This window comes from Hydrogenophaga laconesensis, from assembly GCF_031457235.1.
In the GTDB taxonomy this organism is placed as follows: Bacteria; Pseudomonadota; Gammaproteobacteria; order Burkholderiales; family Burkholderiaceae_C; genus Hydrogenophaga; species Hydrogenophaga laconesensis.
The window spans coordinates 111,117-165,901 of the sequence record NZ_JAVDWE010000006.1; the positions used below are offsets into that span (position 1 = coordinate 111,117).

Genomic DNA, 54,785 nt, shown 5'->3' on the forward strand with positions numbered 1-54,785 from the left:
TGGAGCCGCGTGAACCGCGGCACCTTCGAGTGCCCGGGCCTGGTGTTTGCGCTCATGCCCGGCGGCAGCTGTGCCGGCCTGGCGCTGCGCGTACCGCACGAACAGGTGGAGGCGCTCATGCCCGTGCTGTGGGCCCGCGAGATGCCCAACCCGGTCTACGACCCGAAATGGCTGCATTGCGACACGCCCCAGGGCCCTGTGCGGGCGCTGGCGTTCACGCTCTCGCGCCACAGCCCGAGCTACACCGGCACCCTGAGCGACGAGCGCTACCGCGACATCTTCAAGCGGTCCTGCGGGCGCTACGGCACCACGCTCGACTACGCTCGCCAGACCTTCGAGGGACTGCTCCACCACGGCATCCACGACCGTGCACTGCAGAAACTGCTGCTGCTTGCCGACGAGCCGATGGTCAAGCCCGACCCACGACCCGCTCCTATACTGCCCGCATGAACATCGCCGACCTGCGCAAGAGCTACGAAAAGGCCGAACTGAGTGAGTCGGCCTCCCATGCCCACCCGCTCAAACAGTTCGACCAGTGGCTCAACGAAGCCATCAAGGGCGAGGTGCCGGAACCCAATGCCATGACACTGGCCACCGTCGGCCCGGACCTGCGGCCCAGCACCCGCGTGGTGCTCGTCAAGGGGTACGACGAGCGCGGCATCGTCTGGTACACGAACTACCAGAGCCGCAAAGGCCGCGAGCTCGCCGGCAACCCGTTCGCGGCGTTGCAGTTCCATTGGGTCGAACTGGAACGCGTGGTGCGCATCGAAGGCGTGGTGGAGAAGGTGAGCGAAGCAGAGAGCGATGCGTACTTCCAGAGCCGCCCGCTTGACAGCCGCATCGGTGCCTGGGCCAGCCCGCAGAGCGAGGTGATCGAGAGCCGCAGCGTGCTGGTGGCGAATGCCGCGAAATACGGCGCGCAATTCCTGCTGCAGCCGCCGCGCCCGCCGCACTGGGGCGGCTACCGACTCAAGCCGGACAACTGGCAGTTCTGGCAAGGCCGCAAGAGCCGCCTGCACGACCGGCTGCGCTACACCGCGCAGGCCGATGGCGGCTGGCTCCGCGAGCGGCTGGCCCCCTAGTGGGCCTTGTCGATGCGCTGCGCAGCCACCGCGCGAAGCTGCACGGGCGTCACCCGCTCCGGTGCGATCTCGGCCAGCGGCACCAGCACGAAGGCGCGCTCGTTCATGCGGGGATGTGGCACCGTCAGCCGGGCCGAGTCGATGCACGCCTCACCATACGTCAGCAGATCCAGGTCCAGGGTGCGCGGTGCGTTGCGATAGGGCCGTTCGCGGCCGGCATTGTTCTCGATCACCTGCAGCGCGTCCAGCAACTCAGGTGCACTGAGCGTGGTGCGCACCTCGGCCACTGCGTTGAAGTAGTCCGGCCCGCTGGAGTCGATCGGGGCGCTGCGGTACAGGCTGGACGCCTGCACCACGCGCACACCGGTGGTGGCGTTCAGCGCCGCGAGCGCATCGCGCAGGGTCCGTCCGGCATCGCCCAGGTTGGCGCCCAGGGCGATGAAGGCCGTGACCTCAGCCCGGATGGCGCGCATCCCTCACCGCAGATCAGTCGGCCGCCGGTCCGGCGTCGTTGCCACCCTCGGCACGCCCGGCATCGTTGGGTTTGCGGCGCCGGCGGCGGCGCTTCTTCGCCGGGGCGGCGCCCTCGCCGAGCGGTGCACCGTCTTCCGGATGCACATCACCCTGGTCTGCCTCGCCGTCGACGGGACGGAAGCGGGGATCGGCATCGACCGGCTGGGAAGCAGCCGGGTGGTCGGCATCGGTGCGCTTGACGCGGCGGGCCTTGCCGGCACCGGGCTTGGCCAGGTTCTCTCGGCGCTGCGCGTCCACCATGTCTTCGCGCATGGCATCGCTGGCGGTGCTGAAGGTTTCCCACCAGTGGGCCAGTTCTTCTTCGACCTCGCCAACCTGCGAACGCAGACGCAGGAAGTCGAAGCCGGCGCGGAAGCGCGGCTGCTCGACCAGGCTGAACGGAGAAGTGCCCACGCGCTTGTCGAAGCGCGGCTGCATCATCCAGATCTCGCGCATGTCCGAGCCCAGCTTGCCCCGGCCCGACACGTCGCCGATGCGGGCCTCGAAAGCGTCGTCCACCGCTTCCTGCAAAGCCGCGAAGGGGGCTGGCGGGCGCTGGTTCGGGCGCGGCGTCAGGCGCTGGTTCCATGCCTTGCGCACGTCGGCCCAGAGCACGCAGGCCAGCAGGAAGCTCGGTGCCACAGGCTTGCCTTCGCTCACGCGCCGGTCGGTATCCTGCAAGGCCAGCTTCACGAATTCGTCGCCGGCCCGCTGCACCACCACATCGAGCAGGGGATAGATGCCGGTGCCCAGGCCCACGGCCTTGAGCTGCTCGATGCTGGCCAGCGCGTGGCCGGTCTGCAGCAGCTTGAGCATTTCGTCGAACAGGCGGCTCTGCGGCACATCGGCCAGCAACTTGTGGGACGACGCCAGCGGCGCGAGCGTTTTGGCATCGAAGGTGAAGCCCAGACCGCTGAGCTTGGCGGCGAAACGCACGGCGCGGATGATGCGCACCGGGTCTTCGCGGTAACGCGTGGCGGCATCGCCGATCATGCGCAGCGTGCGCTTCTTGGCATCGCGGATGCCATGGTGGAAATCGACCACGGTCTGCGTTTCCGGGTCGTAATACATCGCGTTGATGCTGAAGTCGCGGCGGGCCGCGTCCTGCTCGATGGGGCCCCACACGTTGTCGCGCAGCACACGCCCGCTGGCGTCGACCGCGTGCTTCATGCCAGCCAGCTCACCCTTGCTGGTGCGTTCGTTGCCCGCGACCTGCTCGGCAGCGGCACTGTCCAGGTAGGCGCGGAAGGTCGAAACTTCGATGACCTCGTGCTCGCGTCCGCGCCCGTAGACCACGTGCACGATGCGGAAGCGCCGCCCGATGATGAAGGCCCGGCGGAACAGGCCCTTGACCTGCTCTGGCGTGGCACTGGTGGCCACGTCGAAGTCCTTGGGGCGCAGGCCCAGCAGCAGGTCGCGCACCGCGCCCCCGACGAGGTAGGCCTCGAAGCCGGCCTGCTTGAGGGTGTGCACCACATCCAGTGCGCGCTGGTCCACCAGGCTGCGGTCGATGCCGTGCACGCCGGCCGGCACGTCCTCGCGCTTGCCGAAGGGGTTGGCACGGCGGCCGGAAGGGGTGCCGGACTTGCCCAGCAGCCGGTCGATGAATTTCTTGATCATTCGAATAGGTTCAATGTGCGCCAGCCCCGTTCGAGGGCGATGGCGCGGAGCCGGGCATCCGGGTTGGTGGCCACGGGCTCGTGCACTTTTTCCAGCAGCGGCAGGTCGTTGATGGAGTCGCTGTAGAAGGTGCTGTGCTGCACGCGCGACCAGTCCAGCCCGCGCGCAGCCAGCCATTGTTCCACACGGGCGATCTTGCCCTCGCGGAACGACGGTGTGCCCTGGATGGCACCCGTGGGTTCGCCGCGCGCGTCGCGTTCGAGCTCGATAGCGATGAGTTCGTCCACACCGAAGGCCCGGGCAATGGGCCGGGTGACAAATTCGTTGGTGGCTGTGACGATGACCACGGTGTCGCCAGCCGCCTGGTGACGCCGGAGCAGCGCGCGAGCGGGCTCGCGCAGGGCGGGCCCGATGACGTCGTGCATGAAGCGATCGTGTGCCTTCTGCGCGGCGGCCAGGCCACGCTCGCGCACCGCCTCGATGGCAAAGCGCACATAGCGGTGGATGTCGAGCATGCCGGCCTTGTAGTCGGCATAGAAGCCGTCGTTGGCCTTGGCAAACCCCTGGGCATCGCGCCAGCCGAGCGCGACGGTGAATTCGCCCCAGGCGTGATCGGAGTCGAGTGGGATCAGCGTGTGGTCCAGGTCGAAAAGGGCCAGTCTCATACGGTCATTCGTTCTCGAGCATCGATTTGATCAGCGGGATGGTGATGGCACGCTGGGTGCGCAGCGCGTAGGTGTCGAGCTGATCGAGCAGCATCATCAGGCTGGAGAGGTCGCGCGAGAAGCGGCGCAGCATGAAATCCATCACCTCATCGCTGAGGAACACACCACGGTCGTCGGCGGCGCGGCGCAGCACGGAACGGCGCTCGGTCTCGCTGAGCGCCTGCAGCTGGAACACGTGGCCCCAACCCAGGCGGGTGCGCAGGTCCTCGCGCACCCGCAGGTCTGCGGGTGGGCAGGTGGCGGCCGCCAGCACCCAGCGCGACGGCCCATGGGCCGGGCTCTGGGCATTGACGAACCAGTTGAAGGCCGCGGCCTGCTGGGGCGCGGTGTAGAGGTGGCAGTCGTCGAGCAGCACGGCGTCCCACTGATCGTCGAATTCGGTCGGGTCCAGCGTGGCGGCATCGAGCCAGCCCACACGCCCGCCCTGCTCGCGCAGGGCTTCGCGCACGGCGCGCAACAGGTGCGTCTTGCCACTTCCGCTTTCGCCCCACAGAAACGTGGGCACAGGCGAGCGAAGGGGGTTGTTCGTCCACAGGCGCAGGTGCTCGACCGCAGCCTCGTTGCCCGCGCCGACGAAATTGACAAGTGTGGGCACCGGTGCGAAGCCGATGTCCAGCGCCATCTGCCGCATGGGGGTGGGTGGAACGCTCATTGTTCGGGGTTCCCGGGCACTGCGCGCGGGCCATCAAGGTAAAGGGCGCTGTTCACGTAACGCTCACGCAGACGGCGGATGGCCACCAGCAACACGGCACTGGCCGGCAAAGCGATCAGCACGCCCACGAAGCCCAGCAGGTGGCCGAAGGCCAGCAGCGCGAAGATGACCGCGATGGGATGCAGGCCGATGCGTTCGCCGAGCAGGCGCGGCGTGAGGTACAGGCTTTCGACCACCTGGCCCACACCATACACCGCCGCCACCAGCAGCACGCCGGTGATCGTCTGGAACTCCAGCAGCGCGGCCAGCAGGGCCAGCACCAGGCCCACGCCGAAGCCCAGGTAGGGCACGAACACGGCCAGGCCGGTGAACACGCCGATCGGCAACGCCAGGTTGAGCCCGACGAGCGCCAGCGCCACGGTGTAGAACACCGCCAGCACCCCCATCACCAGCAGCTGGCCACGCAGGTACTGGCCCAGCACGGCGTCGGTCTCGTCCAGGAAACTCTGCACGCTGGCCTGCCAGCGCGGGGGAATCAGCGATTTGGCGCGCTCGACCAGGTTGTCCCAGTCCAGCAGCAGGTAGTAGGCCACGATGGGCATGAGGAACAGGTTGCCCACCACCGCTGCCAGCGCACTGCCGCCGATGCGCAGGGAAGAGAGCAGCCTCTCGAGGATCTCGCTCTCGTGGCCGGACACCAGGCGCGTCAACCATTCGCGCACCAGGCCCACATCCACCGACAGGCTGACGCCGAAACGGCCCGCCAGCGGGGTGATCCAGGCATTGAGGCGGTTCAGCAGCTCGGGCACCTGCTCGCGCAGCAACGGCACCTGCTTGGTGATCACCGGCACGATGAGCAGCATCACCGCCATCAGCACCAGCATGAGCAGCGTGATCGCCAGCCCGGCCCCCAGCCAGCGCGGCACGCGCCGGGCGTGCAGGCGTTCCACCAGCGGGTGCAGGGCGTAGCCGAGCACCGCGGCCAGCAGAAAGGGGGTGAGCACCGGAGCCAATAGCGACAGGAGCAGCCAGATCACGACCGCGATCGAGGCCCACAGCAGGGCTCGGATCTGGTTGGAGGTCAGGGGCATGGGGCGGGGGCTCGGCGGGTGGGCAGGGGTCGCGGGGGGGCAAACCCTTAAAATCTGGCGCAAATTCTATCGGGCCACCCCCCAGAGTACCCGAAAGTCCCCTCCCACCCGCGTTCCGACCACCGACCCGCCCCGCCCTGCGCCGGGCCAGCCCGCACATGACATCCCCCTCCACTCCCCTTTCCTACAAAGACGCCGGCGTTGACATCGACGCGGGCGACGCGCTGGTCGAACGCATCAAGCCGCTGGCCAGGAAGACCATGCGCGAAGGCGTGCTGGCCGGCATCGGCGGCTTCGGCGCCCTTTTCGAGGTGCCCAAGCGCTACAAGGAACCCGTGCTGGTCTCCGGCACCGACGGTGTGGGCACCAAGCTCAAGCTGGCGTTCGAGTGGAACATGCACGACACCGTGGGGATCGACCTGGTTGGCATGAGCGTCAACGATGTGCTCGTGCAGGGCGCAGAGCCACTGTTCTTCCTGGACTACTTTGCCTGCGGCAAGCTGGACGTGGACACCGCTGCGGCCGTGGTGGGCGGCATCGCCAGAGGCTGCGAGCTCAGCGGCTGCGCACTGATCGGGGGCGAAACGGCCGAAATGCCGGGCATGTACCCTGCGGGTGAGTACGACCTGGCCGGTTTCTGCGTGGGCGCGGTCGAGAAGTCGAAGATCCTCTCCGGCCAGAACGTGCAGCCGGGTGACGTGGTGCTGGGCCTGGCCTCGCACGGTGTGCACTCCAATGGTTTCTCGCTGGTGCGCAAGTGCATCGAACGCGCTGGCGCCGACCTGCCCACCACGCTGGATGGTCAACCGTTCCGCGAAGCCATCATGAAACCGACGCGCCTCTACGTGAAGAACGTGCTGGCCGCGCTGGCCGCGCACCCGATCAAGGCTCTGGCCCACATCACCGGTGGCGGCCTGCTGGAGAACATCCCGCGCGTGCTGCCCGAAGGCACGGCCGCCCACCTCGTCAAGGGCAGCTGGCCACAGACCGAGCTGTTCGCCTGGTTGCAGAAAACGGCCGGTATCGGCGACATCGAGATGAACCGCACGTTCAACAACGGCATCGGCATGGTGGTGGTGATCGCCGCCGACCAGGCCGCAGCCTGCGCGGCCACGCTGCGTGGCCTGGGCGAGACGGTGCACGAGATCGGCAAGATCGCACCGCGCGGCGAAGGCGCGGCGGTGATCGTGGCCTGAAAGTCACCTTTCAGGCAGACCCCGGCAGCGTGCTCCGGGGGAAATAACCTACCAATCAGAGCAAGGCGTCCGACGGCAGCACATGCACGCCCGGCGTCGCCACCAGCGCGGCGTGCAACAGGTGGTAGGCGATGCGTTCGGCCGGAACGACGCGGTAGCGGCGAGGCAGCAAGGGCTGCACCAGTCTGGACAACTTCACCGCCAGTTGCTCCGCTGGCCGGCTTTCCTGCCGGTTACCTGCGATGAGCCCCGGGCGCACCAGCGTGAGCGAGGAGTAGCCCACCGCCTGCAGGTCGCGCTCGGTTTCGCCCTTCGTGCGTGTATAGAAGATGCGCGAATTCGCGTCAGCGCCCAGCGCCGAGTTCAGGGCGTAGGCCCGCGCACCGTGGCGACGCGCCAGGTACGCCACTTCCACCGGGTGGTCGTGGTCGACCTTGTAAAACGCGGCCTGCGAACCCGCCTTCCGGATGGTCGTGCCCAGGGTGCAGACCACGGCGTCCACTTGCCACCAGTCGGCGTCATGTGGCAGGCGCTCGAAATCCACCAGCGGGTTGACCAGACGAGGTTGAGGGGTGAGGGGTTTTCGGGTCGGGGCGACCACCTCGGTCACGCCCGGATGGGCCAGAGCCTGTTGCAGCACATGGCTGCCCACGAGTCCGGTGGCGCCCACCAGCATCAGTCGTTTCATGGATTCAGTTGGGTGCGCGGCGCAGTTCCTGCAAGCGGTGGGAAATGGTCTCGCGGTCCAGCGCGTCATCTGCGTGTTCCACGTACGTCTCGAGATCGGCCACGGCCAGCCGCACATCGCCCATCTCGGCCCAGGCCAGACCCCGGTCGCGGTACTCGATCCAGGCGTCCGGCAGCAGGATGAGCAGTCGGTCCAGCACGGCGATGAGGCGCAGCCAGTCTTCCTGGGTGCGGTGGATTTCCTTCAGGTTGCGCAGCAGGCGCGCCAGGATATCGCGCGGCGTGGCGGCTTGCAGGTACAGGCCCACCGGGACGTCGAAATCGTCCACCAGGCCATTGCGCCGCTTGTACGGTTCGAGCCGCTCCGACAGGTCTTCGCGGCTGAGCGACTGGCCCGTGAACGGGTCGATCACCACCTGCCCGTTCGGCAGGTTCACCTTGACCATGAAGTGTCCGGGAAAATTGACCCCTTTTGCCTTCAGTCCCAGCCCCTGCGCGAGTTCAAGCCAGAGCACCGCGAGCGTGATCGGGATGCCGCGGCGCGTGCGCAACACGGCGTTGAGAAAGCTGTTGTCGGGGTCGTAATAGTTGTTGACGTTGCCGCCAAAGCCCATGTCCCGGAAAAAGAACTGATTCAGTGTGCGCAGCCGCTGTAACGGGCCGGCATCGGCGGCGCACCGCCGGCGCACGCGGGCCAGCATCTGGTCCACATCGCCCAGCACCTGCTGCACGTCGAGATCGGGGTATTCGTCCTGCGCGATGGACGTGGCCGCCTCGAACAGTGGCAGTGCATCGTCATCCCCCACCAGAGCGGCGAAATAGCCCAGTGGGGTTGGCGCGGGGTATTCGTAAGCGGTCGGCATGGTGAGTGGGTATCTGCAAACCGCAGGTTACGTCATTTTCTGATGAACTGCCTCAAGTTCAAACCCGCAAGCAACAGCGTAAGGAAGTAGATCAGCATCGCACCCAGCACGCACAGGGTGAGCAAACCCACGCGCTGCAAGGCCTGGCCGTCAAAAGCCAGCCAGTCGAAATGGGAGGCCACCCACATGAGAAACACCGCCAGCAAGGCACTGGCGGCGAGCACCTGCATGCCGAATCGTGCCCAGCCCGGCGAGGGCCTGTAGGCTCCGCGGCGGATCAGGCCCATCAGCAGGAACAATGCGTTCACCATGGCACCGATGCCGATCGCCAGGGCCAGCCCGGCGTGCGCCAGCCGGGGCACCAGCAGCAGGTTGAGCAATTGCGTGAGCACCAGCACACCGATGGCGATCTTCACTGGCGTGCGGATGTCCTGCCGCGCATAGAAGCCGGGAGCCAGCACCTTGATGGCCACCAGTCCGATCAGACCCGCTCCGTAACCCATCAGGGCGGTGGCCGTGCGCTGCACGTCAGCGGCGGTGAAAGCGCCATAGTGATAGAGCACAGCTACCAGCGGCTGTGCGAATGTCAGCAGCGCCACCGCACAGGGCACGGCGAGCAGCACCACCAGGCGCAGGCCCCAGTCCAGCAGGTTGCTGTAACGGTCCGTGTCGTCTGCCGCCTTGGCCGCCGCCAGCTGCGGCAACAGCACCACGCCCAGCGCCACGCCCAGCATGGCCGTGGGGAACTCCATCAGGCGATCGGCATAGGTCAGCCAGCTCACGCTACCCGCACCGAGGTGGGACGCGATCTGCGTGTTGATCAGCAGGGAAATCTGCGCCACGCTCACGCCCAGCAGCGCCGGTAGCATCAGTGTGGTCACCCGGCGGGTCCCGGGGTGGATCCAGGCGGTCTTCAGGCTCGACCAGCGCAGGCCGATGCGCGGCAGCAGGCCCAGCCGGCGCAGCGCGGGAATCTGCACACCCAACTGCAGGCAACCACCCAGCAGCACACCGCCTGCCATGGCAAAGATCGGCTCGATGCCCAGCGTGGCGAACCAGGGTGCCCCCCAGCCAGCTGCGGCGATCATCGCCACATTGAGCAGCACCGGCGTGGCCGCCGGCACCGCGAAGCGCTTCCAGGTGTTCAGGATGCCCGCCGACAGCGCCACAAAGGACATGAAAGCAATGTAGGGAAACATCCAGCGCGTCATGAACACGGCGGCGTCGAATCCGGCGTCGCTCAGCCCGCTGGCCATGGCCCACACCAGCACGGGCGCGCCCAGCACGCCGAGCACGCAGGTGGCGGTGAGCGCCCAGGCCAGCACGGTGGCGATCTGGTTCACCAGCACGCGGGTGGCGTCATCGCCCTCCTTCTCACGCACGCCTGCCAGCACGGGCACGAAGGCCTGACTGAACGCACCCTCGGCAAACAGCCGGCGCAGCAGGTTGGGAATGCGGAAAGCGACGTTGAAGGCGTCGGTCAGCGCGCTGGCGCCGAAGGTCGCTGCCATCAGCAGTTCACGCACCAGGCCGGTGATGCGGGATGCCAGGGTAAGCAGCGAGACGAGGGAGGCGGACTTGAACAGGGTCACGCGGGGAGTGTAACGACCGGGGCCCCCCACCTTGTCACCCGGGGCGGCCGTGCTAAAATCGCGGGCTTTGCTGGCATCATCCCCAAACACCGAAGGAACTCACCATGGCAACCAAGCCGAAGAAAAAGAACCCCCGCCTGGCATCCGGCCGCAAACGCGCCCGCCAGGACGTCAAACTCAACGCAGCCAACAGCTCGCTGCGCTCCAAATACCGCACCGCCGTCAAGAACGTTGAAAAAGCCGTTCTGACCGGTGACAAAGCCAAGGCGACCGAACTGTTCGCCAAGATGCAACAAGTGGTCGACATCGTCGCCGACAAGGGCATCTTCCACAAGAACAAGGCCGCGCGCGACAAGAGCCGCCTGTCGGCCAAGGTCAAGGGCCTCGCAGCCGCCGCTGCCTGATCCCCCGGTCTGGCCCAGCCAGACCCTCAGCCCGGGCCCCAGCGGCCCGCCGTTTGAAACGGGTGCGCTGCCAGCAAAAGCAAAAAAGCCGTCGCAAGACGGCTTTTTTGTTGCCCGGTCGGTTCGGGCCTGCCCCCCGCAGATCTACCCGACTGCGGACCAGACCGCGAGCTCGTACCCGTCGGGATCGATGAAGTGGAAACGACGGCCCCCGGGAAAGGCGAAGATGCCACGGCTGATGGGCGCACCTGCGGCCTCGACCCGTTGCTGGGTTGCCTCCAGATCATCGGCATACAGGATGACCAGCGGGCCACCCGGTCGGACCGCCTCACCGGTGGTGAAACCGCCCGTGAGCCGACCGTCGCTGAATTCGGTGTACGCCGGCCCATAGTCGGTAAACGCCCAGCCAAACACCGCGCCATAGAAAGCCTTGCTTCGCGCGATGTCGCTGACGTTGAACTCGATGTTGTCGACCTGACGGTCGCGTCCTCGAAGGCCCATGCGGATTTCAGGTGGACTGGGGTGGGTCGGGCAACAGGCAGGCCTCGACCACCTGCAGGCCGTTGTCGCGCGCGAAATTCATGCAGAAGTCCCAGGCCATGGGCTCGGATTCCCGCAGGTCGGTGTGCACCACCACGCACTTGATGCCATTGATGTTGTTGGGCACGCACCAGGGAGAGTAGCTCAGGTGGCTGCCCGGGGTGGCCCCACCGGGACGGAAAGAGCTCATCACCCCGGCCAGGCGCTCGGCCCAGTCACTCGGGCGGAAGGTGCGACCGTCCTTCGTGACGCCCTGGATGAAGACTTGTTTGGCTGTCGGTGAAACCATTCGGTGGGGAGGCCTTCGGATGGAGGGCTCGACTGGGAACATACCACCGCCGGACCGAGGATCGCTCACCGGGGCAAGAGGCAGGTATTCTATCTTATATAAGACTTGGGACCCGGGATAACCCGGGCGGCGGGCGGACACGGTAGCGCATTTCTTCGATGCCGAACAAGCAATGATGATGCCCACCCGCTGCCCCTAAAATCGCGCTTCAACGGCTCAACCTGCGTTGAGCCGCTTTCTTTTTGGCCCTTCCCAACGGAGTCCCTGCATGAACGCCGCCCCCAAGCCCGCCGCCTCGCCCCACGTGATGAACACCTACGGCCGTCTGCCGATCGCGATGTCGCATGGCCGTGGCTGCCGTCTGTGGGACACGAACGGCAAGGAATACCTGGACGCGCTGGGCGGCATCGCCGTGAACACCCTGGGCCACGCCCACCCCAAACTGGTGCCTGCCCTGCAGGACCAGGTGGCCAAACTGATCCATTCCAGCAACTACTACCACGTGCCTGACCAGGAAAAGCTGGCCCAGCTGCTGGTGGAGCGCTCGGGCCTGACCAACGTGTTCTTCTGCAGCACCGGCCTGGAAGCCAACGAGGCCGCGCTCAAGCTGGCGCGCAAGTACGGGCATGACAAGGGCATCGAGCGCCCGGAGATCGTGGTCTACGACAAGGCCTTCCACGGCCGCTCCATCGCCACCCTCTCGGCCACGGGCAACCCGAAGGTGCAGGCCGGTTTCGGCCCGCTGGTGGACGGTTTCATCCGCGTGCCGCTCAACGACATCGACTCGCTGAAGAAGGCCACGGCCGGCAACCCGAACATCGTCGCCGTGTTCTTCGAGACCATCCAGGGTGAAGGCGGCGTGAACCCGATGCGCGCGCAGTACCTCAAGGACGTGCGCGCCCTGTGCGACGCCAACGACTGGCTGCTCATGATCGACGAGGTGCAATGCGGCATGGGCCGCACCGGCAAGTGGTTCGCCCACCAGTGGGCGGGCATCGTGCCCGACGTGATGCCCCTGGCCAAAGGCCTGGGCTCGGGCGTGCCGATCGGTGCGGTGGTGGCCGGCCCCAAGGCCGCGAACATCTTCCAGCCCGGCAATCACGGCACCACCTTTGGCGGCAACCCGCTGGCCATGCGCGCGGGCGTCGAAACGATCCGCATCATGGAAGAAGAAGGCCTGCTGGAAAATGCCGCCCGCGTCGGCGAACACCTGCGCACCGTGCTCGAGAAAGACCTCATCGGCAGGGCTGGTGTAAAGGAAATCCGTGGCCAGGGCCTGATGATCGGCATCGAGCTCACCAAGCCCTGCGGCGTGCTCACCCAGCGCGCAGCCGATGCCGGGCTGCTGCTCTCGGTCACGGCCGACAGCGTCATCCGCATGGTGCCACCGCTGATCATGACCACCGCCGAGGCCGACGAAGTCGCCGCCATCCTGCTGCCGCTGATCCACGCCTTCCTGGCCGAATGACCCCGCCCGCCATGACGATCCCGCACTACCTGCAGTTCAAGGACTTCGACGCCGCCACGTACGCCTATCTCTTTGAACGCGCGGCCTTCATCAAGCGCAAGTTCAAGGCGGTGGAGAAGTACCAGCCCTTCGCCGACCCCGACCGCACACTGGCCATGATCTTCGAGAAGGCCAGTACGCGCACCCGGGTGAGCTTCGAGGCCGGCATGTACCAGATGGGCGGCTCGGTGGTGCACCTCACCACCGGCGACAGCCAGCTGGGCCGCGCCGAGCCCATCGAAGACAGTGCCCGCGTGATCAGCCGCATGGTCGACATCGTGATGATCCGCACCTTCGAGCAGAGCAAGATCGAAGCCTTCGCCGCGCACTCGCGCGTGCCCGTCATCAACGGCCTCACGAACGAGTTCCACCCCTGCCAGATCCTGGCCGACATCTTCACGTTCATCGAACAGCGTGGATCGATCCAGGGCAAGGTGGTGGCCTGGGTGGGCGATGGCAACAACATGGCCAACACCTGGCTGCAGGCCGCCGAGTTGCTGGGCTTCACGGTGCACGTGAGCACACCCGGTGGCTACGAGGTCGACCCCGTGCTCGCGGGCATCGGCCACCGCGACTGCTACAAGGTGTTCAAGGACCCGCGTGAAGCCTGCAAGGGCGCGCACCTCGTCACCACCGACGTGTGGACCAGCATGGGCTTCGAGGCCGAGAACGAGGTGCGCCGCGAAGCCTTCAAGCGCTGGTGCGTGGACGAGGACATGATGCGAGCCGCCCAGCCCGACGCGCTCTTCATGCACTGCCTGCCCGCGCACCGTGGCGAGGAAGTCAGCGCCGAGGTGATCGACGGCCCGCAATCCGTCGTCTGGGACGAGGCCGAGAACCGCATGCACGTGCAGAAGGCCCTCATGGAATACCTGCTGCTCGGCCGCCTGGCCTGATGCAGGCCCTGCTCGATGCCATCGCGCGCATCGAACCCCACACCGACGCCCGGCGCGTGTTCCACGGCCGGGGTGGCCTGTACCCTGGCTGCGAACAATGGACGCTGGACGCCTTCCCGCCGGTCTGGGTGCTCACCAGCTTCAAGCCCGTGGACGATGCCACGCTGCTCACTCTGGACGCTGCGCTGTCCCGGCGCTGGGCCGAGGTTGCGCCCGGCGAGCCGCTGAACTGGGTCTTCCAGTGCCGGCATGAAGGCCGCACGAACACCCATCTCATGGCCGGTACCGTGCCGGAACCGCATGTGGTGAGCGAACGCGGCGCGCGCTACCTGGTGCACGTGCTGCGCGGCCAGAACCATGGCCTGTTCCTGGACATGGCAGAAGGCCGGCAATGGGTGCGTGAGCACGCCCTGGGCTGCAAGGTGCTCAATCTGTTCGCCTACACCTGCGCGTTTTCGGTGGTGGCGCTGCAAGCCGGCGCGAAGCAGGTGGTCAATGTCGACATGAGCGGCGGCGCCATCGCCATCGGCCAGCAGAACCACGCGCTCAACGGCCTGCAGGGCAAGGCGGGTTTTCTCGCGCACGACATCTTCAAGACCTGGGGCAAGATCACCCGCAGCGGCCCTTACGGCCTGGTCATCGTCGACCCGCCGAGTTTCCAGAAGGGCAGCTTCGTTGCTACCAAGGACTACCTGCGTCTCATGCGTCGCCTGCCCGATCTCTTGTTGCCGGAAGGCCATGCACTCCTGTGTCTCAACGCACCCGAGCTGAGTCCCGGGTTCCTGCAGGAACAGATGCAGGAAGCCGCACCCGAACTCGTGTTCGAACAGCGCCTGCCCAACCCCGACGCTTTTGCGGATGCCGCGCCCGAGCGCGCGCTCAAGGTGCTGGTCTACCGCGCGCCGCCCGTGGCGCCCCGCAACGCATGAGCGCCTGCACCAGCTGCGGTGCGTGCTGCGCCTGCTTCCGCGTCGATTTTTCCATCCATGAAACGGAAGACATGGGCGGCAGCGTGCCCGGTGGCCTGGCGGTGGACGTGACAGACAGCACCGCCCGCATGCGCGGCACCGACCATTCACCGCCGCGCTGTGCGGCGCTCACCGGCAAGGTCGGCCAGAAGGCCATCTGCGGCATCTACGAATGGCGGCCCTCCCCCTGCCGCGAGTTCGAGGAAGGCAGCGACGCCTGCGGCCGGGCACGCCAGCGCCACGGCCTGCCCGCGCTCGACGGCAGGGGCTGACAGCGCCGCCATTTATTTCAGGCCTCAACAATTTTTGAAGCCTGTTGGCAATAACCGACACCATGGTTTTTTTCAGGGTGCTACCTTCAACGCACCATGAAGAAGCAGCTCTGGGACATCTCCCCGCCGGTCCACGCTGGCGCGCCCGTTTTCCCGGGTGACACCGCCTACTCGCAGCAATGGGCGGCCACCATCGGCCCCGGCTGCCCGGTCAACGTCAGTGCCATCACGATGTCACCGCACGTGGGCGCGCACGCTGATGCGCCGCTGCACTACGACGCCGACGGTGCCCCCATCGGCGAGGTCTCGCTCGAGGCCTTTCTCGGCCCCTGCCGCGTCATCCATGCCATCGGCTGCGGCCCATTGGTCAAGCCCGAGCACCTCGCGCACGCATGGGCGGGTCTTCCGGAACGTGTGCTCGTGCGCGTGTATGACCGGCAACCGCAAGACCGGTTCGACGACGCACTCCCCGCCTTCGCGCCAGAGACCGTCGAACAGCTCGCCGACCTCGGCGTGAAGCTGATCGGCATCGACAGCGCCAGCATCGACCCGGCCAGCAGCAAGACACTCGACAGCCACCAGACCATCCGCCGGCGCGGCCTGCGCGTGCTGGAGAACCTGCTGCTCGACGATGTGCCCGAAGGCGACTACGAACTCATCGCCCTGCCCCTGAAACTCACCACCGCCGACGCCAGCCCCGTGCGTGCCGTCCTTCGCTCCCTGCCATGACCATCACCCTGCAAGACTGCCGCGCGCTCGACGCGCAAGACCCGCTGCTCTCCCTGCGCGAGCTCTTCCACATTCCCCACGGCACCATCTACCTCGACGGCAACTCGCTCGGCGTGATGCCGCGCAGCGCGCCCGCGCGCGTGGCCGAAGTGGTGACGCTCGAATGGGGCACCGACCTCATCCAGAGCTGGAACAAGCACGGCTGGTTCTCCAAGCCCGGCCAGGTGGGCGACAAGATCGCGCGCCTCATCGGCGCGGCGCCCGGCACCGTCGTGGCCACCGACAGCACCTCCGTCAACCTCTTCAAGGTGCTCTCCGCCGCCATGCACCTGGCCGAGGCGGACAGTCCTGGGCGCAAGCGCATCGTGAGCGAGCGCAGCAACTTCCCGACCGACCTCTACATCGCACAAGCCCTGTGCCGCGAACGCGGCTTCGAGCTGGTGCTGGTGGAACCCGAAGAGATTTCCGCCGCGCTCACGCGCGACGTGGCGGTGCTCATGCTCACCCATGTGAACTACCGCACAGGCGCCATGCACGACATGCCCGCCGTGACCGCCGCAGCGCAGTCCACCGGCGCGCTCATGCTCTGGGACCTGGCACACAGCGCGGGCGCCGTGCCGGTGGACCTCACCGCCGCCAACGCCGACTACGCTGTGGGTTGCGGCTACAAGTACCTTAACGGCGGGCCTGGCGCACCCGCCTTCGTGTGGGTGAATCCGAAGCACGCCGATCGGTTCTGGCAGCCGCTGGCCGGCTGGTGGGGGCATGCCACCCCCTTTGAATTCACGCCCGACTACCGGCCCGCGCCCGGCATCACCCGTTACCAGTGCGGCACCCAGCCCATGATCAGCCTCGCCGCACTCGAATGCGGCGTGGATACCCTGCTCGCCGCCGAGACGCACGGCGGCATGGCCGCGCTGCGCCGCAAGTCCCTCGCGCTCACCGACCTCTTCATCTCTCTGGTGCGCGAGCGCTGCGAAGGACATGGCCTGGGCCTGGCCACCCCCATGGACCACGCGCAGCGCGGTTCGCAGGTCTGTTTGACGCGGGCAGAGGGCGCCTACGCCATCGTGCAGGCCCTCATCGCACGCGGCGTGGTGGGCGACTTCCGCGCGGGCGACGGCGATCGCCACAAAGACATCCTGCGCTTCGGCTTCACGCCGCTGTACATCGGGTTCGAAGACGTGTGGCACGCCGTCGACCACCTGCACCAGGTGCTGCAGACGGGTGAGTGGCGACGCCCCGAGTTCAACCAGAAGCATGCGGTGACGTGATGAGCAGCTGCCCTCACCACAAGCCCGAAGACATCGTGCGCGAAGAAGGTGCGCAGCTCGACTTCAGCCGCGACATGAGCTATGGGGACTACCTGCAGCTCGACGCCATCCTCAATGCGCAGAAACCCCTCTCGCCCGCGCACGACGAAATGCTCTTCATCGTGCAGCACCAGACCAGCGAACTCTGGATGAAGCTCATGCTGCACGAGCTGCGGGCCGCCATCGCGCACATCGCGAAGGACGAACTGCAGCCCGCGTTCAAGATGCTCGCGCGCGTCTCGAAAATCATGGAACAGCTGGTGCACGCCTGGGACGTGCTCGCCACCATGACCCCGCCCGAATACAGCGCGCTGCGGCCCTACCTGGCGCAGTCCAGCGGTTTCCAGAGCCACCAGTACCGCTGCATCGAATTCGCCATGGGCAACAAGAACGCAGCCATGCTCAAGCCGCACGAACACAGCCCCGAGCGCCTCGCCGCCGTGAAGGCCGCCTACGAAGCCCCGTCCCTGTACGACGAAGCCCTTCGCCTGCTTGAGCGGCGCGGCCTTCCCGTGCCCGCCAGCCACACGCAACGCGACTGGACGCAACCCTATGAAGCCAGCGACGCCGTCGAAGAAGCGTGGCTGCAGGTCTACCGCAGCCCCAACGAGCACTGGGACCTGTACCAGCTCGGCGAAGAACTCACCGACCTGGAAGACGCCTTCCGCCTCTGGCGCTTCCGCCATGTCACCACGGTGGAGCGCGTCATCGGCTTCAAGCGCGGCACCGGCGGCACGGGCGGCGTGAGCTACCTGCGCAAGATGCTCGATGTGGTGCTGTTCCCGGAGATCTGGCGGTTGCGCACGGACCTCTGACACGCGCCCGCTCCCCCCTACGCCCGGGGTAAACCCCATAACGTCGATTCCATTTCAAATATACATTTCAAATTCAAATTTGAATTTGAAATGACCACCAGAACACCGACCCGCCCCCAAACCGCCGAGCCCGCGGCAAGCAAAGCCGCGGATTCCACCCGCTCGAAGATCGTCACGGCCGCCTTGCGCGCCTTTGCCACGCGCGGGTTCGAAGCGGTTTCCCTGAAAGAAATCACCACCGCGAGCGGCGCCAACGTGGCAGCGATCCACTACCACTTCGGCTCGAAGGAAGCGCTGATCCGTGAGGTGCTGCAGTCGGTGTCCGACCCTGTGAACCGCATGCGCCGCGAACTGCTGGACGCGGCCCCGCCCGCCCCGCGCCGCACCCTGGAGCATGTGGTGGAGGCGCTGGTGGCCCCGCCGATCCGCCTGAGCTTCGATGCCATGGGCGACGGACGCCTGGTGCCGCGCCTCATCCTGCAGACGCGGGCGCTGCCCAGCGAGTTCACCACCGCCACCATCTTCCAGCAGTACGACGACACCGCCGTGCTGTTCGTGCAGGCCATGATGGACACGGAGCCCGGCCTGGGCAAGGAAGAGGCCTTCTGGCGCTACGCCTTCGCCATCGGTGCCATGCATTACATCGTCACCGACTCGGATGCAGCCAACCACCGGCTCAACCGCATCTCGGGCGGCCTGTGCGACACGGACAACCCCGACACCATCATCCAACAGCTGACCGCGTTCGTGGTCGCCGGCATGCGCGCCCGTGCACCGGCGAAGCCCGGCACCGTCCCCTTCGAAACCTGAAGAGAACCCCACCCATGCCCCGTCGCATCATCGATCTTTCCGTCACGCTGGAAGACAAGCCCACCTCGCCCAGCCACCACCGGCCGCAGATCCAGTACGCGGACCACGACCAATCCTGGGAGCTGTTCTCCCGACTGTTCCCCGGCATCGGTCCCGAATCTCTGCCGGATGGCAAGGCATGGGCGGTGGAAAAAATCTCACTGTCCACCCACGCGGGCACGCACATGGACGCGCCCTGGCACTACCACCCAACCACGGACCATGCCCTGCAGGACGGCGGCCGCCCCGCGCCGGGCATCGACGAAGTGCCGCTGGACTGGTGTCTGCGCCCCGGCGTGAAGCTGGACTTCCGCCACTTCGAGGCCGGCTATGTCGTCACCCCGCAGGACATCGAGGCCGAACTCAAACGCATTGGGCATGAACTGCAACCGCTGGACATCGTGGTGGCGAACACGCGTGCCGGTACGCGCCAGGGCCAGGAAGACTATTGGGAGAGTGCCTGCGGCTTCGGCCGCGCGGCCACGCTCTACCTGCTGGAACGCGGCGTGCGTGTGGTCGGCACCGACTCCTACAGCTGGGACGCGGCCTTCAAGTTCGTGGTGGAACGCTTCCAGCGCGACGGCGACCCTTCGATCATCTGGGAAGGCCACAAGGCAGGCCGCGACATTGGCTACTACCAGATGGAGAAGCTCTCCAACCTGGACCAGTTGCCTCCCCACGGCTTCGACGTGAGCTGCTTCCCCATCAAGATCAAGCACGGCTCGGCAGGCTGGGTCCGAGCGGTCGCCATTCTCAACGACTGACCCCCTCTTTTCTCTTTCACGAACAACCAGGAGACATTCCCATGCGCAACGCTTCCCTGCCCGTCACCCGCCGCCGCACCGTGGTGGCGGGCGCGCTCGCCCTCGCTGCCAGCCTGCCCCTGAGCGCCCTGGCGCAATCGGGCGCTTACCCGAACAGGCCGATCCAGGTGGTGGTCCCCTTCCCTGCGGGTGGCATCGTGGACAACGTCACCCGCAAACTGAACACCGAACTCAGCGCCACGCTGGGCCAGCCCCTGGTGGTGGAGAACAAGGCCGGCGCAGGTGGCTCCATCGGCGCCACGCAGGTGGCGCGCTCGAAGGCCGACGGCTACACGCTGCTGACCGCCTTCGACACGCATGCCGTCAACCCGCTGCTGTACAAGCTGGGCTTCGATTCGGAGAAAGACCTCAAGCCCATCGCGCTGATCGCGACCTCGCCGCTGGTGCTGGTGGTCCACCCCTCGGTGCCGGCCAACAGCCTGCGCGAACTGGTCGATCTGGCCAAGGCCCGGCCCGACACGCTGCACTACGCGTCCACCGGTGCGGGCAGCTCCAACCACCTCACCACGGAGCTGTTCAAGGCGACCTCCGGCGCGTCGTTCAACCATGTGCCCTACAAAGGTGGTGCACCGGCCATCACCGATGTGCTGGGTGGTCAGGTGCAGGTGATGTTCGTGAGCGTCACCTCGGTGCTGGCACACATCCGCGCGGGCAAGATGCGCGCCCTGGCCGTGACCTCGCGCGAGCGCATCCCCGCGCTGCCCGACGTGCCACCGGTGAGCGACACCTACCGCGATTTCGAGGCGCACTCCTGGGTCGGCCTGCTGGCGCCGGCCGGTGTTCCCGCCGATGTGGTGAGCAAGCTCAACGGCGGCGTGAACGCGGCGCTCAAGTCACCCGAGTTCCAGAAATTCCTGGACGAGCAGTCGCTCAAACCCGCGGGCGGCACGCCCGAGCAGTTCGACGCCTTCATGAAGGCCGAGACACGCAAGTGGGGCGAGGTCATCAAGCGCCAGAACATCCGGGTCGAGTAAGGGGGAGCGCGAGCCTCATCGCCGCCGATAAGCCCCGCAATGCTTCCCCGTCCAGCGCTTGAACGCGCGCTGGAAGGTGGGGCTGTCGCTGAAGCCCAGTTCGCTCGCCAGCTGCACGAGCGACACGCGCGACGTGGACAGGCGCGAGATGGCGAGGTCGCGCCGCAGGTCGTCCTTGAGCCATTGCAGTGAGGTGTGCTCTTCCTTCAGGTGCCGCTGCAGCGTGGACGGTGTGGTGTGCAGTTGCTCGGCCACGGCTTCCAGCGTGGGCCACTGCGGGTAGCTGCGCATGAGGTGGTTGCGCACCTTCTGCGCCACGGCACCGAAGTCGCGCGGCGGCGAAATGATCTGCGTGTACGCATCGGTGAGGAAGATGCGCAGCGCATGCTCGTCGCGGCTCACCGGCGTGTCCAGCTCCGAGGCCTGGAACCAGAAGCCGAAGCTGGGCTGCGCATAGCGCCGTGGCGCAGGAAACACCAGGTTGTAGCCCTTCTGGTCCTCCGGTTCGGGGTAGGTGAAATCGAAGTGCAGCACCGGCAGCGGCTTGTTCAGCAGCCAGGCCGCCAGGCGCCAGAGCACGCGCACCATGGTCTCCTGCGCGAACACCGGCGTGGGGGTGACGGGGTCGATCGTCTGCATGTGCAGACCGGCCTCGTCGCCGTTGGTCTGCAGCGAGAAGGTGATGTCGTCCTGCAGCAGGTTCAGGGCTTTGCTCATGCGTTTGAGGGCGTGCCGCAGGTCTGCGGCGGAGAGGCCTTCGCGCGCCGTCAGCGCGAAGCTGCCGGGCTTGAACGGGCGCGAGAACAGGCCCATGCACTCGTCCTGCATGTCGTTGAGCAAGGCATAGAAAAGGGCCACGTACTGCATGGGGGTCACCCCGGGATCGCCCGGGGTGCGCAGCGCCTGCGGGTTCACCCCAACTTGACGTAGATAGCCATCCACGTCCACGTCTTTGCCTTCCAGGCCGGAGAGCATGCCGAACACGAAAACAGGGGCAATAAAGGCACCCGGGTTTTCCCGAGGTTTACCGCGTTTGAGGTCTTTTGCCATGGTTTCAAGGTGTCTGGCAATCGCCAGGAAATGGGGCGAAGCCTAGCATCCGCCTCGTTTTCAACACAAGTTTTCCGGCCCCCGGGAACCACTGCGCAAAGGAACGTTCATGAAGCAAGACGTGTATGTCGTCGGTGTCGGCATGGTGCCGTTCACCAAACCGGGGGCGAGCGAGCCCTATCCGCAAATGGCCGCCAAGGCGGTGAACGCCGCGCTGCGCGACGCCGGGCTGGACTACGGCAAGGTGCAGCAGGCCTACGTGGGCTATGTGTACGGCGACTCCACCGCCGGCCAGCGCGCGTTGTACGAGGTGGGCATGACGGGCATCCCCGTCGTCAACGTGAACAACAACTGCTCCACCGGCTCCACCGCGCTCTTTCTCGCACGGCAGGCGGTGATGAGCGGCGCGGCCGACTGCGTGCTGGCGCTGGGCTTCGAGCAGATGAACCCCGGCGCGCTGGGTTCGGTGTTCAAGGACCGCGCGAGCGCCTTCGAGCGTTTCGACGAAGCCACCGAAGAGCTGGTGGGCCACGGTGAGATTCCGCTGGCGCTGCGCTACTTTGGTGGCGCCGGCCTGGCGCACATGCAGGAGTTCGGCACGCCGCTGAACACCTTCGCGAAGATCCGCGCCAAGGCCAGCCGCCACGCGTCCAACAACCCCCTGGCGCTGTTCCGCACCGTGGTGACGGAAGAGGAAGTGATGAACACGCCGGTGATGTGGCCGGGCGTGATGACACGCCTCATGGCCTGCCCACCCACCTGCGGTTCGGCTGCGGCCATCGTGTGTTCCGAGGCCTTCGCGAAGCAGCACGGCCTGAACACGTCGGTGCGCATCCGCGCGCAGGCCATGACCACCGACGGCCCCGCCACCTTCGGGGCGAAGGACATGCGCGAGGTGGTGGGCTTCAGCATGGCCAAGGCCTGCGCCGAGAAGGTGTACGCCGAAGCCGGCGTGGGCCCGAAGGACGTGCAGGTGGTGGAGTTGCACGACTGCTTCGCGCACAACGAGCTGTTGAGCTACGAGGCGCTGGGCCTGTGCGAACGCGGCGGCGCGCAGAAGTTCGTGGACGACGGCGACAACACCTACGGCGGCCAGGTCGTCACCAACCCTTCAGGCGGCCTGCTCTCCAAGGGACACCCGCTGGGCGCCACGGGCCTGGCGCAGTGCACCGAGCTCGTGCAGCAGCTGCGCGGTCAGGCCGAAAAGCGCCAGGTGGAAGGCGCCCGGCTGGCGCTGCAACACAACCTCGGCCTGGGCGGTGCCTGCGTGGTGACGATGTACGAAAAGGTCTGAGCATGATCGACAAGAAATTCATCGGTTACCAGCTCAAGCCCTCGGTGCTCACGGTGGACCGCACCCGCCTGCAGTTCTTCGCCAAGGCCATCGGCGAGAAAGACCCGATCTACGTGGACCCGGCCGCCGCGAAGGCCGCTGGCTACGCCGACGTGCCCGCTCCGCCCACCTTCCTGTTCGCCGCCGAGCTCGACAGCGGCGCCAACGACCAGCTGCTGGCCGACCTGGACATTCCGCTGGCCAAGCTGCTGCACGGCGAGCAATCCTTCCGCTACCTCAAGCCCGTGTGCGCGGGCGACACGGTGACGGTGCAGTCGACCATCACCGACATCTACGACAAGAAGGGCGGCAAGCTCGAATTTGCCGTGAAGGATTCGCGCGTGACGAACCAGCGCGAGGAACTCGTCGCCGAACTGCGCACTGTGCTCGTCGTCCGCCACTGACACCGAGGGAGACCCACACATGACCACATCGATCAAGGTCGGCGACCGCCTGCCCGCTCTTCAACTGCCCCCGGTGGACCGCGCCACGCTCGCGCTGTTCGGCGGCGCCTCGGGCGACCACAACCCCATCCACATCGACCTGGACTTCGCGCGCCGCTCCGGCATGCCCGACGTGTTCGCGCAGGGCATGCTGGGCATGGCCTGGGTGGGCCGGCTCATCACGCAATGGGCGCCGCAGTCGCGCCTGCGCAAGTACGACGCGCGCTTTGCCGGCATCACGCACCTGGGCAACGCCATCACCTGCACCGGCGAGGTGGTCGAGCTGTTGGACATCGACGGCGAGGCCTGCGCCCGCGTGGCGGTGAGCTCGTCCAACCAGTACGGCCAGAACAAGATCGTGGGCGAAGCCATCGTGGCTCTGGCCTGAACAACGCCTTCCAGACAGCAAGAGGACACAACGCAATGACCAAGAAACTCGACGGCAAGGTCGCCCTGATCACGGGCTCGGGACGCGGCATCGGCCGTGAAATCGCGCTCAAGCTCGCCTCCGATGGCGCGCGCCTGGTGGTCAACGACCTCGACGCCGATCCGGCACAGGAAACCGTGGAAGCCATCAAGGCCATGGGCGGCGAGGCCGTGGCCTGCGTGGGCAGCGTCACCGCCCCCGATTTCGCCGAGCGCTTCATCGGCACGGCGGTGGAGAAGTACAAGGGCATTGACATCATCGTCAACAACGCCGGCTACACCTGGGACAACGTGATCCAGAAGATGACCGACGAACAGTGGTACGCCATCCTGGACTGCCACCTCACCGCGCCCTTTCGCATCCTGCGCGCGGCGCAACCGGTGATCCGCGCGCTGTCCAAGTCCGAGACCGAGAGCGGCGTGCGCAACGTGCGCAAGGTGGTGAACATCTCGTCCATGGCCGGCGTGTTCGGCAACGTGGGCCAGACCAACTACTCGGCGGCGAAGGCCGGCATCATGGGTGTGACGCAGGCGCTGGCCAAGGAATGGGGCCGCATGAACGTCACCGTGAACTGCGTGGCTTTCGGCCTGATCAAGACACGCCTGACCGGCAGCACCGCCGACGGCGCCACCACGAACATCGACGGGCGCGACATCAAGGTCGGCGTGAACCCGGGCCTGCTGTCGATGATGGAACAGACGATACCGCTGGGCCGGGGCGGCACGCCCGAAGAGGCGGCCGGGTCCGTGTACCTGTTCTGCATCCCCGAGTCGGACTACGTCAGCGGCCAGACGCTGATCTGCTCCGGCGGCCTCACGGGCATGTGAAGCCCATGTTGCCGCGACTGCACCAGCACGCCTGGATGGACGCCGAGATCGAGGGTTTCCGCGATCAGGTCCGACGCTGCCTGTCGGACCGCTTCGCACCGCACCTCGACGCATGGCGCCGCCAGGGTTTCATCCCCCGCGAGACCTGGCGCGCCCTGGGCGAACTCGGCGCCCTGCTGCCCGAGATGCCCGAGGCCTATGGCGGCCCGGGCGCCACGCTGGCCTACCAGCTGGTGGTGCAGGATGAGATGGGCAAGCTGGAAGTGCCTGCCAACACGGCCGTGCACTCCATCGCCGCGCACTACATCCTGGACTACGGCACCGAGGAACAGAAGCTGCGCTGGCTGCCGAAGCTGGTCAGTGGCGAGATGCTGGCCGGCATCGCCATGACGGAACCGGGTGCGGGTTCGGACCTGAAGGCCATCCGCACCAAGGCCCGCCTGGCTGGCGGCGACTACGTGGTGGACGGTGCCAAGACCTTCATCACCAACGGCTTCACCGCCAACCTGCTGGTGGTGGTCGTGCGCACTGGGGAGGCCGGTGCCAAGGGCGTGTCGCTGCTGGTGATGGAGACCGAGAACCTGCCCGGCTTCAGCGTGGGCCGCCGGCTCGAGAAGCTGGGCCAGCACGCGTCAGACACGGCCGAGCTGTCGTTCGACGGCGTGCGCGTGCCGGTGGAGAACCTGCTGGGCGGCAAGGAAGGCGAAGGCTTCAAGCAGTTGATGAGCCAGCTCACCTACGAACGCTTGCTGCTCGCGGTGGGCGCGGCGGCGGTGATCGAGCGCGCGGTGGAACTCACGGTGGACTACACGAAACAGCGCAAGGCCTTCGGCCAGACGCTGGCCGACTTCCAGAACACGCGCTTCAAGCTGGCCGAGTGCGCCACGCTTGCCCACGTGGTGCGCAGCTTCGTGAACGACTGCATCCAGCGCCAGCTCGACGGCACGCTGGACAACGAAGCCGCCTACATGGCGAAGTGGTGGTGTTCCGAGCAGCAGTGCAAGGTGACGGACGAATGCCTGCAACTCTTTGGCGGCTACGGCTACATGGCCGAATACCCCATCGCCCGCCTGTACGCCGACTCGCGCGTGCAGCGCATCTACGGTGGCGCCAACGAGATCATGAAAGACCTGATCGCACGCAAGGTGGTGGGGTGATGAGCGCCGCCCGGCCGCCCGAAGGCGCTCGCACCGCAGACCGTCAGGTCGGAGGTACTCCTATTCAGCCACTGCAGCACATCCACGTGGTCGAGTTCGAGGGCATCGGCCCTGGCCCCCTGTGCGGCCGGGTGCTGGCCGACCTCGGCGCGCGCGTCACCGTCGTCGCGCGGCCGGGCACCTCGTCGGTGGTGGACAAGCTGTCGGGTGGCGGCCAGCCGCCGCTGCGCGAGGGCAAGCACATCGTCGAACTCAATCTGAAGAAACCCGAGGACGTCGCACAGGCGCTCGGCCTCATCGCCAGCTGCGACGCGCTGATCGAGGGCAACCGGCCCGGCGTGATGGAACGCCTGGGCCTGGGGCCCGCGCACTGCGCGGCGGTGAACCCGCGGCTGGTGTACGGCCGCATGACCGGCTGGGGCCAGTACGGCCCGCTGGCGAACGCGGCGGGGCACGACATCAACTACGTCGCGCTCAGCGGCATGCTCTCGCTCTCGGCGGTGCACGGCCAGTTGCCCGTGTCGCCACCCACGGTGCTGGGCGATGCCGGTGGTGCGCTCGGCCTGGCGCTGGGCATCGCCTGCGGCGTGCTGCAGGCGCGGCAGACTGGCCAGGGCTGCGTGGTGGATTCGGCCATCGTCGACGTGGTCGCGATGCTCGGTGGCCTGGCGCAGTGGATCGCCGGCAGCGGCGGTCTCGGTGGCCCCACGCCCAGCGTGTTCCACGACTCGCCGTTCTACGACGTATACCGCTGTGCGGACGGCGGCTTCGTCACGCTGGGCGCCATCGAGCCGCAGTTCTACGCACTGCTGCTGCAGAAGCTGGGCCTGGACGACGTGAGCCCGGCTGCGCAGTTCGACACCGCCGCCTGGCCCGTGCTCAAGGAACGCGTGCGCGCCCTCTTCCTCACACAGCCGCGCCAGCACTGGTGCGACCTGCTGGAAGGCACGGACGCGTGCTTCGCGCCGGTGCTCACGCTCGACGAGGCGGCACGCCACCCGCACAACGCGGCGCGTGGCGTGTTCAAACAGACGACCACGGGCGAACGTCGCACCAGCGCCGCGCCCCGTTTCTCCCCTTTGCAAGAGGCCCCCACCCATGACTGAAGCCCGGCAACCACCGGCCATGCTGGAAGCGCGCGACCTCACCCTGAAATTCGGCGGCGTCACCGCGCTCTCGGAGATTTCGGTGGACATTGGCCACCACGAGCTGGTGGCCCTCATCGGCCCCAATGGCGCGGGCAAGAGCTCGCTGCTGAACGTGCTCTCGGGCTTCTACCGCCCGAGCCAGGGCACGGTTCGCTTCGAGGGCAACGACATCGGCCGCTGGCCGGTGCACCGCGTGGCCCAGGCCGGCCTGGCGCGCACCTTCCAGGGCACCCACCTGCTGCCGCACATGAGCGTGCTCGACAACATCCTCGTCGGCCGCTACATGCACATGAAGAGCACGCTGACCACCGCCTTCTTCTACTACCCCTTCGCGCACCGCGAAGAGGTGGCGCAGCGCGCCGTGGCCGAAGAGATCCTGGGTTTCCTGGAGCTCGAACATCTGCGCCACCACCCGGTGGGCACACTCGGCTATGGCATGCGCAAGCGCGTGGACCTGGGCCGCGCGCTGGCGATGGAGCCGCGCATGCTGCTGCTGGACGAGCCCATGGCCGGCATGAACACCGAAGAGAAGGAAGACCTGGCGCGCTTCATCCTCGACATCCGCGAATCGCGAAAGATCCCGGTGGTGCTGGTGGAGCACGACATGGGCGTGGTGATGGACATCGCCGACCGCGTGATCGTGCTGAACTTCGGCCGCAAGATCGCCGACGCCACGCCCGCCGCCGTGCAGAAGGACGAACACGTGATCTCCGCCTATCTGGGAGGACACCAATGAACCCCCACGCTCCATCGCTGCGCGAGTCGCTGCCCCCCAGGGGGGCTGATCCGGCTTGGGGCGGCCCGGCGCCGGATCGCATGAGCGCCGCGCACAACAAGACCCCGCAAACCCTCGCGCAATGGCTGGTGCACAACGCCGCCACGCGTGGCGGCGAAGTGGCACAGCGCCACAAGCGCGAAGGGGTGTGGAAGGAATTCAGCTGGACCGACGTGCGCGACGAAGTGCGTGCGCTGGCGCTGGGCCTGCGCGCACGCGGTGTGCAGCGCGGCCAGACCGTGGTGCTGCTGAGCGAGAACCGGCCCGAGCTCTACTGGGCCGAGTGGGCCGCCATGGCGGTGGGCGCCAAGGTGGTGGCGCTCTACCCCGACGCGTCCGAGGCCGAGGTGGACTACATCGTCGGCGATTCGCATGCGGTGTGCGTGTTTGCCGAAGACCAGGAACAGGTCGACAAGGTGCTGCCCGTGATGGCGCGCCACGCCGACCTGCAGACCGTGGTGTGGTGGGAGTCGGGTGGCCTGTGGTCGTACCGGAACGAGGGCCTGCTCGGCTGGGATGTTTTCCGCACCGCGCAGCACGACGTGCAGCCCGCCGATGCCGCCTGGTTCGATCAGTCCGTGGCGCAGGGCCAGAGCAACGACATCGCCGTGCTGTCCTACACCTCGGGCACCACCGGCGTGCCCAAGGGCGTGATCACCACGCACGCCTCGCTCATGCACAACGCCGACCTGATCGCGCGTTCGATGCATGTACCCGAAGGCGGCGAGTACCTCTCGTACATCCCGCTCTCCTGGGCCACCGAGCAGTGGGTGGGCGTGACCATGGGCCTGATGCGGCCGCTGCGCGTGAGCTTCGCGGAACGGCCGGACCAGATCCAGGAAGCCATCCGCGAACTGGCCTGCGAGATGGTGTTCTTCGGACCGCGCCAATGGGAAAGCCTGGCCGCGCGCGTGCACGCCCGCATGCTCGATGCCCCGCCCTGGCGGCAGAAGGTGGTGGACTGGGGGTTGCGCATCGGGCGCCTGGCCCGCGCGGACCAGATGGACACCCGCGCACGTTCGTGGTGGGTGCGCGCCCTGCTGCCCGTGGCCGATGCGCTGGTGCTGCGCCCGCTGCGCGAGCAGCTCGGCCTCAAGCGCTCGCGCATCGCCTTCACCGGCGGCGCGGCGGTGGCGCCCGACATCTTCCGCCTGTTCGCGGCCATGGGCGTGATGCTGCGCAACGTGTACGGCTGCAGCGAGTTCGGCCTGATCACGGTGCACCAGGGCGCGCGCGTCAACGCCGAAACCATCGGCGAGACCGTGGCCATGGCCAGCGCCTGGGGCGTGCCGATGGAATGGCGCGTGGCCGAAGACAGCGGCCTGGAAGTGCGCGGCGGCGCGGGCTTCGCCGGCTACTGGGGCAAGCCCGAGAAGACCGCTGAAAAGATGAACGGCGACTGGTTCCAGACCGGCGACGCGGTGGGCCTGGGACCGGGCACCGGCGAGCTCGTCTACTACGACCGCGTGGAGCACATGAGCCGCCTGAAGGGCGGGCACCTGTTCTCCAAGCAGTTCATCGAGGTGCGGCTGCGCTTCTCGCCTTACATCCGCGAGGTGATGGTGGTCGGCGACGCGACACGCGAGCGCGTCACGGCGCTGGTCAACATCGACGGTGAGGTGTTCGGGCGCTGGGCCGAGCGCAACGGCGTGTCGTTCACCACCTTCACCGACCTGTCGCAGCGCCCCGAGGTGCTGGCCCAGGTGGCGCGCGAGATCGCCAGCGTCAACCAGGCCCTGCCCGAGGCGGCCCGGCTCACGCACTTCGTGAACCTGCCCAAGGAGCTGGACGCCGACGAGGGTGAACTCACCCGCACCCGCAAGCTCAAGCGCGACTTCATCGAACAGCGCTACGGCGTGCTCATCGACGCGATGTACACCGGCCGCCCCGCGGCGACGATCGAGATCCCCGTGCGCTACCAGGACGGCCGCGCCGGCGTGCTGCGCGCCGACGTCACCACCGGGCGCGTGCCCACCTCCGCTGCCATGGAGACCTGAACCCATGATCGACTTCTTCAACTACCTCCTCAACGGGTTCCTGCAAGGCCAGATCTACGCCCTGCTGGCGCTGGGTTTCATGGTGATCTACCGCGCCAGCAAGGTGTTCAACTTCGCGCAGGGCGAGCTGATGATGCTCGGTGCCTACGCGGTGTGGACGCTCACGCTGGGCGCGAACCTCTCGCCCTGGCTGTCGATTCCGCTGGCCTTCGTCTGCGCGCTGATCTACGGCTGGCTCATCGAGCGCCTGTTCTTCGAACGGCTGGTTGGCGAGTCGGTGTTCTCCATGGTGATGGTGACCATCGGCCTGGTGATCCTGATCCGCGGCATCGTGCTCGTGGTGTGGGGTGCGGCCGACCGCCAGTTCCCCGTGCTGCTGCCACCCGCGCCCTTCATCGTCGGCGACATGATCTTCCCGTCCTCGCTGGTGATCGGTGCCGTGCTCACACTGGTGGTCACCATGGGCATGTCGTGGTTCTTCAACCGCACCCGCGCCGGCCTCACGCTCACCGCCGTGGCCGAGGAACCGACCACGGCCATCTCGCTCGGCATCTCGGTCAAGCGCGCGGTCACGCTGGCCTGGATGATGGGTTCGGTCATCGCCACCGCCGGCGCCATCGTGCTGCTCAGCGGCCGCTCGCTCACCGTGGGCACCGCCGACGTGGCCCTGGCCGCGCTGCCGGTCGCCCTGCTCGCCGGGCTGGAATCCATCGGTGGCCTCATCCTCGCGGGCGCCATCGTCGGCATCGTGCAGGCGCTCGTGGCGGCCTACGTCGACCCCGCGATTGGCGGCTCCGCCTCGTCCATCGTGCCCTTTGTTTTCATGCTGCTGATCCTGCTGGTGCGACCCACCGGCCTGTTCGGCTGGCGCCACGTGGAGCGTGTGTGATGGACCCGTCCGGCATTTTCTTCACCAGCCACGCGGGCGACCGCTCGCTGATCCGCACGCGCCCGCAATGGGCCTGCCTCATCGCGCTGCTGTTCGTGCTGGCCACCGCGCCCTGGTGGGCGTCGGACCGCTGGGTCAGCATCGGCTACACCACCTTCATCACCGCGGTGGCGGTGATCGGCCTGCAGATCTGCACGGGCTACGCGGGCCAGATCAACCTCGGGCAGTCGGCCTTCATGGGCGTGGGCGCCTACGGTGCGGCCCTGGCCATGTCGGCCGGGTGGGACGCGCTCGCCGCCCTGCTCATCGGTGGCATGGGTGCGGCGCTGTTCGGCGTGATGTTCGGCCTCACCGCCGCGCGCATCAAGGGCTTCTACCTCGCCCTCACCACCATCGCGGCGCAGGCGCTGTTCCACTTCCTGGTGCTCAACCTGCCGCAGGCCTGGCTGGGGGGTGCGGGTGGCCTGCATGTCGAATCGGCCACCACCTTCGGCATCTCGCTCAACAACGACCGCGCGATCTACTGGTTCTCGTTCATCGTGCTGGTGGTGATGACCGCCGGGGCCTTCGGCATCGTGCGCTCGCGCCACGGCCGCAGCTTCGAGGCGGTGCGCGACGACGACGTGGCCGCCGGGATGATGGGCATTCCCGTGGCCGCCACCAAGGCGCGCGCGTTCCTGGTGAGTGCGTTCTACGCCGGCGTGGCCGGCGGCCTGTGGGTGGTGGCGCTGCGGCACGTGTCGGTGGAGCAGTTCACGCTGTTCAACGCCATCTGGATGATCGCGATGATGATCGTCGGCGGCCTGGGCTCCATCGTCGGTGCCCTCATCGGCACGGTGCTGATCCAGCTGGCCCGCGAAGGCGTGACCAGCCTGGGCCCGAGCGTCATCCAGTGGGTGCCCGCGGTGGGGCAGGACTTCGTCTTCGCCGCCATGAACGTGCTGCTGGGCACCGTGATCATCCTCTTCCTGCTCTTCGAGCCGAAGGGCGTCATGCACCGCATCAACATCTCGAAGAAAGCGTACCGACTCTGGCCGTTCCCGTACTGACCGCCAGGGGCGGCACCCATCACGACAACAAGGAGACAACATGCGAACCCTGAGAAGCTGGGCGGTGCGAACCGCCACCCTGGCGGGCCTGCTCGTATCGGCCGCCCTGCCCTCCACCGCACAGACCGTGTACCAGGTCCCGGCCATGTCGGACTTCTCCGGGCCGTTCTCGTCCATCATGCCGATGATGGCTGGCGGCCGGGAAGCGGTGGCCACCTGGTGGAACACCGAGGTGGGCGCGAAGATGGGTGTGAAGGTCGAGTTGAAAAGCTACGACACGCGCTACGACGCCGCGCAGACCGCCAGCCTGTGGCCCGGCGTGCTGGCCACGAAACCGCTGGTGGGCCTTTCCGCCGGCGGGCCGGACACCGCCGCCCTGCAGCAGCGCCTGCCCACCGACAAGGTGGTGATGATCTCGGGCTCGGCGGCCAACGGCTCGGGCTGGCGCCCCAACCAGTGGGTGCTCACGCCACGGCCCACCTTCGTGCACGAGATCGCCGGCTTCATCGAGTGGTACCAGAAGACGAAGACGCCGGGCCGCCCGCTCAAGGCCGCGATGTTCACCACCGAGGCCTCGCCCAGCTTCGCCGACATGGCCAAGGGCGTGGCCGCCTACGCCAAGGCGAAGCCGAACGTGGTGAACCTGGTCGAGATGGTGTTCGTGGACGTGCAGCCCACCGACGTGACGCTGCAGCTGCGCCGCGTGCTCAACGCGGGCGCCGAGGTCATCCTCGTGCCCACCAACATCCAGCAGGCCGTGGCCGTGAAGCGCGCCATGCAGGCACTGGGCAAGAACGTCCCCATCGTGCACGGCCTGCAGAACTCGCCCGGCATGCTGCAGAAGCTGGTGGGCAGCATGGCGGCCATGGAAGGTGACTACGAGATGCACGGCGGCGTGATCACCAGCGACGAAGAGAACGACGCGAAGAAGTTCTACGACATGCTGGTGGCGAAGCACGGCATGAAGGTGCCCTGGCACGCCATCACCTCGCTGGGCATGACGCAGACGCTGCTCGCACTGCGCGCGGTGGAGGTGGCCGCGAAGAAGCACGGCCCCGACAAGCTCACCGGCGAGCACATCCACAGCGCCATGCTGGAGACGACCTTCCCTGCGAAGGACTTCTTCGGCCTCACAGGCGGCGATCTCGACTTCTCGGTCGAGGCGCCCTTCCCCACCAAAGACCCCCGCATCAACATCGGCCAGGTGGTCGGCGGCAAGCTGGTCACCGTGGCCAAGGGTGTGCCGGTGCCGCAGCTCGCCAAGTGGTGACCGATTTTTCCGCAGCCATCCATTCCAACCAGGAGACCTCATGAACGCACTGAAGAACTGGGCGGCCCGTGCCGCCATCGTGGCGGGAGCCGCCACCTCGGCCCTGTCGCCCGCCACCGCGCAGACGGTGTACCAGGTGCCTGCGCTGTCCGACTACTCGGGCCCCTTCGCGGCCATCATGCCCATGCTGGGCCCGGGCCGCGACGGCGTGGTGGCCTGGTGGAACGCCGAGGTGGGTTCCAAGCTCAACGTGAAGCTCGAACTCAAGACCTACGACACGCGTTACGACACCGCGCAGACCGCCAGCCTGTGGCCCGGCGTGCTGGCCACCAAGCCGGTGATCGGCCTGTCGCTCGGCGGCCCCGACACCTCGGCGCTGCAGCAGCGCCTGCCCACCGACAAGGTGCCGATGATCCTGGGCTCGGCGGCCACCGGTTTCGGCTGGCGCCCCAACCAGTGGGTGATGGCCACGCGGCCCACCTTCGTGCACGAGGTCACCGGCTTCGTCGAGTGGTTCCAGAAGAACAAGGCCGGCGGCACGCGCCCGGTCAAGGTGGCCATGTTCACCACCGAAGCCTCGCCCACCTTCGCCGATCTGGGCAAGGGTGTGACCGCCTACGCCAAGGCCAACCCGTCGATCGTGAACCTGGTGGAAATGGTCTACGTGGAACCGCAGCCCGCCGACGTGACGCTGCAGCTGCGCCGCGTGCTCAACGCCGGTGCCGAGCTGGTGCTGGTGCCCACCAACATCCAGCAGGCCGTGGCCGTGAAGCGCGCGATGCAGGCCCTGGGCAAGAACGTGCCCATCGCCTACAGCATCCAGAACTCGCCCGCGATGCTGCAGAAGCTGGTGGGCAGCATGGAAGCCATGAACGGTGACTACGAGGTGCACGCGGGCGTGATCGCCACCGAGGAGGCTTCCGAGGCCAAGCAGTTCTACGACATGCTGGTGGCCCGCTACGGCCTGAAGGCACCGTGGCACTCGATCACCACCATCGGCATGAGCCAGGCGCTGGTGATGGTTCGCGTGGTGGAAGCCGCCGCGAAAAAGCACGGCGGCGACAAGCTCACCGGCGAGATCCTCTACAACACGCTGCTCGAAACGCACTTCCCCGCCAAGGATTTCTACGGCTTCACCGGCGGTGGCGACATCGACTTCTCCGTCGAGGCCCCCTTCCCCACGAAAGACCCGCGCGTGAACATCGGCCAGGTGGTGGGCGGCAAGCTGACCACGGTGGCCAAGGGCGTGCCGGTGCCCAGGCTGGCCAAGTGGTGAGCGTGGGCAGCGAAGTGAGCAACGCCGTGTCCGAACCGCTGATCGCGCTGAACAACGTCGAGGTGCTGTACGCCGACGTGATCCTTTCGCTCAAAGGCATCACGCTGCAGGTGGCTTCGGGGGGATGCACCGTGCTGCTGGGCCCCAATGGGGCTGGCAAGAGCACCACCCTCAAGACCATCTCCGGCATGCTCGATGTGGAGGAAGGCCGCGTGGCGTCGGGCAATGTGCGCATGCTCGGCAAGGACATCACCGGCGTCTCCGCCGAGCAGATGGTGGCCGAGGGCGTGGTGCACGTGGTCGAGGGGCGCAAGGTGCTGCGCCACATGACCGCGGAGCAGAACCTCGTGGTGGGCGGCCACCGCCTCACGCGCATGGCCGACGTGAAGCAGGGCCTGGAGCGGGTGTATGGCCTGATACCGCGCCTGGCCGAGCTGCGCACGCGCACCGCCGGCTACCTCTCGGGTGGCGAGCAGCAACTGCTGCTGATCGGCCGCGCCATGATGGCCAGGCCCCGGTTGCTGATGATCGACGAGCCCTCCCTCGGCCTCGCGCCGCTGATGGTGAAGGAGATCTTCGACCTGCTCGGCAAGCTGCGCGCAGAAGGCGTGTCGCTGCTCATCGTGGAGCAGCACGCCCAGGCTGCACTGGAGCTGGCCGACCACGGCTACATCCTGGAGAACGGCCGCGTGGTGCTGGAAGGCACGGCCGCCGAGCTGCGCGCCAACGAAGACATCCAGGAGTTCTACCTGGGCAACCAGGCGAGCGGCGAGCGGAAGAACTACCGTGAAGTCAAACATTACCGTCGACGGAAAAGGTGGCTGGGCTGACGCCCACCCCCGCGCCGCCTTCGGCGTCACCCCCCCAGGGGCGATGCCAGCCGACTGGCGGAGCCAGATCGGCGGCATCCCTGGCCAAGGCACTTCAGGCAACCGAGAAAGCAGCATGAACAACATGAACGGCATCGAATGGGACGTGGATGGGCAAGGTGTGGGCCGCATCGTGCTCAACCGCCCCGAACACAACAACGCGCTGGGGCCGTCGAATGCGCCGGCGCTGGTGAAGGCGATCGCGGAGGTGCTGGCCGGCCAGCCGCGCGTCATCGTGATCGAGGCACGCGGGCCGATCTTCTGCGCGGGCGGCGACATCCGCGAATTCGTGAAGGCTGGCGACAGGCTGGACGACCTGGTCGACGAGATCCTCGACGAGCTGCTGCCCGGCTACCTGCAGCTCGCGCAGGCCCCCTGCCCCATCGTCACCGTGGTGGGCGGGCCGGTGGGCGGGGCCGGTGTGGGCCTGGCGCTGTGTGGCGACTTTGTGCTCGCCAGCGACACCATGAAGCTGCGCACGGGCTACGCCGCCATCGGGCTCTCGCCCGATGTGGGTGCGTCCTACTTCCTCTCGCGCCGCGTGGGCGCGGTGCGCGCGCAGCAGTGGCTGATGCTCAGCGATGCGATCAGCGCCGAGCAATGCCTGGCGGCGGGCGCGGTGGACCAGGTGCACCCTGCGGCCGGACTCGATGCCGCCGCGCAGGCGCTGGTGGCGCGGCTGTGCGCCTCGGCACCGGCCTCGCTGGCCGCCATGAAGCGGCTCGCACTCGAAGGCCCCTCGCTCTCGCTGCAGGCCTACCTGTCGCTGGAACAGCAACTGCTCAAGGCCTGTGCCCGCACCGCCGACGCGCGCGAAGGCACCTCGGCTTTCGTCGCCAAGCGCAAGCCGGTGTTCACCGGCCGCTGAACCACCATGGCCCTGCCGCCCGAATGGCGCACGCGCCTGCGGCTGCCGCTGATCGCCGCACCCATGCTGCACGTGAGCGGGCCGGCGCTGGTGGTCGCGGCGTGCCGCGCCGGCGTGATCGGCGCGTTTCCCGCCGCCAACTGCCAGCAGCATGGTGAGCTGCAAGCGTGGATCGGCGAGATCCGCCGCGCCATCGGTGACACCGCGAGCGCCGCCCCCTTCGCGGTGAACCTGATCGTGCGCAGCGCCACGCTCGCGGACGATCTGGCCTGCGTGGTCCGCGAGAAGGTCGAACTCGTCATCACCAGTGTGGGCTCACCCGCCGCACTCGTGGGCCCGCTGCACGACGCGGGCTGCCGCGTCTTCGCCGACGTGGCCACACTCGCGCACGCCGAGAAAGCGCTCGCGGCGGGTGTGGACGGTCTGGTGCTGCTGTGCGCGGGTGCGGGTGGGCAGAGCGGCTGGCTCAGCCCCTTCGCGGGCGTGCGCGCGGTGCGTGCGCTGTTCGAGGGCCCGCTCATCGTGGCCGGTGGCCTGGCCGATGGCCATGCGCTGTGGGCGGCACAGGTGCTGGGCGCCGACCTCGGCTACATGGGCACGCGTTTCATCGCCACCCACGAAAGCCTGGCCAGCGACGCACACCGGCGCATGGTGGTGGACGCCACCTGCGACGACATCGTCTCGTCCAGCGCTTTCACTGGCCTGCCGGTGAACTGGCTGCGCCCCTCCCTCGTCGCCGCCGGCCTGGACCCCGGCGCGCTCGACGCCGACGCGCTGCGGGCCGGCAATGCCGAGCTGTACGGCACCCGCGAGGCCCATCACCCACGCCGCTGGACCGAACTCTTCAGCGCCGGCCATTCGGTCTCGGGCGTGCACGCCGTGCAACCCGTGGCCGCGCTGGTGGACGAACTGGCCTGCGAACACGATCTGGCGCGCCAGCGCAGTCACACACTGGGCGCAGCCGGCCCTTCGCGTTTTCCCAGGACCACTCCATGACCTCCGCCCTGCCCACGCTGATCGATCTTCTTGCCCACAACGCCGTGGCCCACGCCGACCGTGCTGCCGTGATCGTGGACGACGACACCCATACCCACGCCATGCTGTACGAGGCCGTGCAGCGCCAGGCCGCCGCGCTCGCGGCCCTCGGCGTGAGCGGCGGCGACCGCATCGTGATCGTGGCCGGCAACCGCACCGAAGTGCTGGTGCTGCTGGGCGCGGCGGCCTGGCGGGGCGCGATGCTGGTGCCGCTGAACCTGCGCCTCTCGCCCGCCGAGGTGGCCCAGCAATCGCGCGATGCGTCGCCCTCACTGGTCATCGTCGACACCGCCTGCGCCGCGCTGTGGGGCGCCGCCTGGCCCGAGGGCATGCCTGGTGTGCGCACGCTGGTGCTGGACACCGCCGTCTGGCCGTCGCTCGCGGTGGCCGGCCCGGGGGCCGCCGCACCCGTGCCACGGCAGGACACGCCCGAAAGCGGCGTGCTCATGCTCTACACCGCCGCCGTGCAAGGCCACGCGCGCGGCGCCGTGCTGGCGCAGTCGCAGCTCACGGCGTCGGCGCAACAGATCGGGCAGGTGTGGTCGCTCGGCACCGACGACCGCTGGCTCGGCGTGCTGCCGCTCTTCCACGCGGCGGGCATCGGCCTCTCGCTCGCGTTGCTGGCGGCGGGAGGGGCGTGCGTGCTGCTGCCACGCTTCGATCCAGCCGCCGCCGTGGCCGCGGTGGACCGGCACCACATCACCGTGAGCGCGACGTTCGCACCGATGCTCGGTGCCATGCTCGACGCGGCCCGGGCCGGAGGCGCCACACTGGCAAGCCTGCGCATCGGCATGGGGCTGGAACCCCCGGCGGTGCAGGAGCGACTGGCCGCGCTGTGTCCCTCGGCGGGGTTCTGGTCCGCCTACGGCCAGGCCGAGGTGTCGAGCATGGTGTGCCTGGGCCTGCAGCGCGAGCGTCCGGGCGCGGCGGGTCGCGCCGTGCCGCCGTCGCAGGTGCGCATCCAGGACGCAGCGGGCCAGCCCGTGGCAGCGAACGTGGAAGGCGAGATCGCCGTGCAGGGCCCCACGGTGTTTCTCGGCTACTGGGACGTGGAAGCGAAGCGCCCCTTCAAGCCCGCCGACCCCTGGCACCGCACCGGTGACCTCGGCCGCATCGACGACGAAGGCTGGCTGTGGTTCGCAGGCCGCACCGCGCAGAAGCAACTCATCAAGACCGGCGGTGAGAACGTCTACCCGGCCGAGGTGGAACAGGTGCTGCTCGAACACCCTGCCGTGGCCGAAGCCTTCGTGTTCGGACGGCCCGACGAGAAATGGGGCGAAGCCGTGCACGCGGCCTGCGCACTGAAGCCGGGCATGAACACCACCGAGGCCGCATTGATCGCGTTCGTGGAACAGCGGCTGGCACGCTACAAGCGGCCGCAGAGCGTGAGCTTCAGGGAGGCGCCGCTGGAGCGCACGGCGGTCTAGTGCAAAGCGGCGCGGGGGGGGTGTTTCAATGCCTCCGCCGCCGCTCGGCATAGGCCTCGCGCACGCGCCGGAATTCTTCGAGGCCCAGCCGGTCGCGGAGGTCTTTCATGGCCGGTCGCAGCATCGCGGCCGCGGTGTCGCGGCCCAGCAGGTCGCCTAGCGTCACCCAGGCCGAGGCCAGGCGCGCATAGGCGTCACCCACCTGGCCCTGCTGTTCCATCAGCATGGAGGACTGCACCGAGGCCACGAGATAGGTGGCGGCATCTCGGGCGTCCAGCGCGCCTTGCCGGGCCATGCCATAGCGGGCCAGTGCCAGCGCGGGCTGCCGCGACTGTTCTGCCAGTTGCCCTCCCACCAGCCCCCGCCGGGCCGCCCCCGTGCCATCGCGGGGGGGGAGGCGGTCAATGTCGCGCCAGAGGATTTCTGCGGCGGCCGCGTCCACCCGGGCGAGACAGGACACGGCGGCCAGCCTGGCGGTTTCTGCATCGGCCGGCTGGCCGTGCATCTGCATCAGGTCGGCGGCGGCGCGGTAGTCGATGGCAGCGGCACGGTCATCCTGCGCAGCGGCCGCGGCGACGGCGCGCCGTTGCAGCACCACCGCGCGCAAGGAGGCGTCCATCAGGTCGGCGTAGCGAGCCAGCACGAAAGCAAAGCGCTCGCGCGCCATGGCGGCGTCGCCCGAGGCCAGCGCCTGCTCGGCCAATTCCATGTCGACGCCGCGCCGCACCTCGTCCGACAGCGGGAGCACCTCGGCACAGCGCGCGGCGTGCCCCGCCTCTTTCATCTTGCCCGCCAGGCGCAGCGTGGAGGCGGCGAGCAGCCAGCAGGCACCGGCGCGCGCGTCGTCGCCCACGTGGTTCCAGTCGCGCGCCGCATGCTGCAGCAGGCTGGCGGCACCTTGCAGGTCGGCTCTGGCCAGCCGCGTGCGCGCCTGTTCTTCCATCTTCTCGGGGCTGATGCCCCCCAGGGGGACGGTGGGTTCGCTCATGGTCGTGATCCGGGAAAGAGTCAGGCGCTCGCACCAGCGGTGCGCTGGCCGAGGCGGAAGATGGTGAATTCTGCCGGCTGGATCATGGCCAGGCCGATGAGACAGACCAGGCGACCGTGGTCGATGTCGTCCTGCGTCATGGTGCTGCGGTCGCAGCGCACGAAGAAGGCCTGATCCTGCGTGGAGCCGCGCAGACCACCGGCGCGCCATTCGTTGTGGAGGAAGTTCGTGAGGGACTCGCGCACGTTCGCCCACAGGCGTTCGCCCTGCGGCTCGAACGCCACCCATTGCGTACCACGCGAGAGCGAGGCTTCGAGGTAGTTGAAATAGCGACGTTGGTTGACGTACTGCCACCCGGGGTCGCTGGAGACCAGCCGAGCGCCCCACACGCGGTGGCCCCGCCGTTCGAAGGAGCGCAGGCAGTTCACGCCGGCGGGATTGAGCAATTCCTGCTCCACCTTGCTCACTTGGCGCTCGAAACGCAGGGCGCCAGTCACCACCTCGTTGGCCGGCGCATGGTGTACACCACGCTCCATGTCGTTGCGCGCATAGATGCCGCAGACAAAGCCCGAGGGTGGCAGGGTCAGCGTGGCGGGGATGTCGCCCCGCTCCGGGTTCGCGAGGGGATGGGCCACCTCCACCCACGGAAAGTACAGCGCGGCGTGGGTGGAATCGAAGCGGGTGCGCCAGGTGCGCGCCTCGGTGGGGGTCTGGCCGGGCGGTGTGTCGAGCACGGCGATGCACCAGGCGCGGGGGGCGGCGGCGTGCGCGATCAGGGCCCGGGCCACCTCGGCGGCCTGTTCCTCGTCGACCCTGTCCGAGCTGCCGGGCGCGGCGAGGATGGACACATCGTCGAGCCCCGCGAGGCTGGTGATCGCGCTTTCATACATCGGCGGGGTGGGCGTGCCGCCATCCTGGCCACCGTCCAGCGTCCACAGGGTTTCGGGTTCTCCGGCGGCGTTGGTCCGGGCGTGTTCGAAGAGGCCAGCGAGCAGCCCGGCGGCCGAGAGGTTCGTCCCGATGTGGATGGCATACGGCTGGTACAAGCGGTCGTCGCGCACCAGCGGCCTGGCGGCCATGACCCCACCGATCCAGCGCGGGTGCGCGGGATGCAGGCCCATGCGCTCATGCACCTGGTGGCGGCCATCGCCATCGATGGCATGCGCCGAGACGGTGATGAGGCGTGGCGCGCCGGCCCGCACGTCGGCGCGGTCGATGGCGGTGTCCGCGAGCCGCCATGCGCCATCGGTGTTCACCAGCAATGCCTGCCTGCCCTGCAGGGTGGCGCGCACCACGCTGCCGGGCGGCGCGGCGTCGAGCTCGTTCGCGGCAGCGGGCGAGGCGTGCTCGCGCAGCGTCACCTGGCCGTTGCCGGCCTTCCCCGGAAAGCGCGCGACGAAACCCAGACCGGTGTCGCCGTCGTCGACGGCGCCCACGCTGGCCACGGCCATGCCCGGACTTGCCAGGCGCACGACATAGAGGCGTGCGCCACCCTGCTGGAAAAAGGCGTATGCCGCGTGTGCGATGTGGTTGATGGCGGATTCGCCCTCGCCGGCGGAGAGGTCGGCCAGACCCCCGTGCAGGCGCTCGAAAGCGTTGAAGCTCGTGATCAGAGACGGCGGCTCCGCGCCGGGGGCATGGCAGGGCCCGGTGCGCGCGGGGCCGATGAACGCGGCGGTGCATGTGGACACGCCCTCGATGGGCGGGGCGCGGAAGCGGACCTCCTCCACGTAGACGCCGGGCGACCGGTAGTCAGGCATGGCGACGGGTATCAGTGGGGCGGATCGCCGGCGCTGCGCTCACGACAGCACCCCGCTACCGCGGTGACCGAATGGCGTGGTGACAACGGCGCGTGCGTCGGACAGCTCGTCCGGCGAGCTACCGCCCCACGCGGTGAACAACAGGTCCAGGGCCGTGGCGATCGACGGGCAGACGGCATGCGTGCCGAAGACGCGGGCCATGGCCTCAACCCGGCAACGATCGCGACAGGTGCAAGACGGCAAGCGCTGAGATGTGTGGCATGGAATCCCCCCTGGAACTTGCGGCTTCTTATACCGTTGCACCACCCCACCTCGGGCAATTTATACGTTTCCAGACGATTGGTTACATGCGCTCACGCCGGACGGGTGATGCGAAAAAGGGGCCCGAAGGCCCCCAAGGTTCAGCCGGTCAACGCCCCATCAACCCGGCCGGATGTTGTTGCGCCGGATCACCTCGGCCATGGCCGCCGTGTCACTCTTGATGCGCCGCGCCAGGCCTTCGGGACCGGTACCGGCGACCTGCCAGCCCTGGCCGAAGATCTTCTGGCGGATGTCTTCCCGGCGCACGATCTCGGTGAGCAGCGTGGCCAGCCGGTTCACATGTGCCTTGGGCAGGCTGTTGGGCGCGGCCACGGCGTTCCAGATCTCCAGCTGGAAGTCGCGCACGCCGGCCTCGCTCAGGCTGGGCACGCCCGGCACGAGGCTGCTGCGGCCGGTGGACGTGACGCCGATGGCCTTGAGCTTGCCGGCCGTGACCTGCGGCATGGCCAGACCCGGCGGCAGCAGCGACATCTGCACCTGCCCCCCCAGCATGCCGGTGATCACCTGCGGGTTGCCGGGGTACGGCACGTGCACCGGCGCGATGCCGGCGCGGCTCTTGAGCAGCTCCATGCCAAGGTGGGCCACGGTGCCCACGCCGGGGGTGCCGTAGTTCCACTTGTCGCCGGCCGCGCGGGCGGCGGCGATGTAGGCCGCGCCGCTTTCCGTCACCGTGGCTGGCACGCTGAGCACAAGGGGCGCCACGGCAATCAGGGAGACCGGCGCGAGTTCGGTGATGGGGTCGTAGGTGGTGTCCGGGTTGAGGATCCTGGCGATCGTCATGTTGCCGTTGATCATCAGCCCGATGGTGTGGTCATCGGTGGCGCGCGCCACCAGCGCAGCGGCGATGTTGCCACCAGCGCCCGGGCGGTTCTCGATCACCACCGGCTGGCCCAGCGCCTGCTGCAGGGGTTCGGCCAGCAGGCGCGCGGTGAGGTCGGGCGAGGAGCCGCCGGGGAAGCCCACGAGGATTTTCAGCGGTCGGCTGGGCCAGGTGGACTGCGCTCGCGCGGCGGGCAGCACGGTGGCTGAGGCCAGTGCGGCCGCGGTGGCCATGGCATGGCGGCGGGTGACGGGGGTGTTCTGGAAGGTCATGTCTGCCTCTGGTTTCGGGATGGATTCAAACGGATTCTCACTGCTCCTGAGCGCGCCCGGCAACGAGAGGGGCAACGCCACCAGGGGCATCCAGGGTCCGGCTCCGCCGGCCCGGAATGCCGTCCCCCCCTCGAAGCGCCGAAAGGCGCGCCACGGAGGGGGAAGCCTCATGCCAGCGGCTCGGGCGGGCCGTCGTAGAGCCAGGCATTGTCCAGCAAACGTTCTCCCAGCAGGCCCATGGCCGCATCGCGTCCCCATCGCAGCACGCCCTGCGCGTGGAAGACCACGCCATTGCGCCGCGAGAGCGCCTGCACGCGCGCGTTGCGCCGCCAGCGGGTTTTTGCGTACCTGGCGAAGCGGTCGGCCCAATCGGTGCCAGCCACCCCCTCCTGCGCGAGGCGCCCCAGTGTCCAGGCGTCTTCGATCGCCATGGCCGCGCCCTGCGCGAAGTAGGGCCGCATGGGATGGGCTGCGTCGCCCAGCAAAGCGACACGGCCGCGCGCCTGCTCCTGCGGGCCTCGCATCGCGGGCCTGTCGTTGAGCGGCCACAGCGTCCAGTCGGGCACGGCGGCCACCATGGCCACGAGTTCACCACAGGCTGGACCGAGGGCACGCCGCAGATCGGCGGCATGCGCTTCATGCGTCCACGCCTGGGCATCGCCACCGGCCGGCAGGTTGCCGTGCACCACCGCGACCAGGTTGAACCAGTCGCCCTGTTTCACCGGGTAATGCACCACGTGCAGGCGCGGTCCCAGCCAGGCGGTGACCACATTGGCCCGCAGCGGCGCGGGCAGGTCCACCGCGCGCACCATGCCGCGATAGGCCAGGTGGCCCGTGGCGCGCACCGGCTGCCCGCCGAGCAGCCGTGTGCGCACGCGGCTCCACAGGCCGTCGCACCCGATCAGGGCATCACCGTCCAACGTTCCACCATCCTCCAGCGTGACGCGCACCCCGGCATCGCTGTCTTCCCAGTCGGCCACGCGCGCACCCAGCCGCAGCCGCACCTCCGGGCGCCGCTGCACCGCGCCCAACAGCAGCGCGTGCAGATCGGCGCGGTGCAAGGTGGCGTAGTGCTGACCGTGCCGCGCCAATGCCAGAGCGCCCAGGCGCAGGTGGCCGAGCTGGCTGGCGCGGTGTGCGTCGCGCACGCGCAGCACCTCGGGAAAGGCCGCGCAGGCCTGCAGCGCGTCCATCAGGCCCCACTCGGCCAGCACGCGCACGGCGTTCGGCCCGAGCTGCAGGCCCGCCCCCACCTCACTGAACGCGTCGGCCTGCTCCAGCACCACCGAACGCACCCCCGCACGGGCGAGCGCGAGGGCGCACGACAGCCCCCCGATGCCACCACCGGCCACGATCACTTGTTGGTTCATGCGCGCGATTGTGCCGCCGCGCGCGGCCCGCCGGGGAGATACGGCCTAGAGGATCCGGTTGAACCAGAGCACCGACAGCCCCGCCGAGATCAGCGCCAGCAGGGACGCGGCCAGCGCCAGCAGGCCGGAGATCTCGGTCTCGCGCTTCTCCACCGTCAGCTTCGAACTCAGCGTCTCATAGACCTTCTTGAGGTTCTCCGCGGTGCCGGCGTAGAAGTACTCGGCCTGCGTGGCGCGGGCCACTTCCTTCAAGCTTTCCTCGTCCAGCCGCACGCGCATGGACCAGCCTTCGAAGCCGATGATCTCGCCGTCCACCGTGCCCACGCCCACGGTGTAGACACGCACCCCGCGTTCGGCCGCCATCTTCGCGGCCTCCGCCGTGTCCACGCCGGTGGTGCGCTGCCCGTCGGTGAGCAGGATGATGGCCGCCGAACTGTGCGAACCCGGCGCCACCGGGGTGAAGGGTTTGTCGTCCGGCTTGGGCTGGTCGAGCGAACGGCCCTTGGGTGCGAACGGGTCGGTGTTGCGGCTGTAGGTCATGTCGCCGAGGTTGATGCGCTGCTCGGGAAACAACTCGGAGAGCGCGACCACGATGGCGCTGCCGATGGCGGTGGCGCGCTGCAGCTGGAACTTGTCGATGGCGGCAACGAGGTCTTCACGGCTGAGCGTGACGGGCTGCACCACCTGCGCGGACCCGGCGAACGCAACGATGCCGACCTTCACGTGGCGCGGCAGTTCGGCCAGGAACGCCTTGGCAGCGTTCTGCGAGGCCACCAGCCGGTTGGGCTGCACGTCTTCGGCGCGCATGCTGCCCGAAACATCCATGGCCAGGATGATGGTCTGCTGGTTCGAGGGCAGCACGATGGTGGCCATCGGCCGCGCGGACGCCAGCAGCATGAGGGCGATGGCCGTCAGCAGCAGCACCGGAGGCACATGGCGGCGCCAGCCCGGGCCCTTGCCCATGGCTTCGCGCACGATGGAGAGGCTGGCAAAGCGCAGCGCGGCCTGTTTGCGCCGTCTCAGCAGCCACACGTACAGCAGCACCAGCAACGGCAGCGCGAGCAGCAACCAGAGCAGTTGCGGCCAGAGAAAGGTCACGGGCCAGTTGTTCATCATGGACGGGCTCCTTCGCTTGCGACGTCGTGGCTGCGGCGGTCGCGGGTGGGCAGCTGGGTGGGCACCGGGCGCCCGCCGATGCCATTGCGTGTCTCGCGCAGGCGGCGTTTGCGCAGTTCAATGAAGCGCAGCACGGCTTGCGCCAGGTCGTCATCGGTCGAGAGTTCCAGCGTGTCGACGCCGGCACGGCCCAGACTCTCGCGCAGTTGCGCTTCGCGTTGCGCGGCGATGCGCGCAAAGCGCTGGCGAAACCCGGCGTCGTGCGTGTCCACCATCAGTTGCTCGCCCGTCTCGGCGTCGCGAATGGGCACCAGACCGAGGTCGGGGAGATCGAGTTCCAGAGGGTCGAGCAGGCGCACCGCCACCACGTCGTGCCGGCGCGCGAGCTCTCCCAGCGGTTTTTCCCAGCCGGGCTCGCTGATGAAGTCGGATACCACGAACACGGTGGCACGCTGGCGCACCGTGTGCACGGCCGCGCGCAGCAGATCGGCCAGCTGGGTGACGCCATTCTTCGCATCGGCATGCTTCGGCGGCTGCAGCACCATCTGCATGATGCGCAGCACCTGGGTTCGGCCACCGCGTGCAGGGAGCACCGCATCCACCACCGGTTGCCCGCGCGAGCCGTAGAGCACGGCGCCCACGCGGTTGCCGTGGCGGCCCAGCAGGCGCGCCAGCACGGCGGTGAAGTCCAGCAGCACCTGGCTCTTGCGCTGCTCGCCCGAACCGAAATCCACGGAGGGGCTCAGGTCGAGCAGGAACCAGGCGGCCATCTCGCGGTCTTCGGTGAACACGCGCACGTGCGGCTCCTGCAGCCGCGCGGTGACGTTCCAGTCGATGTGGCGCACGTCGTCGTGCAGCTGGTACTCGCGCAGGTCGGCCAGATCGAGACCGGAGCCCCGCATGAGGGTGCGGTAGTCGCCTTGCAAGAGACCGTCGAGCCGCCGCAGCACGGTCCATTCGAGCCGGCGCAGCAGGGTCTCGGCGCGGCGCGCAGCAGGCGTGGCGGTGCTGACCGGCGTGCCGGCCTGCGCCTCGCCGCCTTTCCTGCCGAACAGCCGGGCCAGCATGGTCAGGCCACTTTCTTTTCGTGCTCCAGCGGCCGGGCGGGCGCAGGGATGTGTTTCATGATGCGTCCGATCAGCGTCTCGCTGGTCAGCCCTTCCGACAGACCTTCGTACGACAGCACCACGCGGTGGCGCAGCACATCGGGCACAAGATCGGTCATGTCCTCAGGCAACGCATAGTTGCGGCCGCGCAGCATGGCCAGGGCGCGCGCGCCCTCCACCAGGCCGATGGTCGCGCGAGGGCTGGCACCGAAGGTGATCAGGTTCGCCATGTCCTTGATGCCATGTTTCTCCGGGGTGCGCGTGGCAGAGACCAGCTTGACGGCGTACTGCACCAGCGATGGGTCCACATAGACCTGTCTGCATTGCGCCTGCAAGGCAGCGAGTTGATCGGTGGTGGCCACAGCATTGACGGCCACAGCGGGTCCGGTGACGCGCTCGACGATCACGTACTCCTCTTCGTCGGTCGGGTAGTCCACCATCACCTTCATCATGAAGCGGTCCACCTGCGCCTCGGGCAGCGGGTAGGTGCCCTCGGTTTCGATGGGGTTCTGCGTCGCCATCACGAGAAAGGGATTGGGCACCTTGTGCGTTTCGCCCGCGATGGTGACCTGTCGCTCCTGCATCACCTCCAGCAGCGCGCTCTGCACCTTGGCTGGTGCGCGGTTGATTTCGTCGGCCAGCAGCAGGTTGGCGAACACCGGGCCGAGCGAGGTGCTGAAATCGCCCGTCTTCTGGTTGTAGATGCGCGTACCCACGAGATCGGCGGGCACGAGGTCGGGCGTGAACTGGATGCGCTTGAAGCGGCCTTGCACGACGCTGGCCAGCGTCTTCACGGTCAAGGTCTTGGCCAGACCGGGCACGCCCTCGACCAGCAGATGGCCCTGGGCCAGCATGGCGACCATGACGCGTTCGAGAAACCGGTCCTGCCCGACCACCACCCTCTTCACCTCGTACAGGATCTGCTCCATCAGCTGGGCGGTGTCGGGGGCGTTGTTTGGGTCCATGGAGCGCTCCTGTTTGAAAGGTGAGAGAACTAGAACGGGGGCAGACCGGCGGCGCTGGCGGCGCTCTCTATCGGTACTGCAAAACCGATGCCAACGAAGGTGCGGTGGCTGGTGGGGTTGAGGATGCCGGTGACGATGCCGACCACCTCCCCATCCATGGTGACCAGCGGCCCGCCCGAGTTGCCCGGATTGGCGGCCGCGTCGAACTGGATCAGGTTGCCGATTTCCTGTTCGCCCTCAGGCGACTTGAAGGCACGGCCAAAACCGGAGATGACGCCCGCCGAAGTGGACGGGCCGATGCCGAACGGGAAGCCCACGGCCACCACCTCGTCTCCCGGGACGAGGTCGGCGGTGGAGCGCATGGTGGCGGCGATCAGGTCGTCGGGAATGGTGTGGGCCTGCAGCACGGCCAGGTCGTTCTTGGCCTGCACACCGGTGATGCTGGCCCCGGATTCGGTGCCGTCGGCGAACACCAGCTTGATGGTCTGGGCATGCTGCACCACGTGCAGGTTGGTCAGGATGATGCCCTTGTCGACGATCACCACGCCTGTGCCCACGCCCAGCTCCTGCTCCTCGCCCTTCTTGTCCTTGCCGTAGGACATGACACGCACCACCGCGGGGCGTATCTTTTCAGCGGCGCGCGCCGCCCTGGAGGGCAGGTTCTGGGTGGTGAGGGTGCGCAGCACGGCCGCGTCGATGTCTTTCTGGGTCAGCGCCCTGGGGCCGCTGGCATGGCCGTGCCATACGCTGGCCCCCAGCAGTGCGGCCGTCAAGGCCATGACCGACCACATCACGCGCGGGCTGCCGGCCACCCGGGAAGCCGTTGCCCGCCACCGCCGGGGCTGGGCGGAGGGGGCTGCCCCTCCTTCGGGCACCGCGCCCGCACCCTGGGCGGCCGCCTTCGGTGCCACCGGGCGGGAGGACGGGCTGTACAAGGCAGGCTTTCGCATGGCGACTCCCGGTGGGCATAACGAAAACACATCATGCCGCGTTGCGGCATCCGGCTCAAGCGCTCAACAATTGCCTGAGAACGTAAGGGAGGATTCCGCCCTCGCGGTAATAGTTCACTTCCACCGGCGTGTCGATGCGCAGGATCACACTGACCTCGCGGCGCTCCCCCGTGGCGCGCGTGATGACCAGCTTTGCCTCGCTCTGCGGCAGCAGCTCGGGGTGCGGGATCACGTCGATGGTCTCATCGCCGGTCAGACCCAGGCTTTCCCAGGAATCGCCAGCCTTGAATTGCAATGGCAACACGCCCATGCCCACAAGGTTGGAGCGGTGGATGCGCTCGAAGCTGCGCGCCACCACGGCCTTGATGCCTAGCAGCTGTGTGCCCTTGGCTGCCCAGTCACGGCTGGAACCGGTGCCGTACTCCTCGCCGGCGAAGATCACCGTGGGCACGCCCGCGGCCTGGTAGCGCATGGCGGCGTCGAAGATGCTCAGCTTCTGGCCCTTGTCTGCGCCCTCCTGCTGATAGAGGGTCAGGCCGCCCTCCTCGCGCGATCCATCGGGCCGGGGCGCCAGCATCAGGTTCTTGATGCGCACGTTGGCGAAGGTGCCGCGCATCATCACGTCGTGGTGTCCGCGGCGCGCGCCGTAACTGTTGAAATCGGCCTTGAGCACACCGCGTTCGAGCAGCCACTGCCCTGCGGGCGACTTCTCGGCGATGTTGCCGGCCGGCGAGATGTGGTCTGTCGTGATGGAGTCGCCAAACAGCGCCATGACACGCGCTCCGCGCACGGTCGGTGGTTCGGCGGTGGTGGCTGCCTCGAGCCTGAAATTCTCGAAGAACGGTGGCTCGGCGATGTAGGTGCTCCTGGGCCAGGTGTAGGCGTTGCCCGAAACGCCCTGGATCTTTTCCCAGAGCTTGCCGGGTTCACTGGCCACGCGTTCGTAGTTGTCGCGGTAGGCCTTGCCATTCATGGCGAACTTCATGAGCTTGTAGATCTCGTCGCTGCTGGGCCACACGTCCCCCAGGTAAACGGGCTTGCCGCCCTTGCCCTTGCCCAGCGGTTCGGTCATGAGGTCTTTCATGACGTTGCCCGCGAGGGCATAGGCCACCACCAGCGGCGGGCTGGCCAGGAAGTTGGCCTTGAGGTTGGGGTGGATGCGGGCCTCGAAGTTGCGGTTGCCCGACAGCACCGCGGCACAGATGAGGTCGTTCTGCGTGATGACGGCATTGAGCTCGGGCGTGAGGTCGCCGGCGTTGCCGATGCAGGTGGTGCAGCCATAACCGGCCAGCGCGAAGCCGAGCTTCTCCAGGTAGGGCAGCAGACCGGTCTGGGTGAGGTATTCGGTGACGATGCGCGATCCCGGCGCGAGCGAGGTCTTGATGTGCGGCTGCACCTTGAGGCCCGCCTCAACGGCCTTCTTGGCCAGCAGGCCGGCCGCCAGCAGCACGCCAGGGTTGCTGGTGTTGGTGCAGCTGGTGATGGCGGCGATGAGCACGTCGCCGTTGCCGATGGTCACCTCCTTGCGCGCGGGCTCCTTGGCCGGCGCACTGGCCCGTACCGGGCGGTTGGCCACCATCTCCGCCTCGAAGCGCGGCGCGCCTTCGGGCGTGGGTTTGGCGCTCGGCACCGGAACGGGGGCGACCTCGCTGTCCTTCGCAGGGTAGCGCGTGTGCAGCAGCTCGGCCGGCCGGTTGAAGCCATTCTCGGCGTTGGGCTTGCTGAACAGTTCGCTGAACTGGCGTGCCACCTGGCCGAGCTCGATCCGATCCTGCGGGCGCTTGGGGCCGGCCAGGCTCGGCGTCACCAGGCCGAGATCCAGCTTGACCACCTTGGAGTAGTCGATATCGCCGCTGGCGGGGACACCGAACAGGCCCTGGGCCCGGAAGTAGGCTTCGAACGCCTCGATCTCCGCCTTGCTGCGGCCAGTGCCACGGAAGTAGTCGAGCGTCTTCTCGTCCACCGGGAAGAAGCCCATGGTGGCGCCGTACTCGGGCGCCATGTTGGCAATGGTGGCGCGGTCAGGCAGGGCGAGCGACTTCGTGCCTTCGCCAAAGAACTCGACGAACTTGCCGACCACCTTGTGCTGGCGCAGGATTTCGGTGACGGTGAGCACCAGGTCGGTGGCGGTGACGCCCTCGCGCAGGCGCCCGGTGAGCTCGAAGCCCACCACGTCGGGCGTGAGGAAGTACACCGGCTGGCCCAGCATGGCGGCCTCGGCCTCGATGCCGCCCACACCCCAGGCCACCACACCAATCCCGTTGATCATGGTGGTGTGGCTGTCGGTGCCCACCAGCGTGTCGGGGTAGTAGAGGCCGCCCTTCATGTGCACGCCACGCGCGAGGTACTCCAGGTTCACCTGGTGCACGATGCCGAAGCCTGGAGGCACCACGCCGAAGGTGTCGAAGGCCTGCATGCCCCACTTCATGAACTGGTAGCGCTCGTTGTTGCGCTGGAACTCCAGCTTCATGTTGAGGTCGAGCGCCTGCCTGGTGCCGTAGTAGTCGACCATCACCGAGTGGTCCACCACCAGATCCACCGGCACGAGCGGTTCGATCTTCTTCGGGTCCTGCCCCATGCGCTGGGCCACGCTGCGCATGGCAGCCAGGTCGGCCAGCAGCGGCACGCCGGTGAAATCCTGCAGCACCACGCGCGCCACGGTGAAGGGAATCTCGTCGGTGCGCGCGGTGTTGGGTTGCCACTGCGCCAGCTGCGCGACGTGCTCGGGCGTTACGCGCTCGCCATCGCAATGGCGCAGCACGCTCTCCAGCACGATGCGCAGCGACACCGGCAGCCGCTTGACCGAGGGGTACTGCTTCGCCAGCGCCGGCAGCGAATAGAACCGACCGCTCTTGCCCGATGCGGTTCTGAAGGTCTTGACAGTGGAAGCGAAGGGATGGGAGAAGTGGTTCGTCGTGGGCATGTGGGCTCCTGGCGGTATCGGTGAAACACCGGCCCATTCTGTCAGCAGCACGCTATTCCGTGCTGACAGCCCTGAATTGCACCCGCAACGCTGCGCCCCCGGCACCTGCGTGCCGGGGGCGCAGCCCTTCAGCGGGGGTGGGGGCTGGGTGACGCCCGCGTCACAACCTGCCGGTGAGCAGCAACACGATCACGATGACCAGCACCACGCCCAGCAGACCGCTGGGCCCGTAGCCCCAGCCCCGGCTGTGCGGCCAGGTGGGAATGACGCCCAGCAGGATCAGGACGAGGAGGATCAGGAGGATGGTTCCGAGTGTCATGGCTGTTTTCCTTCTTTCTTCAGAGAGCGTCGCCCGATGACGGACCATCCATCAGAGGCGCACGCCCAGCGTAGGGGCTGGGCGTGCGCGCATCTGTTCGCTGGCGCACACGCCCTTCAGGCCATCGTGGCGCCCCGTGTGCGGCGCATCGCCATCCACTGCAGCTCGGCCAGCACCAGCACGGCCACGGCCTGCACGACGAGGTACGCCTGCCCCAGCGGCGTGGGCGAGACCAGACCACCGAACAGCAGCGCCAGGCAGCCGATCACCCAGGCGAAATTGCCAAGCACCAGCGCACCCAGCAATGCTCTGTACGGTACTGTCTGCAGCGCCAGGCTACCGGCCAGGGCAACATAGGCGAGCAGCGAGATGCCCGAACCGATGAGCAGCGCGCCAGGCAACCCCAGCAGCGACGACAGCGATCCCGTCAGGACGAGGTGCAACGCTGCGCTGCCGGAGCCGGACAGGGCATCGGCCCAGAGCACGCGGCGCAGGCCGGAGGGAGAGGTGAGGGAGGAGATGAGGGACATGATGTGACTCCTGGTGGGGATGGAACGAAAGGCTCGGGAGCCATCGTCTTGCAGCCGGTGCGCGGCGTCCATGACGTGGGAGGTCATGGCCGCGCGACGTACCGTGCCCTACCATGCCGCCCATGACCGCCCTCCCCTCGACCACCCGCTCTTCGCTGCCCACCCCGTCGCCGTTCGGCGAGCGCTTGCGCCACTGGCGCCAGCGGCGGCGCCTGAGCCAGCTGGACCTCGCCCATGTGGCCGACGTGTCCACGCGACACCTGAGCTACGTGGAAACCGGCCGCGCCAGCCCGAGCCGCGACATGGTGCTGCGCCTGCTCGACAGGCTCGACATTCCCCTGCGCGAGCGCAACACCCTGCTGGAGGCGGCAGGCTACGCGCCCATGTACCGAGAGCGCTCGCTGGACGCCCCCGACATGGCGTCGGCGCGCGCAGCGGTCAAGCGCATCCTCGACTGCCACGAGCCCTGGCCGGCGCTCGCGATGGACCGCCACTGGAACCTGGTGATGGCCAACCGCATGGTGCCGATGCTGATGGCGGGCGCGTCGCCCCGGTTGCTGGAAGGTTCCATCAACGTGCTGCGCCTGAGCCTGCACCCCGATGGTCTGGCACCGCGCATCGCCAACCTTCGCCAATGGCGTGAACACCTGTTCGAGCGGCTGCGCCAGCAGGTCCACGCCACGGGCGACGACACCCTGGCCGCTTTGCTCGCGGAGTTGAAGGCCTATCCGGAATCTTTCGGCAACGACGCCGGCACCCTGCCCGGCGAACACCATGGCGTGCTGATGCCATTCCAGTTCGACACCGGGCAGGGCGTGCTGAACCTGGTGAGCACCACCACCGTGTTCGGCTCGCCGGTGGACATCACGCTGCAGGAACTGGCCCTGGAGACCTTCTTTCCGGCCGATGAGGCCTCGGCGAAGCTGCTGCGTTCGCTGGCCGCGCAGGCCGAAGCCACGCCATCCTGATGCCCGGGTGCGAGGCGAGCGCCGGCTTCGTCCGGTGGGTTTCTTTATTCAGATTCATCTAATTTAGAAATTCATGAAATAATGCGGGCCATGACGTCGAAGAAGGATGCCCTGTTCCTGCAGCAAGGTGCCGCCCAGGCCGCAGCGATGCTGCGTGCCATCGGCAATGAACACCGGCTGGTGGTGCTCTGTCTCCTGATCGAACACGGCGAGATGACGGCGGGCTCCCTGCAAGAGCAGGTCGGGCTGAGTCCGTCCGCCCTGTCCCAGCATCTCGCCCGGATGCGCGCGGAAGGCCTGGTGACGTACCGGCGCGAGTCCCAGACGCTGCACTACCGCATCGACAACCCGGACGCGGCCCGGCTCATCGCCACGCTCAAGTCCATCTTCTGCCCTTGACCCTGCCACCTGGAAGGCCTCTGCCATGTCCCTGAAACCCCTCTCCCCTCAAGCTGCGCAGGCACTACTGAACCAGGGAGCCGTCCTGATCGATATCCGTAGCACGGACGAGCACGCCCGCGAACGCATCGCGCAGGCGCGGCATGTGCCGATGGAGCGACTGAAGGGCAGTGATCTGCCGGTCGTTGGCGCTTCGGCCGTGATCTTCCACTGCCGTTCGGGCAACCGGACACAGGTCAACGCGCCGGTGCTGAGCGCGAGCACCGGGTGCGACGCCTACGTGCTCGAAGGCGGACTGGACGCCTGGAAGAAGGCAGGGCTTCCTGTGATGACCGATGCGTCACAGCCGCTGGAGTTGCAACGGCAGGTGCAGATCGTGGCGGGCTCGCTGATCGTGCTGGGTGCGGTGCTGGGCGCGACCGTCTCGCCCTGGTTTCATGCGCTGTCCGGCTTCGTCGGGGCCGGCCTCGTGTTCGCGGGTGTGTCGGGCTTCTGCGGCATGGCACGCGTGTTGATGCGGATGCCATGGAACCGCAGGGCGCTGGCCGGCGTCCGCTGAACTCGAACGCTTTGTCACCCGGAAAAAAGCCGCTCGGTGAGCGGCTTTTTTTATCGGGTCAAGGGGGAACGCCTTACGCGGCCACGCCCTTGGCGTTGTCGGCGTATTCCTCGATCTGGTCGAAGTTCATGTACTTGTAGATCGCGGCACCATCCTTGTTCACCACGCCCATGGCGTCGTGGTACTCGGCCACGGTGGGAATGTGACCCAGCTTGGAGGCGATGGCAGCCAGCTCGGCCGAGGCGAGGAACACGTTGGTGTTCTTGCCCAGGCGGTTCGGGAAGTTGCGGGTGGAGGTGGACACCACCGTCGCGCCTTCACGCACCTGCGCCTGGTTGCCCATGCACAGCGAGCAACCGGGCATCTCGGTGCGCGCACCGGCCGTGCCGAAGGCCGAGTAGTGGCCTTCCTTGATGAGCTCGCTCTCGTCCATCTTGGTCGGCGGGGCCACCCACAGCTTGACCGGGATGTCGCGCTGGCCACCCAGCAGCTTGGCCGCAGCGCGGAAGTGGCCGATGTTGGTCATGCACGAACCGATGAAAGCTTCATCGATCTTGGTGCCGGCCACGTCGGACAGGGTCTTGGCGTCGTCCGGATCGTTCGGGCAGCAGAGGATGGGTTCCTTGATGTCGGCCAGGTCGATCTCGATGACGGCGGCGTACTCGGCGTTCGCGTCGGCCTCGAGCAGCGTCGGGTTGGCCAGCCAGGCTTCAACCTTCTCGATGCGGCGCTTGAGGGTGCGGGCATCGGCGTAACCGTCGGCGATCATGTTCTTCATCAGCACGACGTTGCTGGTGAGGTATTCCTTGATCGGCTCGGGGTTGAGCTTGATGGTGCAGCCGGCGGCAGAGCGCTCGGCGGAGGCATCGCTCAGCTCGAACGCCTGTTCGACCTTGAGGTCTGGCAGTCCTTCGATCTCCAGGATGCGACCCGAGAAGATGTTCTTCTTGCCGGCCTTGGCCACGGTCAGCAGACCGGCCTTGATGGCGTACAGCGGAATCGCGTGCACCAGGTCGCGCAGGGTCACGCCCGGCTGCATCTGGCCCTTGAAGCGGACCAGGACGGACTCGGGCATGTCCAGCGGCATCACACCGGTGGCGGCACCGAAGGCCACGAGACCGGAGCCGGCGGGGAAGCTGATGCCGATCGGGAAGCGGGTGTGCGAGTCACCGCCGGTG

At 67.8% G+C, this 54,785-nt stretch carries 57 protein-coding genes (2 of these 57 cut by a window edge); 33 read left to right on the top strand and 24 right to left on the bottom strand.

Annotated elements, in window-relative coordinates; translation table 11 throughout:
• A protein-coding gene (locus J2X09_RS12320; protein WP_374726500.1) for a gamma-glutamylcyclotransferase crosses the window boundary here: on the top strand, positions 1-450 show its 3' portion. It extends 219 nt beyond the left edge of the window; 450 of the gene's 669 nt are visible here — the last part of the coding sequence; its start codon lies off the left edge, out of view; it ends in the stop codon at positions 448-450.
• Positions 447-1,082, top strand: a complete 636-nt coding sequence (gene pdxH / locus J2X09_RS12325) for a pyridoxamine 5'-phosphate oxidase (RefSeq protein WP_204733802.1) — start codon at positions 447-449, stop codon at positions 1,080-1,082. The genes J2X09_RS12320 and pdxH overlap by 4 nt, the downstream gene beginning before the upstream one ends.
• Here the strand turns inward: pdxH and folK are convergent.
• The 5 genes from folK to J2X09_RS12350 are packed head-to-tail and all read right to left on the bottom strand — an operon-like array spanning position 1,079 to position 5,683.
• A complete protein-coding gene (gene folK / locus J2X09_RS12330) occupies positions 1,079-1,555 on the bottom strand; it encodes a 2-amino-4-hydroxy-6-hydroxymethyldihydropteridine diphosphokinase (protein ID WP_204733801.1) in 477 nt (158 codons plus the stop codon). The two genes, pdxH and folK, sit on opposite strands and share 4 nt — an antisense overlap.
• A gap of 13 nt (positions 1,556-1,568) precedes the next feature.
• Positions 1,569-3,215: a polynucleotide adenylyltransferase PcnB gene (gene pcnB, locus J2X09_RS12335; RefSeq protein WP_204733800.1), complete on the bottom strand. Its 1,647-nt coding sequence runs from the start codon at positions 3,213-3,215 to the stop codon at positions 1,569-1,571.
• On the bottom strand, positions 3,212-3,880 hold the full coding sequence (locus J2X09_RS12340; RefSeq protein ID WP_204733799.1) for a histidinol-phosphatase: 669 nt from the start codon (positions 3,878-3,880) through the stop codon (positions 3,212-3,214). The genes pcnB and J2X09_RS12340 overlap by 4 nt, the downstream gene beginning before the upstream one ends.
• A gap of 4 nt (positions 3,881-3,884) precedes the next feature.
• Positions 3,885-4,571 carry a DnaA regulatory inactivator Hda gene (gene hda / locus J2X09_RS12345; RefSeq protein WP_204733922.1) on the bottom strand — a complete coding sequence of 229 codons (687 nt, stop codon included), beginning with the start codon at positions 4,569-4,571 and terminating at the stop codon, positions 3,885-3,887.
• 17 nt (positions 4,572-4,588) lie between these two features.
• Positions 4,589-5,683 (bottom strand): AI-2E family transporter, encoded by a 1,095-nt coding sequence (locus J2X09_RS12350; RefSeq protein WP_204733798.1) that lies wholly within the window; start codon positions 5,681-5,683, stop codon positions 4,589-4,591.
• 158 nt (positions 5,684-5,841) lie between these two features.
• On the opposite strand from J2X09_RS12350, the gene purM reads away from it, so the two are divergent.
• Positions 5,842-6,879, top strand: a complete 1,038-nt coding sequence (purM, locus tag J2X09_RS12355; RefSeq protein ID WP_204733797.1) for a phosphoribosylformylglycinamidine cyclo-ligase — start codon at positions 5,842-5,844, stop codon at positions 6,877-6,879.
• Positions 6,880-6,934: 55 nt separating this feature from the next.
• Here purM and J2X09_RS12360 read toward each other — a convergent pair whose 3' ends face one another.
• Genes J2X09_RS12360 through murJ form a run of 3 tightly spaced genes read right to left on the bottom strand, consistent with a single transcriptional unit; the run spans position 6,935 to position 10,021 of the window.
• The gene (locus tag J2X09_RS12360) at positions 6,935-7,567 is read right to left on the bottom strand and encodes an oxidoreductase (RefSeq protein ID WP_204733796.1); all 633 of its coding nucleotides are present in this window, start codon (positions 7,565-7,567) and stop codon (positions 6,935-6,937) included.
• Positions 7,568-7,571: 4 nt separating this feature from the next.
• A complete protein-coding gene (locus tag J2X09_RS12365) occupies positions 7,572-8,429 on the bottom strand; it encodes a SirB1 family protein (RefSeq protein ID WP_204733795.1) in 858 nt (285 codons plus the stop codon).
• A 32-nt stretch (positions 8,430-8,461) separates the two neighbouring features.
• Positions 8,462-10,021: a murein biosynthesis integral membrane protein MurJ gene (gene murJ, locus J2X09_RS12370; RefSeq protein ID WP_204733794.1), complete on the bottom strand. Its 1,560-nt coding sequence runs from the start codon at positions 10,019-10,021 to the stop codon at positions 8,462-8,464.
• Positions 10,022-10,125: 104 nt separating this feature from the next.
• Between murJ and rpsT the strand changes: the two genes are divergently transcribed.
• Positions 10,126-10,425, top strand: a complete 300-nt coding sequence (rpsT, locus tag J2X09_RS12375) for a 30S ribosomal protein S20 (protein WP_204733793.1) — start codon at positions 10,126-10,128, stop codon at positions 10,423-10,425.
• A gap of 144 nt (positions 10,426-10,569) precedes the next feature.
• On the opposite strand, the gene J2X09_RS12380 is transcribed toward rpsT, so the two are convergent.
• Both J2X09_RS12380 and J2X09_RS12385 read right to left on the bottom strand, forming a co-directional pair.
• Complete coding sequence (locus J2X09_RS12380; protein WP_204733792.1) at positions 10,570-10,926, bottom strand: VOC family protein; 357 nt, start codon at positions 10,924-10,926, stop codon at positions 10,570-10,572.
• A gap of 7 nt (positions 10,927-10,933) precedes the next feature.
• Positions 10,934-11,254, bottom strand: coding sequence for a DUF3579 domain-containing protein (locus J2X09_RS12385; protein WP_204733791.1), 321 nt, complete (start codon positions 11,252-11,254; stop codon positions 10,934-10,936).
• Positions 11,255-11,522: 268 nt separating this feature from the next.
• Between J2X09_RS12385 and J2X09_RS12390 the strand changes: the two genes are divergently transcribed.
• The 10 genes from J2X09_RS12390 to J2X09_RS12435 all read left to right on the top strand — a co-directional run bounded on the left by J2X09_RS12390 (position 11,523) and on the right by J2X09_RS12435 (position 20,401).
• The gene (locus J2X09_RS12390; protein WP_204733790.1) at positions 11,523-12,722 is read left to right on the top strand and encodes an aspartate aminotransferase family protein; all 1,200 of its coding nucleotides are present in this window, start codon (positions 11,523-11,525) and stop codon (positions 12,720-12,722) included.
• A gap of 11 nt (positions 12,723-12,733) precedes the next feature.
• Complete coding sequence (gene argF / locus J2X09_RS12395; RefSeq protein WP_310308398.1) at positions 12,734-13,657, top strand: ornithine carbamoyltransferase; 924 nt, start codon at positions 12,734-12,736, stop codon at positions 13,655-13,657.
• On the top strand, positions 13,657-14,586 hold the full coding sequence (locus J2X09_RS12400) for a class I SAM-dependent methyltransferase (RefSeq protein ID WP_204733788.1): 930 nt from the start codon (positions 13,657-13,659) through the stop codon (positions 14,584-14,586). The genes argF and J2X09_RS12400 overlap by 1 nt, the downstream gene beginning before the upstream one ends.
• A complete protein-coding gene (locus J2X09_RS12405) occupies positions 14,583-14,897 on the top strand; it encodes a YkgJ family cysteine cluster protein (protein WP_204733787.1) in 315 nt (104 codons plus the stop codon). The genes J2X09_RS12400 and J2X09_RS12405 overlap by 4 nt, the downstream gene beginning before the upstream one ends.
• Before the next feature lie 96 nt (positions 14,898-14,993).
• Positions 14,994-15,626: an arylformamidase gene (gene kynB / locus J2X09_RS12410; protein ID WP_204733786.1), complete on the top strand. Its 633-nt coding sequence runs from the start codon at positions 14,994-14,996 to the stop codon at positions 15,624-15,626.
• Positions 15,623-16,900, top strand: a complete 1,278-nt coding sequence (gene kynU / locus J2X09_RS12415; protein WP_204733785.1) for a kynureninase — start codon at positions 15,623-15,625, stop codon at positions 16,898-16,900. Before kynB ends, kynU begins: the two co-directional genes overlap by 4 nt.
• Entirely contained in the window at positions 16,900-17,754 is an 855-nt protein-coding gene (kynA, locus tag J2X09_RS12420; protein WP_204733784.1) for a tryptophan 2,3-dioxygenase, read from the top strand. Before kynU ends, kynA begins: the two co-directional genes overlap by 1 nt.
• Before the next feature lie 90 nt (positions 17,755-17,844).
• Complete coding sequence (locus J2X09_RS12425; RefSeq protein ID WP_204733783.1) at positions 17,845-18,564, top strand: TetR/AcrR family transcriptional regulator; 720 nt, start codon at positions 17,845-17,847, stop codon at positions 18,562-18,564.
• A gap of 14 nt (positions 18,565-18,578) precedes the next feature.
• Positions 18,579-19,367, top strand: a complete 789-nt coding sequence (locus J2X09_RS12430) for a cyclase family protein (protein WP_204733782.1) — start codon at positions 18,579-18,581, stop codon at positions 19,365-19,367.
• 41 nt (positions 19,368-19,408) lie between these two features.
• Positions 19,409-20,401 (top strand): Bug family tripartite tricarboxylate transporter substrate binding protein, encoded by a 993-nt coding sequence (locus tag J2X09_RS12435; protein WP_204733781.1) that lies wholly within the window; start codon positions 19,409-19,411, stop codon positions 20,399-20,401.
• A gap of 15 nt (positions 20,402-20,416) precedes the next feature.
• Here J2X09_RS12435 and J2X09_RS12440 read toward each other — a convergent pair whose 3' ends face one another.
• A complete protein-coding gene (locus J2X09_RS12440; protein WP_204733780.1) occupies positions 20,417-21,451 on the bottom strand; it encodes an AraC family transcriptional regulator in 1,035 nt (344 codons plus the stop codon).
• 109 nt (positions 21,452-21,560) lie between these two features.
• On the opposite strand from J2X09_RS12440, the gene J2X09_RS12445 reads away from it, so the two are divergent.
• From J2X09_RS12445 to J2X09_RS12520, 16 genes are all read left to right on the top strand, one after another.
• Complete coding sequence (locus J2X09_RS12445) at positions 21,561-22,745, top strand: lipid-transfer protein (protein ID WP_204733779.1); 1,185 nt, start codon at positions 21,561-21,563, stop codon at positions 22,743-22,745.
• Positions 22,746-22,747: 2 nt separating this feature from the next.
• The gene (locus J2X09_RS12450; RefSeq protein WP_204733778.1) at positions 22,748-23,188 is read left to right on the top strand and encodes a MaoC family dehydratase N-terminal domain-containing protein; all 441 of its coding nucleotides are present in this window, start codon (positions 22,748-22,750) and stop codon (positions 23,186-23,188) included.
• A 19-nt stretch (positions 23,189-23,207) separates the two neighbouring features.
• On the top strand, positions 23,208-23,615 hold the full coding sequence (locus J2X09_RS12455) for a MaoC family dehydratase (RefSeq protein ID WP_204733777.1): 408 nt from the start codon (positions 23,208-23,210) through the stop codon (positions 23,613-23,615).
• A 35-nt stretch (positions 23,616-23,650) separates the two neighbouring features.
• Positions 23,651-24,481, top strand: a complete 831-nt coding sequence (locus tag J2X09_RS12460) for an SDR family NAD(P)-dependent oxidoreductase (protein ID WP_204733776.1) — start codon at positions 23,651-23,653, stop codon at positions 24,479-24,481.
• A 5-nt stretch (positions 24,482-24,486) separates the two neighbouring features.
• Positions 24,487-25,638 (top strand): acyl-CoA dehydrogenase family protein, encoded by a 1,152-nt coding sequence (locus J2X09_RS12465; protein ID WP_204733775.1) that lies wholly within the window; start codon positions 24,487-24,489, stop codon positions 25,636-25,638.
• Entirely contained in the window at positions 25,638-26,744 is a 1,107-nt protein-coding gene (locus J2X09_RS12470) for a CaiB/BaiF CoA transferase family protein (RefSeq protein ID WP_204733774.1), read from the top strand. Before J2X09_RS12465 ends, J2X09_RS12470 begins: the two co-directional genes overlap by 1 nt.
• Positions 26,737-27,522, top strand: a complete 786-nt coding sequence (locus J2X09_RS12475; RefSeq protein ID WP_310308404.1) for an ABC transporter ATP-binding protein — start codon at positions 26,737-26,739, stop codon at positions 27,520-27,522. Before J2X09_RS12470 ends, J2X09_RS12475 begins: the two co-directional genes overlap by 8 nt.
• Positions 27,519-29,558, top strand: coding sequence for an AMP-dependent synthetase/ligase (locus J2X09_RS12480; RefSeq protein WP_310308406.1), 2,040 nt, complete (start codon positions 27,519-27,521; stop codon positions 29,556-29,558). The genes J2X09_RS12475 and J2X09_RS12480 overlap by 4 nt, the downstream gene beginning before the upstream one ends.
• A gap of 4 nt (positions 29,559-29,562) precedes the next feature.
• Positions 29,563-30,447 (top strand): branched-chain amino acid ABC transporter permease, encoded by an 885-nt coding sequence (locus tag J2X09_RS12485; protein WP_204733773.1) that lies wholly within the window; start codon positions 29,563-29,565, stop codon positions 30,445-30,447.
• On the top strand, positions 30,447-31,496 hold the full coding sequence (locus J2X09_RS12490; RefSeq protein WP_204733772.1) for a branched-chain amino acid ABC transporter permease: 1,050 nt from the start codon (positions 30,447-30,449) through the stop codon (positions 31,494-31,496). Before J2X09_RS12485 ends, J2X09_RS12490 begins: the two co-directional genes overlap by 1 nt.
• Positions 31,497-31,536: 40 nt before the next feature.
• Positions 31,537-32,766, top strand: a complete 1,230-nt coding sequence (locus J2X09_RS12495) for an ABC transporter substrate-binding protein (protein ID WP_204733771.1) — start codon at positions 31,537-31,539, stop codon at positions 32,764-32,766.
• A 40-nt stretch (positions 32,767-32,806) separates the two neighbouring features.
• Positions 32,807-34,042: an ABC transporter substrate-binding protein gene (locus tag J2X09_RS12500; protein WP_204733770.1), complete on the top strand. Its 1,236-nt coding sequence runs from the start codon at positions 32,807-32,809 to the stop codon at positions 34,040-34,042.
• Positions 34,039-34,872, top strand: a complete 834-nt coding sequence (locus tag J2X09_RS12505; protein ID WP_310308409.1) for an ABC transporter ATP-binding protein — start codon at positions 34,039-34,041, stop codon at positions 34,870-34,872. The genes J2X09_RS12500 and J2X09_RS12505 overlap by 4 nt, the downstream gene beginning before the upstream one ends.
• 115 nt (positions 34,873-34,987) lie before the next feature.
• The gene (locus J2X09_RS12510; protein WP_204733769.1) at positions 34,988-35,779 is read left to right on the top strand and encodes an enoyl-CoA hydratase-related protein; all 792 of its coding nucleotides are present in this window, start codon (positions 34,988-34,990) and stop codon (positions 35,777-35,779) included.
• 6 nt (positions 35,780-35,785) lie between these two features.
• Complete coding sequence (locus tag J2X09_RS12515) at positions 35,786-36,775, top strand: NAD(P)H-dependent flavin oxidoreductase (RefSeq protein WP_204733768.1); 990 nt, start codon at positions 35,786-35,788, stop codon at positions 36,773-36,775.
• Positions 36,772-38,241: an AMP-binding protein gene (locus tag J2X09_RS12520; RefSeq protein ID WP_204733767.1), complete on the top strand. Its 1,470-nt coding sequence runs from the start codon at positions 36,772-36,774 to the stop codon at positions 38,239-38,241. The genes J2X09_RS12515 and J2X09_RS12520 overlap by 4 nt, the downstream gene beginning before the upstream one ends.
• Before the next feature lie 25 nt (positions 38,242-38,266).
• Here J2X09_RS12520 and J2X09_RS12525 read toward each other — a convergent pair whose 3' ends face one another.
• The 12 genes from J2X09_RS12525 to J2X09_RS12580 all read right to left on the bottom strand — a co-directional run bounded on the left by J2X09_RS12525 (position 38,267) and on the right by J2X09_RS12580 (position 51,681).
• The gene (locus J2X09_RS12525; RefSeq protein WP_204733766.1) at positions 38,267-39,229 is read right to left on the bottom strand and encodes a hypothetical protein; all 963 of its coding nucleotides are present in this window, start codon (positions 39,227-39,229) and stop codon (positions 38,267-38,269) included.
• Positions 39,230-39,249: 20 nt separating this feature from the next.
• Positions 39,250-40,989 carry a phage tail sheath family protein gene (locus tag J2X09_RS12530; protein WP_204733765.1) on the bottom strand — a complete coding sequence of 580 codons (1,740 nt, stop codon included), beginning with the start codon at positions 40,987-40,989 and terminating at the stop codon, positions 39,250-39,252.
• Positions 40,990-41,028: 39 nt separating this feature from the next.
• Positions 41,029-41,190 (bottom strand): hypothetical protein, encoded by a 162-nt coding sequence (locus J2X09_RS12535; RefSeq protein ID WP_204733764.1) that lies wholly within the window; start codon positions 41,188-41,190, stop codon positions 41,029-41,031.
• A 219-nt stretch (positions 41,191-41,409) separates the two neighbouring features.
• Entirely contained in the window at positions 41,410-42,402 is a 993-nt protein-coding gene (locus J2X09_RS12540; protein ID WP_204733763.1) for a Bug family tripartite tricarboxylate transporter substrate binding protein, read from the bottom strand.
• A gap of 167 nt (positions 42,403-42,569) precedes the next feature.
• Positions 42,570-43,772 carry an FAD-dependent monooxygenase gene (locus J2X09_RS12545; RefSeq protein ID WP_204733762.1) on the bottom strand — a complete coding sequence of 401 codons (1,203 nt, stop codon included), beginning with the start codon at positions 43,770-43,772 and terminating at the stop codon, positions 42,570-42,572.
• 45 nt (positions 43,773-43,817) lie between these two features.
• The gene (locus J2X09_RS12550; RefSeq protein ID WP_204733918.1) at positions 43,818-44,870 is read right to left on the bottom strand and encodes a VWA domain-containing protein; all 1,053 of its coding nucleotides are present in this window, start codon (positions 44,868-44,870) and stop codon (positions 43,818-43,820) included.
• 14 nt (positions 44,871-44,884) lie between these two features.
• Positions 44,885-45,955, bottom strand: a complete 1,071-nt coding sequence (locus tag J2X09_RS12555; RefSeq protein ID WP_204733761.1) for a DUF58 domain-containing protein — start codon at positions 45,953-45,955, stop codon at positions 44,885-44,887.
• Between the two features lie 2 nt (positions 45,956-45,957).
• On the bottom strand, positions 45,958-46,959 hold the full coding sequence (locus tag J2X09_RS12560; RefSeq protein WP_204733760.1) for an AAA family ATPase: 1,002 nt from the start codon (positions 46,957-46,959) through the stop codon (positions 45,958-45,960).
• Positions 46,960-46,988: 29 nt separating this feature from the next.
• Complete coding sequence (locus J2X09_RS12565; protein ID WP_204733759.1) at positions 46,989-47,909, bottom strand: trypsin-like peptidase domain-containing protein; 921 nt, start codon at positions 47,907-47,909, stop codon at positions 46,989-46,991.
• A 55-nt stretch (positions 47,910-47,964) separates the two neighbouring features.
• Positions 47,965-50,832 carry an aconitate hydratase AcnA gene (gene acnA, locus J2X09_RS12570; protein ID WP_204733758.1) on the bottom strand — a complete coding sequence of 956 codons (2,868 nt, stop codon included), beginning with the start codon at positions 50,830-50,832 and terminating at the stop codon, positions 47,965-47,967.
• 160 nt (positions 50,833-50,992) lie between these two features.
• A complete protein-coding gene (locus J2X09_RS12575) occupies positions 50,993-51,151 on the bottom strand; it encodes a DUF3309 family protein (RefSeq protein ID WP_204733757.1) in 159 nt (52 codons plus the stop codon).
• A gap of 116 nt (positions 51,152-51,267) precedes the next feature.
• Positions 51,268-51,681 carry a hypothetical protein gene (locus J2X09_RS12580; RefSeq protein WP_204733756.1) on the bottom strand — a complete coding sequence of 138 codons (414 nt, stop codon included), beginning with the start codon at positions 51,679-51,681 and terminating at the stop codon, positions 51,268-51,270.
• A gap of 122 nt (positions 51,682-51,803) precedes the next feature.
• On the opposite strand from J2X09_RS12580, the gene J2X09_RS12585 reads away from it, so the two are divergent.
• From J2X09_RS12585 to J2X09_RS12595, 3 genes are all read left to right on the top strand, one after another.
• Complete coding sequence (locus J2X09_RS12585) at positions 51,804-52,649, top strand: MmyB family transcriptional regulator (RefSeq protein WP_204733755.1); 846 nt, start codon at positions 51,804-51,806, stop codon at positions 52,647-52,649.
• A gap of 90 nt (positions 52,650-52,739) precedes the next feature.
• The gene (locus J2X09_RS12590) at positions 52,740-53,048 is read left to right on the top strand and encodes an ArsR/SmtB family transcription factor (RefSeq protein WP_204733754.1); all 309 of its coding nucleotides are present in this window, start codon (positions 52,740-52,742) and stop codon (positions 53,046-53,048) included.
• A 25-nt stretch (positions 53,049-53,073) separates the two neighbouring features.
• Complete coding sequence (locus J2X09_RS12595) at positions 53,074-53,607, top strand: rhodanese family protein (protein ID WP_204733753.1); 534 nt, start codon at positions 53,074-53,076, stop codon at positions 53,605-53,607.
• Positions 53,608-53,680: 73 nt separating this feature from the next.
• On the opposite strand, the gene acnB is transcribed toward J2X09_RS12595, so the two are convergent.
• Positions 53,681-54,785, bottom strand: partial view of a bifunctional aconitate hydratase 2/2-methylisocitrate dehydratase gene (gene acnB, locus J2X09_RS12600; protein WP_204733752.1) — the final stretch only. It continues 1,496 nt past the right edge of the window; 1,105 of the gene's 2,601 nt are visible here — the last part of the coding sequence; the start codon falls outside the window, past its right edge; it ends in the stop codon at positions 53,681-53,683.

What these genes read in the sequence shown, in the direction of transcription:
- pdxH (WP_204733802.1), top strand. Translation starts at nt 447, where the DNA reads ATGAACATCGCCGACCTGCGCAAGAGCTACGAAAAGGCCGAACTGAGT.
- folK (WP_204733801.1), bottom strand. Translation starts at nt 1,555, where the DNA reads ATGCGCGCCATCCGGGCTGAGGTCACGGCCTTCATCGCCCTGGGCGCC.
- pcnB (WP_204733800.1), bottom strand. Translation starts at nt 3,215, where the DNA reads ATGATCAAGAAATTCATCGACCGGCTGCTGGGCAAGTCCGGCACCCCT.
- J2X09_RS12340 (WP_204733799.1), bottom strand. Translation starts at nt 3,880, where the DNA reads ATGAGACTGGCCCTTTTCGACCTGGACCACACGCTGATCCCACTCGAC.
- hda (WP_204733922.1), bottom strand. Translation starts at nt 4,571, where the DNA reads ATGCGGCAGATGGCGCTGGACATCGGCTTCGCACCGGTGCCCACACTT.
- J2X09_RS12350 (WP_204733798.1), bottom strand. Translation starts at nt 5,683, where the DNA reads ATGCCCCTGACCTCCAACCAGATCCGAGCCCTGCTGTGGGCCTCGATC.
- purM (WP_204733797.1), top strand. Translation starts at nt 5,842, where the DNA reads ATGACATCCCCCTCCACTCCCCTTTCCTACAAAGACGCCGGCGTTGAC.
- J2X09_RS12360 (WP_204733796.1), bottom strand. Translation starts at nt 7,567, where the DNA reads ATGAAACGACTGATGCTGGTGGGCGCCACCGGACTCGTGGGCAGCCAT.
- J2X09_RS12365 (WP_204733795.1), bottom strand. Translation starts at nt 8,429, where the DNA reads ATGCCGACCGCTTACGAATACCCCGCGCCAACCCCACTGGGCTATTTC.
- rpsT (WP_204733793.1), top strand. Translation starts at nt 10,126, where the DNA reads ATGGCAACCAAGCCGAAGAAAAAGAACCCCCGCCTGGCATCCGGCCGC.
- J2X09_RS12380 (WP_204733792.1), bottom strand. Translation starts at nt 10,926, where the DNA reads ATGGGCCTTCGAGGACGCGACCGTCAGGTCGACAACATCGAGTTCAAC.
- J2X09_RS12385 (WP_204733791.1), bottom strand. Translation starts at nt 11,254, where the DNA reads ATGGTTTCACCGACAGCCAAACAAGTCTTCATCCAGGGCGTCACGAAG.
- J2X09_RS12390 (WP_204733790.1), top strand. Translation starts at nt 11,523, where the DNA reads ATGAACGCCGCCCCCAAGCCCGCCGCCTCGCCCCACGTGATGAACACC.
- argF (WP_310308398.1), top strand. Translation starts at nt 12,734, where the DNA reads ATGACGATCCCGCACTACCTGCAGTTCAAGGACTTCGACGCCGCCACG.
- J2X09_RS12400 (WP_204733788.1), top strand. Translation starts at nt 13,657, where the DNA reads ATGCAGGCCCTGCTCGATGCCATCGCGCGCATCGAACCCCACACCGAC.
- J2X09_RS12405 (WP_204733787.1), top strand. Translation starts at nt 14,583, where the DNA reads ATGAGCGCCTGCACCAGCTGCGGTGCGTGCTGCGCCTGCTTCCGCGTC.
- kynB (WP_204733786.1), top strand. Translation starts at nt 14,994, where the DNA reads ATGAAGAAGCAGCTCTGGGACATCTCCCCGCCGGTCCACGCTGGCGCG.
- kynU (WP_204733785.1), top strand. Translation starts at nt 15,623, where the DNA reads ATGACCATCACCCTGCAAGACTGCCGCGCGCTCGACGCGCAAGACCCG.
- kynA (WP_204733784.1), top strand. Translation starts at nt 16,900, where the DNA reads ATGAGCAGCTGCCCTCACCACAAGCCCGAAGACATCGTGCGCGAAGAA.
- J2X09_RS12425 (WP_204733783.1), top strand. Translation starts at nt 17,845, where the DNA reads ATGACCACCAGAACACCGACCCGCCCCCAAACCGCCGAGCCCGCGGCA.
- J2X09_RS12430 (WP_204733782.1), top strand. Translation starts at nt 18,579, where the DNA reads ATGCCCCGTCGCATCATCGATCTTTCCGTCACGCTGGAAGACAAGCCC.
- J2X09_RS12435 (WP_204733781.1), top strand. Translation starts at nt 19,409, where the DNA reads ATGCGCAACGCTTCCCTGCCCGTCACCCGCCGCCGCACCGTGGTGGCG.
- J2X09_RS12440 (WP_204733780.1), bottom strand. Translation starts at nt 21,451, where the DNA reads ATGGCAAAAGACCTCAAACGCGGTAAACCTCGGGAAAACCCGGGTGCC.
- J2X09_RS12445 (WP_204733779.1), top strand. Translation starts at nt 21,561, where the DNA reads ATGAAGCAAGACGTGTATGTCGTCGGTGTCGGCATGGTGCCGTTCACC.
- J2X09_RS12450 (WP_204733778.1), top strand. Translation starts at nt 22,748, where the DNA reads ATGATCGACAAGAAATTCATCGGTTACCAGCTCAAGCCCTCGGTGCTC.
- J2X09_RS12455 (WP_204733777.1), top strand. Translation starts at nt 23,208, where the DNA reads ATGACCACATCGATCAAGGTCGGCGACCGCCTGCCCGCTCTTCAACTG.
- J2X09_RS12460 (WP_204733776.1), top strand. Translation starts at nt 23,651, where the DNA reads ATGACCAAGAAACTCGACGGCAAGGTCGCCCTGATCACGGGCTCGGGA.
- J2X09_RS12465 (WP_204733775.1), top strand. Translation starts at nt 24,487, where the DNA reads ATGTTGCCGCGACTGCACCAGCACGCCTGGATGGACGCCGAGATCGAG.
- J2X09_RS12470 (WP_204733774.1), top strand. Translation starts at nt 25,638, where the DNA reads ATGAGCGCCGCCCGGCCGCCCGAAGGCGCTCGCACCGCAGACCGTCAG.
- J2X09_RS12475 (WP_310308404.1), top strand. Translation starts at nt 26,737, where the DNA reads ATGACTGAAGCCCGGCAACCACCGGCCATGCTGGAAGCGCGCGACCTC.
- J2X09_RS12480 (WP_310308406.1), top strand. Translation starts at nt 27,519, where the DNA reads ATGAACCCCCACGCTCCATCGCTGCGCGAGTCGCTGCCCCCCAGGGGG.
- J2X09_RS12485 (WP_204733773.1), top strand. Translation starts at nt 29,563, where the DNA reads ATGATCGACTTCTTCAACTACCTCCTCAACGGGTTCCTGCAAGGCCAG.
- J2X09_RS12490 (WP_204733772.1), top strand. Translation starts at nt 30,447, where the DNA reads ATGGACCCGTCCGGCATTTTCTTCACCAGCCACGCGGGCGACCGCTCG.
- J2X09_RS12495 (WP_204733771.1), top strand. Translation starts at nt 31,537, where the DNA reads ATGCGAACCCTGAGAAGCTGGGCGGTGCGAACCGCCACCCTGGCGGGC.
- J2X09_RS12500 (WP_204733770.1), top strand. Translation starts at nt 32,807, where the DNA reads ATGAACGCACTGAAGAACTGGGCGGCCCGTGCCGCCATCGTGGCGGGA.
- J2X09_RS12510 (WP_204733769.1), top strand. Translation starts at nt 34,988, where the DNA reads ATGAACAACATGAACGGCATCGAATGGGACGTGGATGGGCAAGGTGTG.
- J2X09_RS12515 (WP_204733768.1), top strand. Translation starts at nt 35,786, where the DNA reads ATGGCCCTGCCGCCCGAATGGCGCACGCGCCTGCGGCTGCCGCTGATC.
- J2X09_RS12520 (WP_204733767.1), top strand. Translation starts at nt 36,772, where the DNA reads ATGACCTCCGCCCTGCCCACGCTGATCGATCTTCTTGCCCACAACGCC.
- J2X09_RS12525 (WP_204733766.1), bottom strand. Translation starts at nt 39,229, where the DNA reads ATGAGCGAACCCACCGTCCCCCTGGGGGGCATCAGCCCCGAGAAGATG.
- J2X09_RS12530 (WP_204733765.1), bottom strand. Translation starts at nt 40,989, where the DNA reads ATGCCTGACTACCGGTCGCCCGGCGTCTACGTGGAGGAGGTCCGCTTC.
- J2X09_RS12535 (WP_204733764.1), bottom strand. Translation starts at nt 41,190, where the DNA reads ATGGCCCGCGTCTTCGGCACGCATGCCGTCTGCCCGTCGATCGCCACG.
- J2X09_RS12540 (WP_204733763.1), bottom strand. Translation starts at nt 42,402, where the DNA reads ATGACCTTCCAGAACACCCCCGTCACCCGCCGCCATGCCATGGCCACC.
- J2X09_RS12545 (WP_204733762.1), bottom strand. Translation starts at nt 43,772, where the DNA reads ATGAACCAACAAGTGATCGTGGCCGGTGGTGGCATCGGGGGGCTGTCG.
- J2X09_RS12555 (WP_204733761.1), bottom strand. Translation starts at nt 45,955, where the DNA reads ATGCTGGCCCGGCTGTTCGGCAGGAAAGGCGGCGAGGCGCAGGCCGGC.
- J2X09_RS12560 (WP_204733760.1), bottom strand. Translation starts at nt 46,959, where the DNA reads ATGGACCCAAACAACGCCCCCGACACCGCCCAGCTGATGGAGCAGATC.
- J2X09_RS12565 (WP_204733759.1), bottom strand. Translation starts at nt 47,909, where the DNA reads ATGCGAAAGCCTGCCTTGTACAGCCCGTCCTCCCGCCCGGTGGCACCG.
- acnA (WP_204733758.1), bottom strand. Translation starts at nt 50,832, where the DNA reads ATGCCCACGACGAACCACTTCTCCCATCCCTTCGCTTCCACTGTCAAG.
- J2X09_RS12575 (WP_204733757.1), bottom strand. Translation starts at nt 51,151, where the DNA reads ATGACACTCGGAACCATCCTCCTGATCCTCCTCGTCCTGATCCTGCTG.
- J2X09_RS12580 (WP_204733756.1), bottom strand. Translation starts at nt 51,681, where the DNA reads ATGTCCCTCATCTCCTCCCTCACCTCTCCCTCCGGCCTGCGCCGCGTG.
- J2X09_RS12585 (WP_204733755.1), top strand. Translation starts at nt 51,804, where the DNA reads ATGACCGCCCTCCCCTCGACCACCCGCTCTTCGCTGCCCACCCCGTCG.
- J2X09_RS12590 (WP_204733754.1), top strand. Translation starts at nt 52,740, where the DNA reads ATGACGTCGAAGAAGGATGCCCTGTTCCTGCAGCAAGGTGCCGCCCAG.
- J2X09_RS12595 (WP_204733753.1), top strand. Translation starts at nt 53,074, where the DNA reads ATGTCCCTGAAACCCCTCTCCCCTCAAGCTGCGCAGGCACTACTGAAC.